Origin of the sequence: Variovorax sp. PBL-E5 (genome assembly GCF_901827185.1) — a bacterium.
Lineage (GTDB): Bacteria > Pseudomonadota > Gammaproteobacteria > Burkholderiales > Burkholderiaceae_C > Variovorax.
The window spans coordinates 56,352-110,443 of sequence record NZ_LR594671.1 but is presented as its reverse complement, the minus strand read 5'-3'; the positions used below and the strand labels follow the sequence as shown (position 1 = coordinate 110,443).

The window sequence follows — 54,092 nt, the reverse complement described above, 5'->3', positions numbered from 1 at the left end:
CGACGTAGCTGCGCACGGGTTTCCCGTCGACGCCCAGGCGCGTGCGCATCGCGGGGTCGAGCGACGCGAGGTTGTAGCTGCCCGGCATGCCGAGGCCGCCGTCCTGGTCGATCGCCGCCATGTCCTTCAGGCACATCTTGTTGCTCTCGACGCAGCGGTTGAGGATGGCGTCGTACAGGCCGGGCGCGACGCTGGCGTAGCGGCGCACCGGATCGCGCTCGCTCGGGCGCTCGAGCTGCAGGTAGCCGTTGCGGTTGAGCGTGCCGCCGCCGGCCTTGGCCGACTGCACCCAGCGGTCGAAATCGCCCGCGCTCATGCCGTGGAACTTGAAGTGCATGCCGGAGAAACCCGCGCCGCTGTAGTTGGCCGAGAAGCCCTCGAACTCGCCCGGCTTGTTGATGACCGCGTGCAGCTTGGTTTCCATGCCCGGCATGGCGTAGATCTGGCCGGCGAGCGCCGGGATGAAGAAAGAGTTCATCACCGACGAGGCCGTGATCTTGAACGTGATCGGCCGGTCCACCGGCGCCGCCAGCTCGTTCACCACGGCGATGCCCTGCTCGGGATAGAGGAAGAGCCACTTCCAGTCGAGCGCCACCACCTCGACCACCAGCGGCTTGCTGTCGGCCGGTATCTCGCGCCCGTTGTCCAGCCGCTGCAGCGGACGGTAGGGATCGAGCGTGTGCGTGCTGATCCAGGTCAGCGCGCCGAGCGCGATGATGATCAGCAGCGGTGCGGCCCAGATGACGAGTTCGAGCTGCGTCGAGTGGTCCCAATCGGGCGTGTAGGTGGCTTCGCGGTTGGATTGCCGGTAGCGCCAGGCGAACAGCAGGATCAGCACGATCACCGGCACCACGATCAGCAGCATCAGTCCGGTCGAGATGTAGATCAGGTCGCGCTGCCGGACCGCCATGTCGCCCGACGGATTCAGCAACACCGCGTTACACCCGGCCAGCAGGGCGACGGCCGGGAGCAGGAGCAGTCCGCGAAGGTTCTTGAGCGAAGGCATTGCCGGAAGAAAGAAGAGGTGGGCGTGATCTGGAACATGCAGAATCTACGACCAATGGCACGCAGAAGCTATTGGACGTTTTGTCCTATGGCTAAATTTCGCCAGCGGTGAGAACCTCGGGTGTTCGCATGACACACCACCGGAACCACGAGCACGCATGATGTCCAGCATCAGTCCGCATCCCGCCGAGCCTTCGACGCGTTCGATGGAATCCAACGCGCGGCTCACGACCCCCGACCATTCCGGCGTCGCGCCGGGCGAGATCGCCATCGGCGTGATCATCGGCCGCGCCTCCGAATACTTCGACTACTTCGTCTACGGCATCGCGTCGGTGCTGGTGTTCCCGTCCGTGTTCTTTCCGTTCGAGGAACGGCTCGAAGGCACGCTCTACGCCTTCGTGATCTTCTCCTTCGCCTTCATCGCGCGGCCGCTCGGCTCGGTCGCGTTCATGGCGATCCAGAGCCGCTGGGGGCGCGGCGCCAAACTCACGGTCGCGCTCTTCCTGCTCGGCATCTCGACGGCCGGCATGGCCTTCCTGCCGGGCTATGCCAGCATCGGCTTCGCATCGATCGTGCTGCTGTCGATCCTGCGCTTCTGCCAGGGCATCGCGCTCGGCGGCTCGTGGGACGGCCTGCCCTCGCTGCTGGCGCTCAACGCCCCGGCCAAGCAGCGCGGCTGGTACGCGATGATTCCGCAGCTCGGCGCGCCGATCGGCTTCATCATCGCCAGCGCGCTGTTCCTGTTCCTGCACGCGAACCTGTCGTCGGACGATTTCCTCGACTGGGGCTGGCGTTATCCCTTCTACGTCGCCTTCGCGATCAACGTGGTGGCCCTGTTCGCGCGCCTGCGGCTGGTGGCGACGGACGAATATTCGGAGCTGCTGCGCGAGCGCGGACTCGAACCCTGCGACGTGCGCGAGCTCTTGCGCGCACAGGGCTCGAACCTGTTCATCGGTGCCTTCGCGGCCTTGGCGAGCTATGCGCTGTTTCATCTGGTCACCGTGTTCCCGCTGTCGTGGATCACGCTGTATTCGACGCAGCCGGTCAACGAGGTGCTGGTGGTCCAGATCATCGGCGCAGCGATCGCGATCCCGGCCGTCATCGCGTCCGGCGTGATCGCCGACCGCATCGGGCGGCGCAGCACGCTCGGCATCCTGGCCACGCTGATCGGCGTGTTCAGCGGCTTCGCGCCCTTGCTGATGGATGGCGGCAGAGTGGGACAGGACGCGTTCATCCTGCTGGGTTTCGTGCTGCTGGGGCTTTCCTACGGTCAGGCCGCCGGCGCCGTGACCTCCAACTTCAGCGCCCGCTACCGCTACACCGGCGCGGCGCTCACCTCCGACCTGGCCTGGCTCATCGGCGCGGCCTTCGCGCCGCTGGTGGCGCTCGGGCTCTCGGCGCACTTCGGGCTCGCCTATGTCAGCGTGTACCTGCTGTCGGGTGCGGCCTGCACGCTGGCGGCGCTGCGCCTCAATCGCGCGATGGAAGTGCGCGACTGAGTTCCCCGCGCGGCGCGGCGCCAACGCGCCAGCCCCCCATTTCGCCGACGGCCACCTCCCACAGCCACGCGCGACTGTCGCGCACAAGGCGCACTGCGTCCCGTCCCCTACGGTTCACCGGGAACTGGCCGAAAGCCGGTTCTTCCATCAGTGACCATTCAATGAAAGGGACCGTCACCCATGAAGATGCAGCAACACAAACCCCTCGTTCTCGGCGCCTTGCTCGCAGGCCTGCTCGCCGCAGGCGGGATCGCGAATGCGCAGAACCTCGGCGTGGGCGTGGGCGTGAACGCCGACGTCAATGCCTCGGGCAAGACCAGCGCGGCACCGCAGCAGGGCACCGCAGGCGCCGGCGCACAGACCCACACCGGCGCCAGCGCGGGAACGAGCGGCACGGGCAATGCGGCAGGCGGGCTGGGCAACACGCTCGGCGGCGTGGTCGGCGGTGCCACCGGTGCGGTCGGCGGTGCCACCGGTGCGGTCGGCGGTGCCACCGGTGCGGTCGGCGGTGCGACGAGTGCAGTGGGCGGTGTGACCCACACCGTCGGCGGCACGCTGAACGGCGTGACCGGCGCCGCGGGCTCGCTCGGCGGCGCGGGCGTGAATGGCCAGGCCCAGGGGTCGGGCTCGGTCGGCGTCAAGAAGTAGTCGAGGTCGGCCTCGGCAAGCCCGCAGCGCTCGCGCGTTGCGGGCTTTTTCACGCGCTCACGCCACCGCCCTGGAGCGCGCGAGGCGCTGGTGCTCATAACCCAGCGTGCGCGACAGTCCTTGCGCGGCGCTCTGCAACGCGGCGGCCACGGGCCCGCTCCACCGATGATCGAAGCCGGCCTTGTAGCCCAGCACCGTCATCGTCAGCACCAGGCGCCCGCGGTCGTCGAGCACCGGCGCGGCAAAGGCGCTCATGCCTTCCATGAAGTCGCCGACCGCGCGCGCCATGCCGCGCTCGCGCACCTGCTCGATGCTTTCGGGCGTGTCGGCCGACGGCTCGCGATTCACGGGTGATGCGAGGTAGGCCTTCATCTGCTCGCGCGCCATGAAGGCCGCGAACACGCGCCCCGTGGCCGAGCGGTAGAGCGGAAACACCGAACCCAGCCCGACGTTCACCATCACCGGCCGCGCCGGCTGCTCCCAGCGCACCACCGTCGGCCCGAAGCTGCCCCACACCGACACCGCCACCGTGTGGCCAAGCGCGGCGCACAGGCGCTCGGCCTCGCGCGTGGCGAGCGAGATCGGCTCGATGGTGGCCAGGCACGAGAGGCTGAACTCCAGCGCCACCGAGCCCATGCCGTAGAGCCCCGTCTCCGGGTCCTGCGTGATGAAGCCCGTGCGCAGGAAGCTCACCAGGTAGCGGTGTGCCTTGCTCGGCGAGATGCCGGCCTGCTCGGCGATGTCGGTGATCTTCATCGGGCGGCGGTTGTGGGCCACGATCAGCATCAGATCGAGGCCGTTCTCCACCGATTGCACACCGGCCTGCGCGCGCTTGTCCATGTTCGGGTTCCGGGTTGATTGCTTGCTTCGACCGCGGGATTGTCCGCGGATTGACACGTGCCCGGTACAGCATTTACGCTAAACGAAAACATTTTCCGCATTTCGTAAAGGCACCCGGATGCTGACAGGAGACATGCTGCGCCGCTCGGCGCGCCGATTCCCGGACAAGGCGGCCATCGTCTTTCGCGGCGCGCAGCACACCGAGCGCGTGCCGTACCGCGAGCTCGATGCAGCGGCCGACCGCATCGCGCACGCGCTGCTCGGACTCGGCCTGCCCAAGGGCGCGATCGTGTCGATGCTGTGCCGCAACCTCGCGGCCTACGGCGCCGTGTTCTTCGGCGTCGCGCGCACGGGGCTGGTGCTCAACAACGTCTCGATCCTCTACGCGCCCGACGAGCTGAGCTATGTGCTGAACAAGTCCGAGACGCAGGTGCTGCTGTACGACGTGCAGTTCGCCGACAAGGTAGCGGCGGTGCGCGCGGCCTGCCCCGGCATCCGGCATGTCATCGCGATCGGCGGTGAGCCCGACAGCGGCGCGCTGCCCGGCGCCCTCGCCTTCGACCGCTTCATCGCCGACCAGCCCGCGACGCCGCCCGAGGTGCCGATCGACGAACGCGATGCCTTCTGCATGACCTACACCGGCGGCACCACCGGCCATCCGAAGGGCGTGCTGATGAACCACCGCGCGCGCGCCATCACCGCGCACACCGTGGTGGTCGAAGAGCATCTGGAAGCCGCCGACGTGGTGGCCATCGTGACGCCGCTGTTCCACGTGGCCGCGCTCAACATCATGTTCCAGCCGGCCATGCTGGTCGGTGCCACCACCGTGTTCGTCACGCCCTGGTCGCCCGCGGCCTTCGTCGACGCGGTCGAGGCCGAGCGCATCACCGCCACCTTCATGGTGCCGACGCAGGCCAATGCGCTGGCGATGCTGCCCGGGCTCGAAGCGCGCGATCTGCAGAGCTGGACCAAGCTCTCCTTCGCCGGCGCGCCGATGCCCGACTGGGTGCAGGTCGAGCTGATGCGCCGTCTGCCGCAACTGCGCCTGACGCAGATCTACGGCCAGTCCGAGATGGGCGTGATCGCGGCGCTGCCGTGGCAGCGCGTGCAGGACAAGCTCGGCAGCGTCGGCTGCCAGCCCTACAACGTCGACGTCGCCGTGCTGCGCGCCGACGGCAGCCCGGCCGCGGCCGGCGAGATGGGCGAGGTCGCCTCGCGCGGCGACAACCTGATGATCGGCTACTACGGCGAGCCGGTGCAGACGGCCGAGTTCTTCCGCCTCGGCCACGGCTGGGGGCTGTCGGGCGACATCGGCGTGGTCGATGCCGACGGCTTCATCACGCTGATCGACCGCGCCAAGGACATGCTGATCTCGGGCGGCGAGAACGTCTACCCGAAAGAGATCGAGCAGGTGCTCTACGAACTGCCCGAAGTCGCCGAATGCGCAGTGTTCGGCATCCCCGACGACAAGTGGGGCGAGGTGCCGGCCGCCTACCTGCTGCTCAAGCCCGGCTGCACGCTGAGCGAGGCGCGCGTGGTCGCGCAATGCGAACAGAAGCTGGCGCGGCTCAAGCGGCCGCGGCTGGTGCGCTTCGTCGACGGCTTTCCGAAGACGCCCATCGGCAAGATCCAGAAGAACCTGCTCAAGGAACCGTATTGGCAGGACCGCAAGAAAATCTGAGATTCACGAACCATCCAAGGACCGACACATGGCCAACGAAGCCCCCTACGCGCACTACCACGCGCTGACCCTGAAGCGCCACCCCGGCGGCATCCTCGAGATCGTCATGGGCGCCTCGCAGAGCGCCAACAAGAAGCTCTCGACGGCCGACCACACCCTGCACCGCGAGCTGGCCGGCATCTGGAGCGACATCGACAAGGATCCCGAGACGCGCGTCGCCATCATCCGCGGCGAGGGCAAGGGCTTCTCGGCCGGCGGCGACCTCGGCCTGGTCGAGGACATGGCGAACGACTTCAACGTGCGCGCGCGCGTCTGGCGCGAGGCGCGCGACCTGGTCTACAACGTCATCAACTGCAGCAAGCCCATCGTCTCGGCGATGCACGGACCGGCCGTCGGCGCGGGCCTGGTCGCGGGACTTTTGGCCGACATCTCGATCGCCAGCACCACCGCGCGCATCATCGACGGCCACACGCGCCTGGGCGTCGCGGCCGGCGACCATGCGGCAATCGTCTGGCCGCTGCTGTGCGGCATGGCCAAGGCCAAGTACTACCTGATGCTGTGCGAAGCCGTCTCGGGCGAAGAGGCCGAGCGCATCGGCCTGGTGTCGCTCGCCGTGCCCGAAGACCAGCTCGTGGCCAAGGCCTTCGAAGTGGCGGAGAAACTCGCGCAGGGTTCGCAGACCGCGATCCGCTGGACCAAGTACGCGCTCAACAACTGGCTGCGCCTCGCGGGCCCGACCTTCGACAGCTCGCTCGCGCTCGAGTTCATGGGCTTCTCGGGGCCGGACGTGAAGGAAGGCATCGCCTCGCTGCGCGAGCGGCGCGCGCCGTCCTTCGAGCCCTCCTGCCCGTTCTAGCCAGGGCGCACGCATGGACCTCGGCATCGCAGGACGAACGGCACTGGTGCTCGGCGGCACGCGCGGGCTCGGCTTTGCCTGTGCGCGCGCGCTCGCCGAGGCGGGCGTGCGCGTGATCCTCAACGGCCGCGATGCGCAGCAGGGCGAGACGGCCGCGCATTCGCTGCCCGATGCATGCTTCATCGCCGGCGACATCGGCGACGAGGCGCAGCGCGCCGCATTGATCGACGCGGTGTCGCGCATCGGCGAGCCGTCCATCCTCGTCACCAACGCCGGCGGGCCGCCGGCCGCGCCCTTCGAGGAAACCGCGCTGGCCGCCTGGCGCAGCAGCCACGAGACCAACGTGCTCGGCCCGCTCGAAGTGGTGCGCGCCTTCCTGCCCGCGATGCGCGCGCAGCGCTTCGGCCGCATCCTCAACATCACCTCCTTCGTGGTGAAGGAGCTCTATCCGAACATGGCGCTGTCCAACAGCCTGCGCGTCGGGCTCACCGGTGCGATGGGCTCGCTCGCGCGCGAGGTCGCGCCGCACGGCATCACGGTCAACGGCCTGCTGCCGGGCCTGATGGACACCGGCGCCTTGCAGCGCGTGATCGCCGACCGCATGCGGCGGCTCGCGCTCGACGAAGAGGCGGTGCGCGAAGAGATGGCCAGGAGCATTCCGATGCAGCGCCTCGGCACGGCCGAGGACTTCGGTGCGCTGTGCGCCTTTCTCGCCTCGGTGCATGCGAGCTACATCACGGGCCAGAACATCTGCGTCGACGGCGGGCTGACCCGCAACGTGATCTGACACCACCCGAAGAAGGAGACATCATGCAAAGACTTCCATGGCGCACGGGCGCGATCGGCCTCGCAGTGCTCGCGCTCGCCGCGGCCGCGCAGGCGCAGGGCGACGCGATTTCCGATGGCGTGGTCCGCATCGGCGTCAGCACCGACATGAGCGGCGTGCTGTCGGAGCTCTCGGGCCGCGGCTCGGTGATGGCGGTGAAGATGGCCGTCGAGGACTTCGGCGGCCAGGTGCTCGGCCGGCCGATCGAGGTGCTCGAACTCGACCACCAGAACAAGGCCGACATCGCGGCCAACAAGGCGCGCGAATGGTTCGACGTGCAGAAGGTCGACATGATCACCGACCTCACCAACTCGGCGGTCGCGCTCGCCGTGTCGGACATGGCGAAGCAGAAGAACCGCATCGCGATCATCAACGGCGCGGGTTCGACGCGCCTGACCAACGACAGCTGCAGCCCCAACAGCGTCCACTACGCGTGGGACACCTACGCGATGGCCAACGGCACGGCCAAGGCGATCGTCAAGAACGGCGGCAACACCTGGTATTTCCTCACCGCCGACTATGCCTTCGGCCAGCAGATCGAGCGCGACGTGACCGAGGTCGTGGTGGCGTCGGGCGGCAAGGTCGTCGGCACCTCGCGCCATCCGTTCAACGCGAGCGATTTCTCGTCCTTCATGCTGGCGGCCAAGTCCTCGGGCGCAAAGATCATCGGGCTGGCCAATGGCGGCAGCGACACCATCAATGCGATCAAGTCGGCGCAGGAATTCGGCATCGATCCGGCCAAGCAGAACCTCGCCGGGCTCGCGGTGTTCATCACCGACATCCACGGCGTCGGCCTCAAGGCCGCCCAGGGCGTGATGCTGACCGAGGCCTTCTACTGGGACAGCAACGACGAGACGCGCAAATGGTCGCGCCGCTACTTCGACCGCATGAAGAAGATGCCGACCGCGATCCAGGCCGCCAACTACTCGTCGACGATGCACTACCTGCGCGCCATCAAGGACGCCGGCACCGATGCGCCGCAGGCCGTGATGGCGAAGATGAAGGCCACGCCGATCAACGACTTCTTCGCCAAGAACGGCCGCATCCGCGAGGACGGCCGCATGGTGCACGACATGTACCTGGAGCAGGTGAAGACGCCCGCCGAATCGAAGTACCCGTGGGACTACTACAAGCGGCTCGCGACCATTCCCGCGAACGAGGCCTTCCAGCCGCTGGAGAAGTCGGGGTGCTCGCTGGTGAAGAAAAGCTGACGAGGCGCAACCGGTTCATCATGGCAACTTCATCACAAGGACCGTCCCCATGGAAACCCCAGACCCCACCCCCGCAAGCACCGCCGAGCCGCGCAACTCCTACCTCGAAGAGAAAGCCTTCAAGTCACGCACCCTGCTGATCTTCGGCGCCATCACCGACGTGTCGGCCGCCGACGTGACGCGACGGCTCATCGCGCTCGATGCCGACAGCAGCGCGCCGATCGACATCCTGGTGAGCTCGCCCGGCGGCCATCTCGAATCGGGCGATGCGATCCACGACATCGTGCGCTTCATCGCTGCGCCGGTGAACATGATCGGCACCGGCTGGGTCGGCAGCGCCGCCACGCACCTCTACCTCGCCGCGCCGCGCGAGCGCCGCTTCTGCCTGCCCAACACGCGCTTCCTGATCCACCAGCCCAGCGGCGGCGCAGGCGGCCAGGCCACCGACATCGCGATCCATGCGCGCGAGATCATCAAGGCGCGCGAACGCATCGCGCAGACGATCGCGCGCGAGACCGGCAAGTCCATGGATGTCGTGCTCGCCGACATCGAGCGCGACCGCTGGATGTCGGCCGAGGAAGCGATCGAGTACGGGCTGGTGTCGCGCATCATCCAAAGAAAGAGCGAGCTGCACGGCTAGCTAGAACCCGATCATCTCGCCCCAGCTTTCGAACGGATCGCGTCGCGCGCGCAGCCGGTTGATCGGCGCGGTTTCGTCGCGCCAGCCGAGCGCGATGCCGGCGAAGAGCATGAGCTCGGGCGGCAGCTTCAGAAACGCCGAGACGGGCTTCGACCGGTTGGCCCAGTATTCCTGCGGACAGGTGTCGAGCCCGCGCTCGACGGCCAGCAGCATCACCGTCTGCATGTAGATGCCGAGGTCGGCCCATTGCGGCGGCCCGAGCCCGCGGTCGATGCACACGAAGATGCCGACCGGCGCGCCGAAGAACTCGGCGTTGCGGCCCATCTGCTGAAGGCGCTCGGCCTTGTGCTCGCGCGCGATGCCGATGGTCGCGTAGAGGTCCTCGGCATTCTGGAAGCGGCGCGTGCGGAAAGGCTCCCACAGGTTCGGCGGATAGATCGCGTACTCGGGCTCCGCCTGCGGCGGCTCGGCGGCGATCAGCGCCTTGAGCTGGGCCAGCGGCTCGCCGGTCAGCGCGAACACGCGCCACGGCTGCAGGTTGCCGCCCGACGGCGCGCGCGATGCGCGCTCCAGGATGTCGCGCACGAGATCGGCCGACGGCGCCTCGGGCTTGAAACGGCGGATGGAGACGCGCTGCTCGACCGCATGGGACACATTCATCTTTTCGATTCCTTGACGCTGCGTCATCCGTGCGCGCAGCGCGACGATGGTAGCCCGACCGCATCCTTTTGGCCGCGCCGAACGTCCTCGGAGTAACGTTGCGCGTCCCCACCCACCTGGAGAAGACACCATGAAGACCGAACTGTTCTACCTGCTGCTGAGCGCCATCCTGACCGGCGCGCTCTGGATCCCCGTCGTGATCGGCTACGTGACCTCGCGCGGACCCTTGACGCCCGAGACCTACAAGGTCGCGCCGACCGTGCCGCTGCCGGCCTGGGTCAACCGCGCCAACCGCGCGCACCAGAACGCGCTCGAGAACCTCGCGCCCTTCGCGGCAGTGGTGCTGGTCGCGCAGGCGGCGGGCATTTCGACCCCCGCGACCGCGACCTGCGCCATCGTCTACTTCTATGCGCGCCTCGCGCATGCGGTGGTGCACATCAGCGGCTTCGGGCTCTTCATGGCGCGGACGATGCTGTTCACCATCGGCTGGGTCGCGTTCATCGTCTTCGCGGTGACGGTGCTGCGGCGCGCCTTCTGAGGCTCATCAGGCCGCGCGCGGCAGCGTCATCGTGAAGCGCGTGGCGCCTTCGGTCGACACCGCGTGCACTTCGCCGCCGTGGGCGCGCGCGATCTCGCGCACGATGAAGAGGCCGAGCCCGAGGTTGGCGCGGTTCGCGAAGTTCTCCGCCGGCTCCTCGTTGCCGCGGCGCAGCGGCTCGAAGAGATCGTTCAAGGTCTCGCCCGGAATCGGCGAGCCGCTGTTCTCGACCGACAGGCTCACCTTGTCGCCGGCCCCCGCGAGCTGGACGCGCACCACGGTGCCGGGCGTGCAATAGCGCGCTGCATTGGTCACCAGATTGCCGAGCACTTCGCGCACGCGCGAGGCGTCGAAGCTGCCCCTGGTATCGCCTTCGACCTCGAACGCGATCGGGCAGTCCGGCAACGCCGCGCGAAGCACGTCGAGCTCGTCGGCGCACGCGGCTTCGAGGTCCACCGGCGCGCGGCGGATCGCCATGCCCAGGCCGAGCGATGCGCGGCTGAAATCGAGCAGGTCGTCCAGCAAGCCCTTCATGCGCCTGCCGCTCTGGATCAGGCGCAGCGTGTGCGTGCTGAGCGGCGCCGCGGTCGTCATCCGCGAGAGCAATTCGGAGGTCAGCAGGATCGCATTGAGCGGGCCACGCAGATCGTGGCCCAGCACGCCCAGGAACACATGGCGCCAGCGGTCGACCTCCGCTGTGTAGAAGGTCACCGACTCGGCCACTGCCTGGTCGATGGCCTCGTTGAAGCGCACGATGTCGTCGTGCGCCGCATCGCCCAGCGGCTCGCTCGCATTCATCCACAGGCGCAGCACGGTGGCGCGCAGCACCCGGTATTCGCCCACCATCTGCTGGATGTCGAAGCCGCTCTTGGCGCGCAGCAGCGCATGCGTCTGCGCCGCCGTCTCGGGCGCGCCGTGCAGCGCGGACTTCCTGCCCAGCGACTTCAGCATCTGCTCCTCGGCCGTCTGCGGAAGCCGCAGGTCCGCCGCGACCGCATGCAGGATCATCGGAATGTGATCGCGCAGGCCTTCGGGATCGAGATGCGCCGCCGCCGGCAGCAGGGTCTGCGCGAAGTCTTCCGACGCCGCGACGATCGCGTCGACGTTGTGGTCAATGAAATCTGCGAGCCGCATGAAATCCAATCTCCTGGTTTGAAGGCCATGGTAGCCCTGCCGCACGCCAGGCGGGTGCATGAAAAGACCTACAAGCGACAGGGCGCGACACTGACCCGGATCGACGAGCGCCCGATCTAGCTTGCAGCTTCGGGCGTCGTGCTTGCGCTCATCCCACTTCACAACCCGCGATTCGAAACAAGGAATCCACCATGGCAGCCAACGCACAAGTGACGGGCAAGGTCGAATACCGCGCGGGCGACGGGCCGATGCTGCGCATTCCCGAAGGACCGATCGAAGTCGAGATGGCCGCCGACAGCGCGGTGCTCAGCTGGGGCGACGAGGGGCGCATCCAATCGACAGCCATTCCGCTGCTGGAGTACCGGCGCTTCGTGGACGAGGGGATGATCATCGAGACGCGCGGCTGAGAAAGCTGCGCCGGACGGCTGCGACGTCCTGGTAACGTTGCGCCCCTCCCCCATCCCGTGACAAGCGCATGCGCCCGACCCAGAAACAACTGTTGAAGATCCTTTGCCTCGTGTGCGTGGCGCCGACGATGATGAGCCATGCGTTGGCGAAGGACACGACTCCCGATCCCGCTGCTGCAAACGTCCGGGAGGCGGTCGCACAAGTCATGCACGCGTACAACGTGCCCGGCATGGCCATCGCAGTGACACGCCATGGCCGGCAGACCTTCTACAACTTCGGCGTCGCCTCCAAGGCGACGCGCGATGCGGTCACCCCCGACACGATCTTCGAGATCGGCTCGATCAGCAAGACCTTCACCGCAACGCTGGCGACCTATGCCCAAGCCCTCGGACGGCTGTCGTTGAACGACAGCCCGGCCCGCTACATCCCCGAACTGCGTCACACCAACCTGGACAAGGTGACCCTGATCCATCTCGGCACGCACACCGCCGGGGGCTTCCCGCTGCAGGTGCCCGACGAGATCAGCAGCCAGGAACAGCTGATGAGCTACTTCGAAGCATGGCAGCCGAAGTACGCCGCGGGATCGGCCCGCACTTACGCGAACCCCAGCATCGGGCTGTTGGGCATGGTCGCGGCCAAGGCCATGGACTTGCCCTTCAAGACGGCCATGGAAGCCCGGCTCTTTCCTCGGCTCGGATTGCATGACAGCTACATCGACGTCCCGGCCACCAGGATGGCCAGCTATGCACAGGGTTACGACAAGGCCGACGTCCCGGTTCGCGTGAACCCGGGACCCCTCGCGGCCGAGGCCTATGGCGTGAAGACGACGGCCAGGGATCTCATCCACTTCATCGAGATCAACATCGATCCGTCCCACGTCGACGACGACATGCGGCGTGCCGTGCGAGCCACGCGCATCGGCTATTTCAAGTTGAACGCGATGACCCAGGACCTCATCTGGGAGCAATACGACGAACCCGCCCGGCTGCCCGATCTGCTCGATGGCAACTCGAACGAGGTCGCGTTGCAGACCCATCCCGTGGCGACCCTCGCCCCACCCCGCCCCGCCGCACAGGCGGTCTGGGTGAACAAGACCGGGTCGACCAATGGATTCGGCGCTTACCTCGCTTTCCGGCCGGCGCAGCAAACAGGCATCGTCATCCTTGCCAACAAGAACTTTCCTAACGAGGCGCGGGTGCGCCTGGCTTATCGGATCCTGGGGCGCTGAATGATCGGCGAAACAAAGGCAGACGCCTTGTAGTCGTCGATCGCGGATCTTCGCGCCCGGTGCCAGGCGCTCGCCCTTCGCGCGGTGGCGGCGCAGCGTCTGGGGATTCGCGTCGCCCGATGCTTCGACAAGACGCCGAGTGCTGAGCTGCCCGTGCTTGCGTACGGACGCGAGGTTCTCGGCATCGAGAAGATGGTAGACGACGACGAGGGGACGTCGCTTCGAGTTCATCGCGCCGGCACCGGCGCCAGCAGGTTCGCGTCGCGCGCGAGCAGCCATTGGCCTTGCTGCTTGCGCAGGATCGTCAGCGTGTGCCCGGCACGCGTCGCGGCGGGCGAGCCATCCTGCGGCGTGACGACGACCTTCAACCGAGTCCACATGAACGCCCAATCGCCCATCACCTGGATCTCCTGGATCTCGCTCGTGCCGTCGATGCGCGGCGCGCCCTGCGCCGACTGCGCCTTGGCGGCGGCTGCGAAGTCGGGCTTGCGCATCACGGGCTGGCCGGGGATCAGGAAGATGGCGTCGTCGGTCATGAGGGACAGGACCTTGGCGGTGTCGCCGGATTTTGTGGCGGAGAGCCAGGTGGAGACCAAGTCGCGGATTTGGGATTCGTCGGGGTGCATGTTGGGCTTCACTTGGTTGATGGCGTGGCCGTGTGGATGGCGCGGCCCGCGTTGAACGCATGGGCTAAGTATTCGCCTTTCCAGGCGCAGCTTGTCAAGCGCGATCCGCGACTGCCTGTCGGCATTGCGCGGCGACCTTGTATGCCCGCCATTGCTTGCATTGCACCAGGTGCTTCTCGCCGCCCTTGCACAAGACGAGGTCGATCCCGCCGTCGGCACCGCCGCCGCCCGTCTCGACCACGCTGAAGCCCTTGAGCCTGAAGCCCTCGCCGACGAGCAGCTCGAATTCGCGCCAGCTCATGCCATCGAGCACATCCGCGGTCTTGCCCGCGTTCACGTTGTCCGCCAGCGCCTTGCGTTGATGGCGTCGCCATGCCGAAGCCGCCGCGCCCACGAGGCAGAAGAAGGGCAATGCAAACTGGCCTGCGTACACGAACATGTGCAGGAGGCCGGTGTTCATCGTGAGCTGGGCGGCGATGACCGCAGCCAGTCGCGCGTCCCACGCATGCAGCACCACGTAGCTGATGATCGCCAGCAACACGCCGGCCCACCACGGCAGCATCGAGATCAGTTCGATGAAGTCTTCGGCGGTGTTTGTTCTTTTTCGTCTTGCGATGGGCTGAGTCTCCTCGTCGGCGACTCTAGCCATGCACTTCTCTGCCGCAGTGGTTGACTCAAGGACTCAGCACGGGCATTCGTGATGTTTGGCACGGTCACGTCCCGCCATCAGGGTCCGCCGGGTCGCATCGACCAACGGTGCAACCGCCGAGGGAGGAAAGGGTGAAACGCTGCTGACGTTGACTTCGCAAAGCACGTAGGTTTCCGACTCGCCACCGCGTCGCTCGCCGAGCAGGAAGTCCGCATCCCAAAGCATCGGCAGCGCTTCATGCGGGAGGTCGAGGCGGTCGCACATCAGCCCCACCCATTCGTCCTCCAGGCGCCTGCGCAGCACCTGAAACCGTGGATCGTCCGCATCGCTGTAGCGCCGCGTCGTCGGTGAAGGCGCCTCGCCGGCGCCCGAGCCGGGGTGGAGTGCCACCACCGTCTGGTGGCCGAAGCCCGCGACCCGGCCTTGCACAAGGTAGGCGCGCGTCATGCCTTCGACCATGCGCGGCTGCCAGGCCTGGTCGATCATGTGACCGTCGTTGTCGAAGTACGGTGCGAGCCGCTGCACGACGTCGTTCATGTTCAACAGCGCCTCGATCGCGCCGCGCTGCGCATGCTGCAGCGCATAGAGGGCTTCTCCGCGCCGCTCGATGCGCCACACGCCGATCCCGCTGTGTCCGCGGCACTGTTTGAGCACGCGAGGGCCGAGCAGCAAGCGACCGGGCAGCTGGGTCGACAACTGAGCAAGGCTGTCGACACGATGCACGTCGCTGCCAAAAGGCAGATCGCGCACCGAGAACAGCACATCCTTGGTACCGAGCTTCAGGATCGTGTCCGGGTGGGTGCTGACGAAGACCCCTTGCGCAGCCACTTCGCGAAGCAACGCGTCCAGGCACCGGCGGTCACGGCCACCCTCGATCGGGTTGTGCCATACCAGGACGCCTTGCACGTGCATGAGCTGCCGCAGCACCTCGTCGCGGAAATCGTCGTGGTAGACGGCGGGTTCGACGGCGACGCCTGCGCTCTCGAACGCATTGAAGAGCGCAAGAAATCGACTGCTCGCCGGGTCGGCCCGATCGCGGGCCGCACGGTCTCCGGGATAGAGGATGGCCAGTCGCGGCCGGATGTCGTCGTGCATGCGCAGCCCCCATCTTGCTGTTGAGATCTCTACATGAATGTATGATACGCGACATGGCAACCTCGAATGCCTCATGGCTATTGCTCGTCGTCTCTCTCCCCACGTCGAGCGCCACCGGACGCATGCGGATCTGGCGCGCGCTGAAGGCGCTGGGCTGCATGGCGCTGCGCGACGGCGCGTACCTTTTGCCCGCCCAGGGCGAGCATGCAGCCAGGCTGAAGGAGCTCGCCGATGCGTGCGCCCGCGAGGGCGGCAGCGCCTGGCTGCTGAACGCATCGCCGCACTCGGCCGACGAGGCGGACGCCTACCGGCAGCTCTTCGACCGCAGCGCGGACTACGCCGAATTGCGCAAGTCCTGGAAAGAGGCCAACGCCGGGATCGCTTCCATGGCGATGCCCGAACTGGCCCGGCTCCAACGCAAGCTTCAGCGCGAGTTCGACGCGCTGCGCGCGATCGACTTCTTCCCCGGCGAAGCCAGGCTGGAAGCCGAGGCGGCCTGGACGGACTTCGACAAGTGCGTCGAAGCGGTACTGTCGCCCGATGAGCCGCACGAGACCGAGGGCCGCATTGCCCGGCTCGATCCGGCCCGGTACCAGGGGCGCCTTTGGGCCACGCGGCGCAAGCTGTGGGTAGACAGGGTGGCCAGCGCCTGGCTGATCCGGCGCTTCATCGACCACGACGCACGGTTCCGGTGGCTCGCGAAGCCGGCGGACTGCCCGAAGAGCGCACTGGGCTTCGACTTCGACGGGGCGACCTTCACGCACATCGGCGATCGAGTGACCTTCGAGAACCTGATGGCCAGCTTCGGCCTGGAGGACGATCCGGCGCTGGTCCGGTTGGGCGCGATGGTTCACTCGCTCGATGTGGGCGGCGAGCCGGTGGCCGAGGCGAGCGGCTTCGAAGCCATGCTCGCCGGCGCGCGCGAACGTCTGTCCGACGACGACGCGCTGTTGACCGAGATCAGCGGACTGCTGGACTCGCTCTATATGCACTTCATGCGCGGCAAACCTGCAGGCGACGTCCCATGACCGATGCGACGACCAACGTGGCGCCCACGAATTCTCCGGGCTATTCGCGGTGGCAACTGGTGCGCTACATGCTGGGTCTCGGTACATGGGGCTTCGGCGGACCGGTGGCGCTCGTGGGCAGCATGTACCGGGACCTGGTCGAGCGCCGGGGCTGGATCTCCGACTCCGACTACAAGGAAGGCATCACGCTCGCGCAGCTGATGCCGGGACCGCTCGCGGCCCAACTGGCGATCTACCTGGGCTATGTGCATTACCGGCTGGCGGGTGCCACGCTGGCAGGGATCGCCTTCGTCTTGCCCTCATTCCTGATGGTGGTCGCCATCGGCGCCGCCTATGTGGCCTACGGTGGCCTGCCCTGGATGCAGGCCGTCTTCTACGGCGTCGGTGCTTGCGTGATCGGCATCATCGCGATGAGCGCGTGGAAGTTGACGACCCGAAGCATCGGCCGCGACAAGCTGCTCTGGGCGATCTTCCTGCTCAGTGCCGTGCTCACGGTGCTGACCCAGTCCGAGAGTGTCTGGCTCTTCCTCGGCGCCGGCGTGCTGGTGTGGCTGGTGCGCGCGCCGCCGAAGCGCTGGTTCGGTGGGCATCTCGGCAGCATCGCAGCTGTAGCGCCGACGGCTGCGATGCTCGCCGCGGGGACCACGGACTGGCATCTGCTCGGGCAGATCGGCGCGTTCTTCGCGTACGCCGGCAGCTTCGTCTTCGGAAGCGGGCTTGCGATCGTCCCGTTCCTGTACGGCGGCGTCGTCACCGAACACCATTGGCTCAACGAGCGCCAGTTCGTCGATGCCGTGGCGGTCGCGATGATCACGCCGGGTCCGGTCGTCATCACAACAGGCTTCATCGGCTACCTGATTGCCGGGTTCTGGGGTGCGCTCGTCGCGGCGCTGGCCACCTTCGTGCCGTGCTATCTGCTGACCGTCGCGCCCGCGCCGTACTTCAAGAAGCATGGCAAGCACCCCGGCATCGTCGCGTTCGTCGATGGTGTCACGGCCGCGGCAATAGGTGCGCTGAGCGGCGCAGTGCTCGTCATCGCGCAGCGATCGATCATCGATCTGGCGACAGCCGCGCTGGCCATCGGCACCGCTGCGCTGCTGTGGCGCTTCAAGAAGATTCCCGAGCCGCTGGTCGTCGTCGCGGCGGCATTGCTCGGCTTGCTGCTGTATCCGCTGGCGAAGCATGCCTGACCCCGACGGCCGAGGGTCTCGATGAACTGCAACTCAGCTGTTGTTGCCCTTCAGTTCCCCGAAGGCCTCCATCGCGCGCAGCGAATACACATACGCAGCCCCCGCATTCAGCGCAATCGCCACGCCCAACGCATCACTCATCTCAGCCTCGGTCGCCCCGGCCTTCGCAGCCGCAGCCGCATGCGACGAGATGCACCCGTCGCAGCGCGTCGTCACGGCCACGGCCATGGCGATCAATTCGCGGGTCTTGGCGTCGAGCGCGCCGTTGGAGCCCTGGGCCGCGGCCACGGCGCGGTAGGCCTCCAGCATCTTCGGGTTGGTGTTGCCGAGGCGGGTGTAGGAACGCTTGAGGGTGCCCAGCAGGTCGGTCCAGTTCATGAACATGGTCTTGGTCTTTCTTTCGTCGGTCAGTGAGGTGAAGGAGATGAGAAGAAGCCGGCGCGCTCACGCGTCACGCACCGGACCGGGAGGGCTGCTGCGGCGCGCCGCGGCCACGCGCGCGACGTACGCGGCCACGCGCTCGCGCAGGCCCGGCCGCGCGGCGGAGCGCACGAGCAGGTCGAGGTCGCGCGCGGCGGCGTCGGCGCGGTGCGGGTCCACGGCCTGGCGCAGGCTGGCGCGCAGCTGCGCGTCCTCGCGCCAGCGCGCGAGAGAGTGCGCGTCGATGGCATGCGGGCCATCGACCAGCGAGGTGACGAGCCCTCGGCGGCAAGCCTCGTCGGCCGCAACGCTGCGGCCGCTCTCGACCCAGTCGAGCGCCGTCTCGGTGCCGACGCGCGCGGCAAGGCGCCGCGTGCCGAGCACGAGGCCGAAGCCGCGGGCACCCGGGAAGGCGAAGGCGGCATCGGCCTGCGCGAGCCGCAGCCCGCAGGCCGCGAAGAGGTCGGCGCCGGCACCCATGGTGCGGCCCTGCGCGAGCGCGATGGTGAGGAAGGGCGCGTGGGCGATGCGCTGCAGCAGCAGCTCGATGCGCACGAAGCGCGCGAGCAGCGTGTCGTCGGTCTCGTCGTCGAGCTTCGAAAGGTCGAAGCCGGTGCAGAAGTGACGGCCTTGTCCCTGCAGCACGAGGGCTTCGGCGCCCTCGGCCTCGGCGCGCGCCACCGCATCGTCGAGCGCGCGCACGAGTTCGGCCGAACAGGCATTGCCCTGCTGCGGGCGATGGAGCGTGACGCGCCAGACGGCCGCCGAGGCGTCGACGAGAACGGGCGCCTCGGTCATCACGCAACCTTCGTGCTTCGCACTGCGGTGCGAGCTTGCTTGGGGCGGCCCGGCGCGGCGCTCATGTCGCTGCCTTGCATGCGTTGGCGTAGCCGGACACGAAGTCCTTCACCGCGCCGGTCTGCGGATCGAAGACGTGCCGGGTCAGCCGGCCGATGTCGGTGCCGTAGACATGGATGCTGACGGACACGCGGTCGTCGAAGGCATTGCTCACGCGGTGGATGTCGCCGATGCGCGGCGACACGGCGGCGACGTCGCCGGGGTTCAGCCGCTCGGGCGTGCCTTCGGCCTGCATGCCCCGGGGCGTGCGGCGGTAGTGCTGCCCGATCTCGGCGCCGCGCAGCATGCCGATCACGCCCCACACGGTGTGGTCGTGGATCGGCGTCTGCTGGCCCGGGCCCCAGACGAAGCTCACGACCGAGAAGCGCTGCTGCGGGTCGCAGTGCAGCAGGTACTGCTGGTAGTGCTGCGGGTGCGGCTGGGCGCGTTCGGCGGGCAGCCAGTCGTCGGCCGCGACGAGTTGCCGCATCGCGTGTTCGAGTCGATCGAGCAGTTGCGCTTCGTCGGCGCAGCGCTCCACGGCGGCCGTCACGGCGGCCACGAAGGGGTCGAGGCGGTCAGACATGGCGGGCATGCGCCGGCGCCGTCACGCGGGCACGCGCTCGCCGTAGCGTGCGCGGATTTCTTCCGTGTGCTCGCCCAGCGCGGGCGGGCCCGAGCGGATGTCGGCCGCATGGCCGTCGAGGCGCAGCGGGAAGCCGAAGGTGCGCGTGGTCGCGCCGTTGGGCAGCGTGAGCGCGTGCACCCAGCCCATCGCGTCGACCTGGCCATCGGCGAGCGCGGACGCATAGTCGTTGATGGCCGAGTGCGGCACGCCTGCCTCGCGGAACACTTGCAGCCAGTGCGCGACGGGCGCGGTGCGGAACTTCTCTTCCAGCAGCACTTTCAGGTCGGCCTGGTGGGTCGCGCGGTCGAGCGTGCTCAGGAACCTCGGGTCGGCGGCCAGCTGCGGCATGTCGACCACGCCGAGCACCTTCAGCCAGAGCGGGTGGTTGCCGGCCGCGATCGCGAAGTAGCCGTCCGACGCCTCGAACGCGCGGTAGGGCGCGTTGCGCGGGTGCGCGGAGCCGAGGCGGCGCGGGCTGCGTCCGCTGCCGAAGTACTCGCTGGTCTGCAGTGCGGCGATGGCCAGCGTGCAGCCGAACATGGGCACGTCGATGTGAACGCCGCCGGCGCCGGCGCGCACCGCGCTCAGCGCCGCCGCCACGGCATAGGCGCCATAGAGCCCGGAAGCGAAGTCGGACACCGGCACGCCGCACTTCACCGGCACGCCGCCTTCTTCGCCGGTGACGCTCATCACGCCGGCTGCGGCCTGGATGGTGAGGTCGAAGCCGCCTTCGCTGGCGCGCGGGCCGCTCTGGCCGAAGGCCGAGATCGAGCAGTAGACGAGGTCGGGATGCTCGGCGCGCAGCTGCGCATAGCCGAGGCCCAGGCGGTCCATGACGCAGGGGCGGTTGTTCTCGACCACGACATCGCAGTCCAGGATCAGGCGGCGCGCGATCTCGGCTGAGGCCGGGTCCTTGAGGTTGAGCACGACGGATTTCTTGTTGCGGTTCACCGAGGCGAAGTTCTCGCTGTAGCCGTCGGTGATTGGCGGCCACTGGCGCAGGCCGTCGCCTTCGGGCGGCTCGATCTTGACGACCTCGGCGCCCATGTCGGACAGCAGCATCGCGCAGAAGGGACCGGCGGCCGTGGAGCAGAACTCCGCGACCCGGATGCCGGCCAGCGGCTGCCGGGCCGTGACGGCTTCGCCGCCGGCGGTCTTGCGTTGTTCTTGATTCATGGCGGCGACGATAGAGAGTTCCAAATGACACATCAAGAGTTCTAGAATACGGAACATGAACAACACCCTTCTCAAGGGGCTGGCGGTGCTCGAACTGCTGTCGCGCAGCGACCGCGCGCTCGGCCTCACGCAGATCGGCCGCGAGTTGAGCATGGGCAAGAGCAATGTCCATCGCCTCATGCAGGCGCTCGTCGAGACGCGCTTCGTGCTGCGCGACGAAGAGAGCGGCAGCTACGCGCCCTCCATCAAGCTGTGGGAGCTCGGCTCTGCCGTGCTGTCCAAGCTGGATTTGCGGCGCCACGCCGAGCGGCAGATGGAAGCGCTGATGGTGCTCACGGGCGAGAGCGTGCACCTGTCGGTGCTCGACGGCACGGAGGTGGTCTACGTGCACAAGGTCGACAGCCCCAACCCCGTGCGCGCCTATTCGCAGATCGGCGGCCGCGCGCCGGCCTACTGCGTGGCGACCGGCAAGGTGCAGCTGGCCTATGTCGCGCCCTCGATCCTGCAGGACGTGGCCAAGCGGCTCGAGCCGCACACGGAGCGCACCATCACCGACCCTGCCGCCTTCCTCAAGGAGATGCGCAAGGTGCGCGAGCAGGGCTTCGCCCTCAACCGCGCGGAATGGCGCAACGACGTCTGGGGCATCGCCTCGCCGGTGCGGGATACGCGGGGTTCGATGATCGCGGCGATCGGCATCTCGGGGCCCGCGGCGCGCTTTCGCAAGAGCGTGCTGGGCGAGTGGACGCAGGCGGTGATGGCGGCAGCCTCGGATGTCTCGAGCGCGCTGGCCGGCAACCAGCCCATGGCCGCGCTGTCGCAGATCCGCTTCGGTCCGCACTGAAGGTCGGCGGGCCTCTCCGTCGTCGTTCCAGAATGCAGAACTGTTGCACTGATTGATGGAACGCCTATCGTCCTCCCCGCATGAACACATCCGACCCGCCCATCCCCATCGCCGCGCTGCTGAGCCCGCGCTCCGTCGCCGTCATCGGCGCCTCGGAGGACCAGGGCAAATTCGGCGGCCGCGTGCTGCAGATGCTGCTGCGCCACCGTTATGCCGGCACCATCTATCCGATCAATCCGAACCGCAAGGAACTGCTCGGCCTGGAGGCCTATCCGTCCGTCGCCGTGACGCCGCAAGCGCCCGACATGGCGATCATGGCCGTGCCGCAGGCGCAGGTGAAGGCGCGCGTGCAGGAGTGCGCCGATCGCGGCGTGCGCTGCGCCATCATCATCACGGCGCGCTTCTCGGATGCGGGCCCCGAGGGCGCCGCGATCGAGGCCGAGCTGGTGGCGATCGCACGGGCCGCCGGCATGCGCCTGATCGGCCCCAACTGCCTCGGCGTGATCTCTCCGGCCAACCATCTGGTGCTGTGCTCGTCGCCCGCGCTCGATGTCGAGACGCTGCCGCGCAGCCCGATCGGCTTCATCACGCAAAGCGGCGCGCTGATGGGCACGCTGTTCGATCGCGCCACGGCCATGGGCATCGGCTTCAGCCACTGCGTGTCGGTGGGCAACCAGGCGGACCTGGCGCTGTGCGACTTCATCGAGTTCCTGATCGACGATCCGCACACGCGCGTCATCTGCTCGTACATCGAGGGCGTGAAATCGCCGGCGCGATTCGTGCAGCTGGCGCGCCGCGCGCGGGCGGCCGGCAAGCCATGGCTGGCGGTGAAGGCCGGGCGCACGGCCGCCGGCTCCAGCGCGGCCTTCTCGCACACTGCCAGCCTGGCCGGCGACTACGCGGTGCTCAAGGCCGTGTGCGAGCGCGAGAACATCGTGCTGCTGAACGACGTGTTCGCGATGCTGCTGCTGGCCGCGGCGATGGCGCAGCATCCGGCGCACCGCGTCGCGCAGGCCGTGCTCATCTCGACCTCCGGCGGCAGCGCGGCGCTGAGTGCCGATGCGCTGTCCGATGCCGGCATTCCGATGACCCGCTTCGGCGAGACGGCCCGTGAAGCGCTGGCGACGCTCTATGTGCCGGGGCAGGCCGACAACCCGGTGGACCTCTATGGCGCCAAGGTGAAGGAGGTGCCGGACTTCGGCTACCAGAGCGCGCTGTTCGCGATGCGCGACGCCGATGCCGACATCTGCCTCGCCGTCATCACCACCGCGCCGGGCCTCACGGCGCTGGCCGGCGAGCTGGCGCAAGGCTGCGCCGAAGCCGGCAAGCCGGTGCTGCAGGTGATGCAGCCAGGCGCGCTGGCCAACGGTCCGCGCGCGCTGCTGCGGCAATCGGGGCAGCCCTTCACCGACTCGCTGGCCGAGGCGGTGGAGGCGATCCGCGCGTGGCGCGCGTGGTCCGCGTGGCGCGAGCAAGAGGCACCCGAGCCGTTGCCCGCACTCGACTTCGCGCCGCCGGCCGAGAGCGCATCGCTCGGCGAAGAGGAAGCGAAGGCGCTGCTCCATGCCGCCGGCATTCCCGTCAACCGGGGCGTCGTCGTCGCCGACATCGAGGAAGCGCTGGTACGCGCCGACGAGATCGGCTACCCGCTGGTGGCGAAGATCGTCTCGCCGCAGATCGTCCACAAGACGGAAGTGGGCGGCGTCGCGCTCGACCTGCACGATGCGGCGGCGCTGCGCGCGGCGCTGACGGCGATGAAGCGGCGGGTGCAGCAAGCGATGCCCGAGGCGCGCATCGAGGGCTTCTTCCTGCAGGCGATGGCCACCGGCACGGTGGAGCTGCTCGTCGGTGCGCGCAACGATCCGCAGTTCGGGCCGGTGCTGATCGTCGGCAGCGGCGGCGTGTGGGTCGAGCTGATGAAGGACGTGGTGCTGCTGCCGCTGCCCGTGTCGGCGGCGGCGGTGCGCGAGGCGCTGCTGTCGCTGCGCATCGCGCCGCTGCTGCGCGGCTATCGCGGCGCCGAGCCGGTCGACCTGGACGCGGCGGTCGACGCCGTGCGCCGTCTTGCCGCCATCGCGGAGCGCCTGCGGGGCCGCGATTTCGAGTTCGAAGTGAATCCGCTCAAGCTGGGTCCCAAGGGCTGCATGGCCGTGGACGCGCGCGCGCGAATCGGGGAGTCTTTCCAATGAGTTGCCTTCGCATCGACCGCCGCGGCGCGGTCACCGTCTTCACCATCGACAACGCGGCCAAGCGCAACGCGCTCTCGCAGGCGACGGCGCTCGATCTGCAGCGCGGCTTCGCCGAGTTCGACGCCGACGCGTCGCAGCGCGTGGCCGTGATCACCGGCGCCGGCAACGAGGCCTTCACGGCCGGCGCCGACCTCAACGATATTCCGGAGTTCTGGCGCTGCACGCCCGGCGCCGGCATCGTGACCGACAAGCCCATCATCGCGGCCATCGCCGGCTGGTGCATCGGCGGCGGCATCACGCTCACCGCGACCTGCGACCTCGCCGTCGCGGCCGAGAACACGAAGTTCAGCTACCCGGAGGCGAAGATCGGCCTCACGCAGGGCTTCATCACCGCGCTGGCCGCGCGCATTCCGCAGAAGGTGGCGATGGAGGTGATGCTGCTGGGCCGGCAGATGGATGCACAGCGCGCTTATGAAGTGGGCCTGATCAACCAGGTGACACCCGTCGGCCGGCAGCTGGAGGTGGCCCTGGCCATGGCCGAGGAGATCGCCGGCATGGCGCCGCTGGTGATCCGCACCATCAAGCGCTTCGTCAGCCAGATCATTCCGCAGAGCCCGTCCGAGATCTATGCGCGCACGCTCCAGCAACTGGATGCGATCCGCCTGAGCGAGGACCTGGAAGAAGGCAAGCGCGCCTTCAAGGACAAACGCAAGCCTCGCTTCGAAGGCCGTTGAAGCAAAGAACCCTCGACATCCACGGAGACATCATCACCATGAAACGCAGGCCCGTCCTCGCCCTTGCCCTGGCCCTTGCCGCCGCCTTCGCCCTGCCTGCCGCCGCGCAGCAGGACAAGCCCATCCGCGTCATCGTGCCCTACCCGGCCGGCGGCAATGCGGACAACATCGCGCGGCTCTATGCCGAAGCGCTCGGCAAGAAGCTGGGACGCGCCGTCATCGTCGACAACAAGCCGGGCGCCGGCGGCGTGATCGGTGCGCAGGCGGCGATGCGCGGCGCCAACGACGGCAGCGTGCTGTTCGTCGCGCCGACGGGGGTTTTCGTCGTGACGCCGCATCTGCAGCAGCTCCCGTACGACCCGCTCACCGACTTCGTGCCCGTCGCGCGGCTCACCACCTGGATTCCGATGATGGTGGTGCGCAAGGACTTTCCGGGCAACAACTTCGCCGAGGTGGTCGCCGAGATGAAGAAGCATCCGGGCAAGTATTCCTTCGGCTCGGCCGGCCCGGCCACCATGACGCACCTGATGGGCGAACTGATCAACCTCAAGACGGGCGTGAACACGGTGCACGTGCCCTACAAGGGTTCGGCGGAATTCATTCCCGACCTGCTGAGCGGGCGCGTGGACGTCGTCTACGACAGCGTGGTCGTGCCGCAGGTGAAAGCCGGGCAGCTGAAGGCCATCGCGAGCATGGTGGGCACGCGCCACCCCGATCTGCCGAACGTGCCGACCTTGAAGGAGCTCGGCGTGGACCTCGACGTGCCGAACTGGTATGGCGTCTTCGCGCCCAAGGGCACGCCCGCGAACATCGTCGACCAGATCGGGGCCGCGTCGAAGGACGTGATGGAAGGCATCGACAAGAGCAAGCTGACTGCCATGAGCATGTCGGGCGCGTTCGAAGGGCCGGCCGACTTCAAGGCGCAGATCGCCAAGGATGACGCGCTGATGAAGGACGTGATCCAGAAGGCCAACATCCACATCAACTGATGGCGACCATGAACCCCAGCGTCGATCCGATCACGCAGGCGCGCATCCATCTCGCGGCGGCCTATCGCATGGCGGCGCTGCACGAACTCGACGAAGGCATCGACAACCACTTCACCATGGTGGTGCCGGGGCGCGAGGACCGATTCCTGATCATGCCTTTCGGCTGTCATTGGTCGGAGGCCCGTGCGAGCGAGTTGCTGGTCTTCGATGAGCAGGGTGTCACGCACGAAGGCGACGGCGTGGTGGAGATTTCCGCGCAGTGCATTCACGCGCCGATCCACCGCATCACCGGCGCGAAGGTGGTGCTGCACACCCACCAGACCTGGGCCACGGCGCTCAACATGCTGCAGGACAACCGGCTGCAGCCTGCGAGCCAGACGGCGGCGCTGGTGAGCACGCAGATCGCCTACGACGACGACTACACAGGCACCGCGAGCAGCCTGTCCGAAGGCGAGCGCCTGGCGGCCCTCGCGCGCGACAAGCCGATCGTCTTCATGAAGAACCACGGGGTGCTGGTGGTCGGCAACACCGTGGCCGAGGCCTACCGCCGCCTCTACCGCATCGAGCGGGTCTGCCGCATGCAGATGCTCGCGCTGGCCACCGGGCGCCCGCTGGCCGTGTTGAGCGACGAGATGGTCCGGCAGGTGCAGACCCCGGGGCAGGACGACCGCCACCCGCGCGCGGAGCGCGAGCGGCTGTTCTTCGAAGCCATGATGCGCGTGCTCGACCGCGAGTTGCCGGGCTATGCCGAATAGATCCCGGCCACCCGCTCCCTGATCATCCCCAGCTCCCGCTCCAGGCCCGCGATCACCACGTCCGCCACGGCCGGCAGGCTGTCGGAGTCCTTGGTGAACAGGCTGAGCTTGAGCAGGTCGCAGCCCGGATCCTCCAGCGGCCGAAGCACGATGGTGCCGGCCTCGATCTCGTCGATCACCGAGTTGGCGGTGATCAGCACGAGGTCGTTGCCGATGAGCGCGAGCTGCCTGAGCGCCGCGATCGAGTTGACTTCGACGGCCGGCGTCACCCGGCTCTCGATGCCGATGTTGATGCGGTCCAGCACCGTGCGGAACTCCATGCCGCGCGAGGGGAAGACGACCGCGTACTCCAGGCATTCGCGCAGCCGCACCTTCTTGCGCGCCGCCAGCGGATGGTCGGGCTGCATCGCAACGCCGATCGGGATGTCGGCCGAGGCCACGCGGCGCACGGGCGTGGAGCTCGGCGGGTCCCAGCACAGGCCGAGGTCGAGCCGGCCTTCAAGCACCTGCTGCACGATGTCGCGCGAGTTGCCGGCGTAGAAGTTGAAAGTGACCTCGGGGTGCGATACGCGCCAGGCCGCCAGCAGTTCGGGCACGGCCTTCTCCGCGAAGCCGGTGAGCGTGCCGAAGTTGACGTGGCCGCGCTTGAGGCCGCGCAGCGCCTCGACCTGCGAGATGGCGGTGGCGAGGTTGCGTTCGGTCTGGCGGGCGGCGGCAAGCATGATCTCGCCCGCGCCGGTGAGGGTGACGCCGCGGGCCGCGCGCTTGAAGATGGCGGCGCCCAATTGCTCTTCGAGCAGCAGGATCTTGCGGTTGAGCGCCGAGGGCGAGATGAAGAGGCGCTCGGCGGCCAGGCGGATGGAACCCGCATCGGCCACCTCGGCCAGGTACAGCATCGAGAGCGAGCTAATGCGTCCCTTCATCGTCGTGTGCGGGGTCTATGCGCTGCGCGGCATCGAGAAGGATTCGTCGGCGGCCTGTCTGCTGCTTTCAGGCCAGAGCTTCATCGCCGCGAGAAACACCGCGAGGTTGAGCAGCAATGCCAGGAGTCCGAGGTTGCATGACTGGATGAAGTCCGGCGCAAAGGGCAAGGCCCGGGCCACGCTGCCATCGTACCCCAGCATCACGTAGGCGATGAGCATCATGCCGGCGGCGATGCCCGCGATCGGCGCCCGGCCGTTGATGGCGTCGCGGCGGAACAGGCCGATGATGAAGGACGGGAAGAGCTGGTTCAGCAGGTTGGACGCGAGCAGCGCGAGCGGCACCATCTCGATGCCGGACTTGAACAGCGCGATGACCGCGACCAGCGCATAGAGCGGCACGGTGATCTTGGCGACGCGCTCGACGCGCGTGTCGGGCGCCGAGGGGTTGAAGTATTCCTTGTAGATGTTCTTGCCGACCATGGTCGATGCGTTGAGCAGGATCATCGCGCCGGGCACCACCGCGGTCAGCAGCCCGACGCCGCCGATCACGCCGACGAACCACGGATCGAAGGACAGCTTGCTGATGCGAAAGAGCGCGAGGTCCACCGACGCACCCTCGAGCCCCGGCACGACGAGGATCGCCGCGAAGCCGACCATGTACATGCAGGTGATCAGCGTCTGGTAGAGCGGCAGGATCACCGCGTTCTTGCGCACGGCATTGAGGCTGCGCGCGGCGTAGATGCTGGTGAACTGGTAGGGGTAGAGGTAGAAGCCGAGCGAGATCAGGATGACGGTGGAGTTGTACCAGCTGAGGTTGAGTCCCTTGTCCGGCAACTGGAAGTGATGGGGCTTGGCCGTCGAGATCGCGCTGAACATGTGCGCGTAGCTGCCGAAGTAATGCAGCGGCAGGTAGATGCCGAGAAAGAGCGCGAGCGCGAAGATCGAGATGTCCTTGATCACCGCCACGGTCGCCGCGCCGCGGATGCCCGAGACGACGATGTAGACGACCATGATCGACAGCCCGATCCAGATCGCCGCGTTCTCGCTGATCGCGCCATACGAGGTCTCGGCGACGATGATGCCGAGTCCGCGCAGCTGGATGACCAGCAGCGGAATCATCGCCAGCAGCGCGATGACGCACACGATCACGCCGAGCGGCTTGCTGCGGTACTTGGATTCGAAGTAGTCGGAGAAGGAAATGAGCCCGCGCTCCTGCGCATAGGCCCACAGCCGCGGCAGGCTCCAGTAGCCGATGACGAAGGCCAGCGACGCGCAGGCCAGGTAGTAGAAGGTGGGCGCGCCGCGTCCGTAGGCCCAGCCGGTTGCGCCGAGGAAGGAGTAGGTCGAGAACACTTCGCCGGCGATCAGCACGAAGGTGATGACGGTGCCGAAGCCGCGGCCGGCCACGGCCCATTCCTTGAGGTTCATCGTGATGCCGCGCCGCGCGACGAGGCCGGCGGCGAGCGCGCAGGCGAAGAAGATGGCGATGACGATCAATGCGGCGTTCATGGTTGAGCGTCCTCTGCGTGCGAGTCGAACCAGTAGATCACGGCCAGGATGCCGGACGAGATGAACATCCAGGCGATGTTCCACACCATCAAAAAGGGAAGCCCGAGAAACAGCGGGTCGACCTTCGACAGGATCGCGCCGCCGGACAGGAACCCGATGAAGGGAATCACTGCCAGCCCGTAGATTGCTTTCATGGATGTCTCCTTGATTCGAATGGGTTCTTCAGCCGTGCGCCGCAATGGATTCGTAGCGGCCGTCGAGATAGAGCAGCGGATTGATCGCATCGCCCAGGCGCGCCGCCAGCACGTTGCCGACGAAGATCGAATGGCTGCCATGGTCGATGCTGTCCGACAGCTCGCATTCGAGCGTGGCCTGCGACGAGGCGAGATAGGGCAGGCCGCGCTCGGTGGCCTTCCATTCGGTGGCCGCGAAGCGCTCCTCCTGCGTGAACTTGCCGCCGAAGAAGTGGCAGACCGGCTCGTTGGAACGGTGCAGGATGTTCACGCAGAAGCTTCGCGTCTTCACGATCGCGGCATGGATCGATGCGTCGGTGTTGACGCAGACCAGCAGCGAGGGCGGGTCCATCGACACGGCGCTGAAGGCCGTCGCCGCCATGCCGACGAAGCGTTCGCCCTGCGTCGCGGTGACGATGGTCACCGTGCCGGCCACGCCGCGCATCGCGGCCTTGAAGCGGGCCGGCAATTCGGCGGTCGGCGCAGAGGGCGCCTTGCGTTCGAGCATGGATGAGGTCATGACCGTTCTCCTGTGGCCGAGCCCGCATGGCGATTGTCCGGCCGGGCCAGCCGGAGGTTGGCTCTGAGCGTGCCGCCTTCGTAGAAAGTGCGCAGCAGATCGCGCCGCTGCAGTTCGGGCACGACGAGATCGACGAAATCGACCAGGTCGGCGGGCGCGACCGAAGGCTGGATCAGGAAGCCGTCGACGCCCTTCGAATGGAACCATTCCTCCATGTCGTCGACGATGCTCTGCGGCGTGCCGAGCAGGGTTCGCTGGCCGCGCGCGCCCGCGTACTCGAGATAGAGCTGGCGCACCGTCGTGCCTTCCTTCTGCGACATCTCGATCGTGTGCGCGAGCGTTCCCTTGCTGGTGTTGGTGTCCTCGGGGATCAGCGACAGGGGCAGCGGCCGGTCGAGATCGCAGCCGGACAGGTCGATGCCGCCGAGCGCATTGGACAGCAGTTCCAGCCCGACGGCCGGATGCACCAGCGATTCGAGATGCTTCTGCTTGCGCACCGCTTCGCCGCGGGTCGCGCCGACGATCACGTTGAGGCCGGGGGTGATCTTCATCTGGTCTTCGGCACGCCGGTATTTGTCCATGCGGCGCTTCACGTCCTGGTAGAAGGCCTTGGCCTTGTCGAGCGAATGCAGGGGCGTGAAGACGATCTCGGCGCTGTGCGCCGCGAGCTCGCGGCCGTCCTCGGAGGCGCCGGCCTGCGCGATCACCGGATAGCCCTGCGGCGCGCGCGAGATGTTGAGCGGGCCGCGGACGTTGAAGTGCTCCTGCGCATGGTGGGCGACGTGGAGCTTCGACGGCTCGAAGTAGCGGCCCGATGCGCGGTCGCGGATGAAGGCATCGTCCTCCCAGGAATCCCAGAGCTTCTTGACGACCTCGACGAATTCGCGTGCACGCGCATAGCGGTCGCCATGCTTGAAATGTTCGGGCCGGCCGAAGTTGAGCGCCTCGTCCGGGTTGGACGAGGTGACGACGTTCCAGCCCGCGCGGCCGTGGCTGATGTGGTCGAGCGAGGCGAAGCGGCGCGCGATGTTGAAGGGCTCGTTGTAGCTGGTGGTCGCGGTCGCGACCAGCCCGAGGTTGCGCGTGAGCGCGGCCAGCGCCGACAGCAGCGTGGTCGGCTCGAAGTAGGCCATGTACTGCGGCCAGCGCGAGAGCGCTTCCATGTGGCCGCCGCGCACCGCGAGCGCGTCGGCCAGGAACATGAAGTCGAAGCAGCCGGCCTCGGCGGTCTTCGCGAGTTGCGCGTAGTGCGCGAAGTTGGAGCCCGCGTCGACCTGCGCGGAAGGATGGAGCCAGGAGGCGACATGGTTGCCGGTCGGGTGGATCAGCAGGCCGAGCGCGAGGCGAGGTTTCGAAGAAGAGGCTTTCATGGCGGCGAGGTGCGTGGGCGGAATGCGTGAACGAGGACGCGATATTCCGCGCGGGCCGGGCCGCGGACAAGCATTGGTTTTCGTACGCTGCGATGCAGAAATCGCAACGCTCGCGCAGCGCACCCATTGCGGGCACGCAGGGGCTCTGGCTAGGCGGTGGCCGCGCCGGGTTCGATGGGACCGAGCCGGAACAGGCTGGTCGCTTCGAGGTCCAGCACCATCGACTTGCGCTGGTTGAACAGGCGCCATTGCCAGCGCAGGATGCCGAGGGTCGGGCGCTTCTCCGACCTTCGGACTTCGACCACTTCGGCTGCGAGCCGCAGCGCATCGCCGGGCCGCACGGGGTTCGGCCACTTGAGGTACGCGAGCCCCGGCGAAGCGAAGGACTCGGAGCCGACCAATGCCGCATCGGTCAGGAGCCGCATCGCGATCGATGCCGTATGCCATCCGCTCGCGATCAATCCGCCGAAGGGACTGCCGGACGCCGCATCGGGATCGGTATGGAACCACTGCGGGTCATAGGCCTTCGCGAACTGCAGCACCTCCGCCTCGGTCACGAGATAGGGCCCGGCCTCGATGACCTGGCCCACGTGGAACTCGGCGAACTTCACGGACTGCGGCTCAATAGGTTTCGAGGTGCATGCGGCCTTCGCGCTTCAGCGCTTCGCCGACCGTGTCCCAGTCGAGACCCGCTTCGACGGCCACATCGCGCAGCGCGAGCACCACGCCTTCTTCCATGCTCTTCAGGCCGCACACGTAGAAGTGGCTCTGGCCGTCCTTCAGCAGCGCGGCGAGGTCGGCAGCGCGTTCGCGCATCACGTCCTGCACGTAGCGCTTGGGCTGGCCGGGCGTGCGTGAGAAGGCGAAGTTGATGTCGATGAAATCCTTGGGCAGCGTCTGCAGCGGACCGAAGTACGGCAGCTCCTGCTGCGTGCGTGCGCCGAAGAAGAGCAGCAGCTTGCCGCTTTCGAACTTGCCGCTCTTGCGCAGGCGCCGGCGCCATTCGGTCATCGCGCGCATGGGCGCGCTGCCGGTGCCGGTGCAGATCATCACGATGTGCGACTTGGGATGATTGGGCATCAGGAAGGACGCGCCGAAGGGCCCGACCACCTGCACCTTGTCGCCGACCTTGAGGTCGCACACGTAGTTGCTCGCAACGCCGCGCACGGGCTTGCCCTGGTGGTCTTCAGTGACGCGCTTCACCGTGAGCGAGATGTTGTTGTAGCCCGGCCGCTCGCCGTTGCGCGGGCTGGCGATGGAGTACTGGCGCGCGAAGTGCGCCTTGCCGTTGGCATCGGTGCCGGGCGGGATGATGCCGATCGACTGGCCTTCGAGCACGGGGAAGGGCATGCTGCCGAAGTCGAGCACGATGTGGTGCGTCTGGTTCTCGAAGCCGGCCTCGGTGCAGTTGAAGTTGCCGACCACGGTGGCGGTGGTGGGCTTCTTCGGCGGATGCAGGTTGGTGTACGCATGCGCGGCCGACCACGGCGGCGTGGTGGCGCCGTACTGTGCGGAGTTGAAGACGACCTGGCCCGGCTCCGCGGCCGGCTGCGGCGGCGCGGCAGGCGCCGGGTTCACGGCATCACCGGGCGCGGCAACGCCTTCGGCTTCGAGTTGCTCGGGCGTGAGTTCGGCGGGCAGTTCGTCCCAGCTGAGCTGCTCTTCGATCGAGTAGGCGCGCACCACGGGCATGGTGCGCCAGTTGTCGATCGAGCCCGTCGGGCACGGCGAGATGCAGGCCATGCAGCCGTTGCACACATCGGCGCGCACGACATAGTTGCGGTCGTCGTGCGTGATCGCGTTGACGGGGCAGGTGGCCTCGCAGGTGTTGCAGCGGATGCAGATCTCGGGGTCGATCAGGTGCTGCTTGATGACGCTGACTTGTACCGCCATGTCCATATCGTTCTCCTAAAGCCCTCCCCCTCTGGGGGAGGGTTGGGTGGGGGCATGCAGCGTGTCTCGTGGGTACCGCCGCTGCCCCCATCCCTGCCTTCCCCCAGAGGGGGAAGGAGCCAATACCGCTCAGCCGAAGCGGACGTATTCGAAATCGACAGGCTGGCGATTGATGCCCATCACCGGCGGCGCGATCCAGCCCGCGAACTTGCCCGGATCGACCACGCGGCCCATCAACGATGCCACGAAAGCGAAGTCTTCGGGCGTCGGCAGCCACTCGTCCTTCTTGGCGGCCCATTCGGCCTCGTTCACCACGCGGCCTTCGGGCGACATCCTGATGCCGGCCAGCGCGCCGATCTGGCGATTGAACGCCTTGTGCGGCACGACCAGGCGCGTCGGGATGCCGGCTTTCTCGAGCACCTTGTTCCAGCGGCCGATGCCGGCCACCGAGTCCTTGATGAAGTCGTCGCGCAGCACTTCGTTGAGCGCATTGAGCATCGGCACGTCCTTCTCGGCGAGCTGGCCGTTGACGACTTCGAGCACCTTGTAGGTCTGGCCCTTGAGCACATGGTCGTCGGTGCGCTTGCCTTCTTCGTAGCGGCCCTTGAGGCCCGAGCTGTAGAAGGTGGCGGCATTGCTCGACTGGTCGGCGCCGAAGAGGTCGATGGTGACGCTGTAGTGGAAGTTCAGGTAGCGCTGGATGGTGCCGAGGTCGATGGCGCCGGCAGCGCGCACCTTCTGCGGGTCGTCGGTCTTCAGCTCGTTCATCACGGCCGCCGTGCGCGCGAGCACGCGCGACACGCCGCTCTCGCCGACGAACATGTGGTGCGCCTCTTCGGTCAGCATGAACTTGGTGGTGCGCGCGAGCGGATCGAAGGCGCTTTCGGCCAGCGCCGACAGCTGGAACTTGCCGTCGCGGTCGGTGAAGTAGGTGAACATGAAGAAGGCCAGCCAGTCGGGCGTCTTCTCGTTGAAGGCGCCGAGGATGCGCGGGTTGTTCTGGTCGCCCGAAGTGCGCTGCAGCAGCGCCTCGGCTTCCTCGCGGCCGTCGCGGCCGAAGTGCTTGTGCAGCAGGTAGACCATGGCCCAGAGATGGCGGCCTTCCTCGACGTTGATCTGGAACAGGTTGCGCAGGTCGTACATGCTGGGCGCGGTGAGGCCCAGGTGGCGCTGCTGCTCGACCGAGGCCGGCTCGGTGTCGCCCTGCGTGACGATGATGCGGCGCAGGTTGGCGCGGTGTTCGCCGGGGATGTCCTGCCAGGCCTTCTCGCCCTTGTGGTCGCCGAAGTGGATCTCGCGGTTGGCATCGCCCGGGTTCAGGAAGATGCCCCAGCGGTAGTCGCGCATCTTCACGTGGCCGAACTGGGCCCAGCCCTGCGGATCGACGCTGACGGCGGTGCGCAGGTAGACCTCGTAGTGGGTCGAGCCGTCGGGACCGACGTCGTCCCACCAGTTGATGAAGTTGGGCTGCCAGCCTTCGAGCGCACGCTGCAGCGTGCGGTCTTCTCCGAGGTTGACGTTGTTGGGGATCTTCTCGCTGTAGTTGATCGTGCTCATCGTTGTTCCTTGGGTGGTTCGGGCGGGGTTGTTCAGACGCGGTTCAAATCGAAGCCGGCTTTTTCGCCGGTGCCATAGACCTTCAATGCGCCCTTTTCGCCGACGGCGTTGGGGCGGTTGAAGATCCAGTTCTGCCATGCGGTGAGGCGGCCGAAGATGCGCGTCGCCATGTTCTCCTGGCTCGCGAAGCGCAGGTTGGCTTCGAGGCCGGTGAGCGCATCGGGCGACATGGCGGCGCGCTCTTCGATCGCGATGCGAATCTCGTCGTCCCAGTCGATGTCGTCGGGCGACATGGTGACGAGGCCGAGCTGGAGCGCCTCGTCGGCATCGAGTGCGCGGCCGGCCGCGGCGCGCGCGGCTTCCATCGGCGCGCTCTCTTCGTAGAAGCGGCGCTGCAGGCGGCTCTGGTCGTTGACCATCGGGAAGAAGCCGAAGTTGAATTCGTCGAGCGTGATCTTCGGTGCGCGCGCCGCATCGTCGGGCAGCGCGAGCATGTAGGCGCGGTCGGCGGCGAAGGCAATCTCGGCCAGCGTGCCGGCGAAGCACGAGCCCGAATCGATCAGCGCGAACAGGCTGCGCGAGGAGACGTCCAGGCGCGCGAGCGTGCGGCGCAGCGCGCCGATGGTTTCGCGCACCAGCCAGTGGTCCTTGTGGGCGAGCAGGGTCTTGTCGCTGTCGAGCACGGCTTGCGCATCGCCTTCGGTCTTGAGCAGCCAGGTGCCGATGTCGAGTTCGTTGGTGCGCATGTTGAGGATGGCGTCGTCGAGCTGGCGCACCATGGCGAGCGGCCACCAGGCGGCGCCCGCGGCTTCGATGGCGGCGATGTCGGCGGGCTGCGCGCCCTTCGGTGCCTTGACGGTGAAGGTGGCGGTGCGGCGGGCGCGGTCGATCTCGACCGTGACGTGTTCGTAGCGCAGGCTGTCGGGGCCGTCCTCGCGTTCGAGGCGCGTGAGGCTCACGCCCTTGCCGTCGACCGGCCGATGGCTGCTTTCGCCGAGCTTGGCGGCGCGCTCCTGCACGGCGGCGCCGAACTGCGCGGGCTTGGCGATCGCATCGACCAGACGCCATTCGACTGCGCGCTGGCCGCGCACGCCTTCGACGCTGGTGCAGAAGATGTCGGCGAGGTCGTGGCGCACATGGCGCTTGTCGGTGACTCGGGTGAGGCCGCCGGTGCCGGGCAGCACGCCGAGCAGCGGCACTTCGGGCAGCGAGACGGAGGACGAGCGGTCGTCGACCAGCACGATCTCGTCGCAGGCCAGCGCGAGCTCGTAGCCGCCGCCGGCGCAGGCGCCGTTGACCGCGGCGATGAACTTGAGGCCCGAGTGCTTCGACGAATCCTCGATGCCGTTGCGGGTCTCGTTGGTGAACTTGCAGAAGTTCACCTTCCAGGCGTGGCTGGAGACACCGAGCATGAAGATGTTGGCGCCCGAGCAGAAGATGCGGTCCTTGGCGCTGGTGACGATGACCGAGCGCACTTCGGGGTGTTCGAAGCGCACGCGGTTGAGCGCGTCGCAGAGCTCGATGTCCACGCCGAGGTCGTAGCTGTTGAGCTTGAGCTTGTAGCCGGGACGGATGCCGCCGTCCTCGGCGATGTCGAGCGAGAGGCGGGCGACCGCGCCCTCGACGCTGAGCTTCCAGTGGCGGTACTGGGTCGGGTCGGTGCGGTAGTCGACGCGAAGGGCGGGGGTGGCGGCGGTGGTTTCGGTCATGGGGCGGTCTCCTGGGCTGCGGGCATTACGAACAATAGTGCATTCGGCGTGAACCAGAACATGCATCATGCTGCATGTTCTGGCGCGCGTCAACCCGCTCGCGACTTTTTTTACATGTCGAGGGCCGGCCCGGGTTCAGCCGCCTCGGCGCATGGCTTCTCGCACGGTGTCGCGCAGGACCTGGAAGCTCTGCGCGAGGTCGCGGCCGCTGGTGTCGACGCTGAGGTCGGCCTTGGAATAGAAGGCGGCGCGGCCGCTCAGGATGCGGCGCAGGTCGTCCATCGCTTCCTTGCTGGCGGCCATCGGTCGGGTGTCGCCCTGCGCGGCGACGCGGCCCATGTGTTCCTCGGGCGCGGCCTGCAGCCAGACAGTGGTGCAGTGCGCGAGCAGCTGGTTGAAGGTGGCCGGGTCGGACACGATGCCGCCGGGCGTGGCGATCACCACCTCGGCGTAGATCTGCACCGCTTCCTCGAGGGCGCGGCGTTCGTAGCGGCGGTAGGCGTTGGTGCCGTAGAGGTCGTGGATCTCGCGCACGCTGCAGCCGGCCAGCTTCTCGATCTCGCGGCTGAGTTCGACGAAGGGCACTTCGAGATCGTCCGCCAGCATCTGGCCGAGCGTGGACTTGCCGGCGCCGCGCAGGCCGACGAGCGCGATGCGGCGGCTGCGCGCCGGGTCGGCACCGGCGGTGCCGAGCAGCTCGCCGAGCGCCAGGCGGGCGCGGCGCAGATCGGCTTCGTCGCGGTTCTCGAGCAGCTCGCGGATCAGCAGCCATTCGGGCGAGATCGTGGTCACGTCGCCGACCAGCTCGGCCAGCGAGCACTGCAGCGCGCCGGCCACCTGCTGCAGCACCAGGATCGATGCGTTGCCGATGCCGTACTCGAGGTTGGCGAGATGGCGCTCCGACACATTGGCCGCCTGCGCGACGGCCTTGCGCGTGAGCCCGCGCCGCGCGCGCAGGTTGCGCACGCGCTCGCCCAGCGCCACCAGCAGCGGGTTCTTGTTGGCTTCCTCGGTCGCCGGGACCGCCTCGGCGGGCGCGGTCAACACCGCGTCGTCGGCTCTCTGATTCATGACACTGGCTCGCTCTCCATCGGTTCGTCATGCAGGGTAAACCCCAAACATGCACTATATTGCTTGACACCTTTTGTGTCGATGCTTATTGTTCGGGCACAGGCAAGATACTGCACGAAGTCGATTGCCGCAAGTTCAACCGTCCCTCCCACGAAGAAAAGCCCATGTCCAAGCAAGCCTTCCATCAGCGCCTCTCCGACCTGACGGCACAGATCGCCGGCCAGCCGCTCGACGACGCGCTCGACCGCTGGCTCAACAGCACCCATGGCGCCGGCAGCGCCACCTTCGACAGCCTGAAGCAGGCCTGCATCGAGGGCGTGGCCGAAGGCTGGCTCTGCGATCGCGAAGGCGGCGGCATCCGCTATGGCCGCGTGTTCAAGGCCGAGGATGCGTTGCACCGCTTCTCGGTCGACGTGGTCGACATGCAGGACATCGCGGGGCCGCACCACACGCATCCGAATGGCGAGATCGACCTGATCATGCCGCTCGAAGGCGATGCGACTTTCGACGGCCGGCCCGCGGGCTGGTGCGTGTACGCGGCCGGCACCTCTCATCGCCCCACCGTCGCGCAAGGGCGCGCGCTGGTTCTCTATCTGCTGCCCGAAGGCCAGATCCAATTCACGAAGACGCCATGACCGAACTCCTTTCCAATCACGTCGCCGGCCGCTGGCAGGCCGGCAGCGGCGCGGGCACCGCGCTCTTCGATCCGGTGCTGGGCACCGAACTGGCACGCGTCGATGCGACCGGGCTCGATCTGCCCGAAGCCTTCCGCTTCGCGCGCGAGACCGGCGGCGGCGCATTGCGCGCGATGACGTACAAGCAGCGCGCCGGCCTGCTCGCCGGCATCGTCAAGGTGCTGCAAACCAATCGCGACGCCTATTACGAGATCGCCACGGCCAACTCGGGCACGGTGAAGAACGATTCGGCGGTCGACATCGACGGCGCGATCTTCACGCTCGGCCAGTACGCGAAATGGGGCGACGCGCTCGGCGACATGCGCGTGCTGCGCGACGGCGATGCGGTCAAGCTCGGCAAGGAGCCGGTGTTCATGTCGCAGCACGTGCAGGTGCCGACGCGCGGCGTGGCGCTGTTCATCAATGCCTTCAACTTTCCGTCGTGGGGACTTTGGGAAAAGGCGGCGCCTGCGCTGCTGTCGGGCGTGCCGGTGATCGTCAAGCCCGCGACATCCACCGCGTGGCTCACGCAGCGCATGGTGCGCGACGTGGTCGAGGCCGGCGTGCTGCCGGCCGGCGCGCTGTCGGTGATCTGCGGCAGCTCGAACGGGCTGATGGACCAGCTCCAAAGCTTCGACGTGGTCTCGTTCACCGGCTCGGCCGAGACGGGTGCGGTGATCCGCTCGCATCCCGCGGTGGCGGCGCGCTCGGTGCGCGTCAACATCGAGGCCGACAGCCTCAACTCTGCGCTGCTGCTGCCTGACGCGGCGGTGGGTTCCGAGGCCTTCAACCTGCTGGTGCGCGAAGTGGTGCGCGAGATGACCGTCAAGGCGGGCCAGAAGTGCACCGCGATCCGGCGCATCCTGGTACCGGCCGCGGTCTACGACGCGGCAGCCGAAGCGATCGGCGCCAAGCTCGCCGGCATCACGGTCGGCAATCCGCGCAACGAAGGCGTGCGCATGGGGTCGCTGGTGAGCCGCGCGCAGCTGAATGCGGTGCGCGAGGGACTCGACGTGTTGAAGGCGCAGGCCGAGCTGCTGCACGACGGCAGCGGCAAGGCGCTGGTCGATGCCGACCCGGCCATCGCCGCCTGCATCGGGCCGGTGCTGCTCGGTGCGCGCGATGCGGATGCGGCAGGACACGTGCATGACATCGAGGTGTTCGGCCCGGTCGCGACGCTGCTGGCCTATCGCGATATCGACCATGCGATCGCGATCGCGCACCGCGGGCAGGGTTCGCTCGTGACTTCACTTTATGGCGCGGACGATGCCGCGCTCGGCCAGGCGGCGGTGCAGCTCGCGGCCAGCCATGGCCGCGTGCACGTGATCACGCCCGAGGTCGCGCAGGCGCAGACGGGCCACGGCAACGTGATGCCAATGTCCAACCACGGCGGCCCGGGCCGCGCGGGCGGCGGCGCCGAACTGGGCGGCTTGCGGGCATTGGATTTCTATCACCGGCGCAGCGCCGTCCAGGCCAGCCCCGGCGTGCTCGCCGAACTGAAATGACCCCCAGGCTTCGCGCACTTCGTGTCGCTACGCCAACCCCCTTGCAGGGGGCAACACCTGCGGCCCGGCGAAGCCGGTTCCGCGGTGTTCCTGAAACTACGGAGCTAGATCCATGAGCCTGCCTGCCTCCTTCAACTTCGCCGAGCATCTGTTCGCTCTCAACCGCGGCCGCGCGCAGAAGATCGCCTACGTCGACGACCGCGGCACCCTGCCCTACGGCCAGCTCGAGGACCGCGCGCGCCGGCTCGCCGCGGCGCTGCTCGCCGCGGGCGTGCAACGCGAGGACCGCGTGCTGCTGCTGATGCTCGACAACGCCGACTGGCCCGTGAGCTTCCTCGGTTGCCTGTATGCGGGCGTGGTGCCGGTCGCGGTCAACACGCTGCTCACGGCGGATGACTACGCCTACATGCTCGACCACAGCGGCGCGAAGGCCGCGCTGGTGTCGGGCGCCTTGCTGCCGGTGCTGCAGGACGCGATGGGCAAGGCGCCGAACGCCGTGCGCGCCCTCTTCGTCTCGCAGCCCGCGGGCGCACTGCCCGAGGGCGCGCAGGGCATCGACGCCGCGATCGCCGCGCACGCGCCGCTGCCCGCGCCCGCGGCCACGACGCCGCAGGACCATGCGTTCTGGCTCTATTCGTCGGGCTCGACCGGCAAGCCCAAGGGCACGGTGCACACGCATGCCAACCCATGGTGGACGGCCGAGCTCTACGGCAAACCCGTGCTCGCGCTGACCGAGGACGATGTCTGTTTCTCCGCGGCCAAGATGTATTTCGCGTACGGTCTGGGCAATGCGCTGACCTTTCCGCTCTCGGTCGGCGCGACCGTGTTGCTGATGGCCGAACGCCCCACGCCCGATGCGACCTTCAAGCGCTGGACCGGCACGCACAAGCCGACGGTTTTCTTCGGCGCACCGACCGGCTTCGCGGGCATGCTCGCCTCGCCCGCGCTGCCGGCGCGCGAGGCGGTGTCGCTGCGCATGTGCTCCTCGGCCGGCGAGGCGCTGCCGGGCGAGATCGCGCAGCGATTCAAGCAGCACTTCGGCTGCGAGATCGTTGACGGCATCGGCTCCACCGAGATGCTGCACATCTTCATCTCGAACCGGCCGGGCGACATCCGCTACGGCACCACGGGCAAGCCGGTCGACGGCTACGAGATCGAGCTGCGCGGCGAGGACGGCAAGCCGGTCGCGGTCGGCGAGGTCGGCGATCTCTACATCAAGGGACCGAGCACCGCGCTGATGTACTGGGCCAATCCCGAGAAGAGCCGCGAGACCTTCCGCGACGGCTGGACCAAGAGCGGCGACAAGTACTCGCGCGATGCCGACGGCTACTACACCTATGCGGGCCGCAGCGACGACATGCTGAAGGTCAGCGGCATCTACGTCTCGCCCTTCGAGGTCGAGGCCACGCTGATGCAGCATCCGGCCGTGCTCGAGGCCGCGGTGATCGGCAAGGAAGACGCGGACGGCCTGACCAAGACCAAGGCCTATGTGGTGCTGAAGTCCGGCCAGACCGTGAGCGACGACGAACTGAAGGCCTTCGTCAAGGAGCGCCTCGCGCCCTACAAGTACCCGCGCTTCATCGAGTTCGTCGACGAGCTGCCGAAGACGGCGACGGGCAAGATCCAGCGCTTCCGCCTGCGCGAGCAGGAGCAGAAGGCGTGAAGCTGTCTGTCTTCCTCCCCTTCTGGGGGAGGGCTGGGGTGGGGGCATGCGGCGCCACCATCGGACGCTGCGACCCCCATCCCGACCTTCCCCCAGAGGGGGAAGGGGCAAGACCATGACGGCCTTCGCCAGCATCTTGTGGCGCGGGCGTGATGTGCGCATCGAGTACCAATGGATCGCCCCCGAGCGCACCGACGCCCCGCTGGTCGTCTTCCTGCACGAAGGCCTCGGCTCGGTCGCGATGTGGAAGGACTTCCCCGAGCGCCTGTGCGAAGCCGGCGGCCTGCGCGGGCTGGTGTTCTCGCGCCCGGGCTATGGCCGCTCGACGCCGCGCGCGGCCGACGAAGTGTGGGACGTCGACTTCATGCACCGCCAGGCGCACGAGGTGCTGCCGGCCTTCTTCGGCGCCATCGGCCTGGCCGAGAAGCCCTGGCTCTTCGGCCACAGCGACGGCGCCTCGATCGCTCTGCTGTATGCGGCGCGCTTCCCCGAGCGCGTAGCAGGCCTGGTGGTGCTCGCGCCGCACATCTTCGTGGAAGACGTGACGGTCGCGAACATCGAAGAGGCGCGCAAGGCCTACCTGGACAGCGACCTGCCGCAGAAGCTCGGCCGTTACCACGACGACGTGGACTCGGCCTTCTGGGGCTGGAACCGCATCTGGCTGCACCCGCCCTTCCGGCAATGGAACATCGAGGCCGAGCTCGGCACGATCCGCTGCCCGGTGCTCGCGATGCAGGGCGTGGACGACGAGTACGGCACGCTCGCGCAGATCCGCGGCATCGCCGCGCGCGTGCCGCAGACAGCGCTCCTGGAAATCCCCAACTGCGGGCATTCCCCGCATCGCGACCAGCCGGAACAGGCGATAGTTGCGGCCATTTCATTCATCAACACGAGGAGACATCCATGACCACCCGCATCGCACGCACCGCGCTGACCGCGCTCGCGCTGGCCTGCATCGCCACGCTCGGCCATGCCCAGCAGGCCAAGCTCAAGGTCGGCTTCATGCTGCCGTACAGCGGCACCTACGCCGCGCTCGGCGTGGCGATCGAGAACGGCTTCAAGCTGCGCGTCGACGAACAGGGCGGCAAGCTCGGCGGCCGCGAGATCGAGTACATCAAGGTCGACGACGAATCGGATCCGGCCAAGGCGACCGACAACGTCAACAAGCTGATCAAGCGCGACAACGTCGACGTGATCATCGGCACCGTGCACTCCGGCGTCGCGATGGCGATGGCCAAGGCGGCCAAGGAAAGCGGCACCGTGCTGATCGTGCCGAATGCCGGCGCCGATGCGGTCACCGGCCCGATGTGCGCGCCGAACATCTTCCGCAGCTCGTTCTCGAACTGGCAGCCGGCCTATGCGATGGGCGAGGTCGCGGCCAAGCAGGGCAAGAAGACCGCGATGACCATCACCTGGAAGTACGCGGCCGGCGACGAGTCGGTGGCCGGCTTCAAGGAAGGCTTCGAGAAAGGCGGCGGCAAGGTGGTCAAGAATCTCACCGTGCCCTTCCCCAACGTCGAGTTCCAGGCGCTGCTGACCGAGATCGCGGCGGCCAAGCCCGATGCGGTGTATTCCTTCTTCGCCGGCGGCGGCGCGGTCAAGTTCGTCAAGGACTATGCGGCGGCCGGGCTCAACAAGACCATTCCGCTCTACGGCCCCGGCTTCCTCACCGACGGCACGCTGGATGCGCAGGGCGATTCGGCGCAAGGCATGCTGACCACGCTGCACTATGCGGACGGCCTCAACACGCCGCGCGACAACGCTTTCCGCACCGCCTATGCCAAGGCCTTCAGGCTGCAGCCCGACGTGTATGCGGTGCAGGGCTACGACGCGGCGCAGATGCTCGGCATCGGCCTCAACGCGGTCAAGGGCGACATCACGAAGAAGGCCGAGTTCGCGAGCGCGATCGAGAAGGCGAAGATCGACAGCCCGCGCGGCGCGTTCTCGATCAGCAAGTCGCACAACCCGGTGCAGGACATCTATCTGCGCAAGGTCGAGGGCAAGGAGAACAAGCTGGTCAACATCGCCGTCAAAGGCCTTGCCGACCCGGCCCGCGGCTGCAAGATGTAGCTCGCCCCCAGGCTGCGCGCACTTCGTGTCGCTGCGCCTTCCCCCTGCCGGGGGCAACGCCAGCGGACCGGCAAAGCCGGTTCCGCGGCATTCCCCGACGGGGACCCGGCACCCTTCAACGACCTCACCAAGAACTTGCTCGTGGACTTCGGTACCTTTCTCGTTCAATGCCTGAACTCCGTGCAGTACGGCCTGCTGCTGTTCCTGGTGGCGTCGGGGCTGACGCTGATCTTCGGCATCATGGGTGTGATCAATCTCGCCCATGGCAGCTTCTACATGCTGGGCGCCTACATGGCGTTCGCGCTGTCGCCGCTGTTCGGCAACAACTTCATCCTGATGCTCGCGGCGGGCGTGGTGCTCGCCGCGGTGTTCGGCTATCTGCTGGAGTGGGCCTTCTTCAGCTACCTCTACCAGCGTGACCACCTGCAGCAGGTGCTGATGACCTACGGCCTGATCCTGGTGTTCGAGGAGCTGCGCTCGCTGCTGGTGGGCAACGACGTGCACGGCGTGCGGGCGCCGCCCTGGCTCTCGGGCAGCTTCGCGCTCGGCGAGCTGATGAGCTACCCGTGGTACCGGCTCTTCGCCTCGGCCGCCTGCATCGTGCTGGCGATCGGGCTCTACCTCGTGGTCAACCGCACGCGGCTGGGCATGATGATCCGCGCCGGCGCCAGCAACCGCGACATGGTGCGCGGCCTGGGCATCGACATCCGCCGGCTCTACCGCATCGTGTTCGCGGCCGGCGTGGCGCTGGCCGCGCTGGCCGGCATGATCGCGGCGCCGATGTCCTCGGTGTATCCGGGCATGGGCTCGAGCGTGCTGATCATCTGCTTCGTGGTGGTGGTGATCGGCGGCATCGGCTCGATCACCGGCGCGCTGGTGGCCTCGCTGCTGGTCGGCTTCGTCGATACCTTCGGCAAGGTGTTCTTCGCCGAGCTGAGCGGGATCGGCGTCTATGTATTGATGGCGATCGTGCTGGTCTGGCGGCCGGAGGGACTCATGGGGCGCAAGACGTGATGCACCGCCTGAATCATTGGCTGCCGCTCGTGTGCGCGATCGTGCTCGCCCTCTTCGGCCCGCTGCTGAGCCCCTACATCTCGGACCTCGTGGTCAAGGTGATGATCCTCGCGATCTTCGCGCTGAGCCTCGAACTGCTGGTCGGCATGACCGGCCTCGTGAGCCTCGGCCATGCGGCCTTCTACGGCATCGGCGCCTATGCGACCGTGCTCGGCTCGGGCAAGGACGGCGGTTCGATCGCGTGGCTGCTGCCGCTCGCGATGGGCTCGGCCGCGGCCTATGCGCTGGTGGTCGGCGCCTTGAGCCTGCGCACGCGCGGCGTGTACTTCATCATGGTCACGCTGGCCTTCGCGCAGATGGCCTTCTTCGTGTTCCACGACACCGCGCTCGGCGGCGGCAGCGACGGCATCTACATGTACGTGCGCCCTGCCCTCGGCGCCCTCGACATGGAAAGCAGCCGCGTGCAGTTCTACGTCGTGCTGGCCGCGCTCGCCGGCACCTACGGTTTTCTCGCGCTGGTCCGGCGCTCGCGCTTCGGCGCCGCACTGGCCGGCATCCGCGTCAACGAACAGCGCATGCGCGCGGCGGGCTTCGCGGTCTATGGCTACAAGCTCGCGGCCTTCGTGATCGGGGGCGCGCTGGCCGGGCTCGCGGGCTTCCTGGTGGCCTCGCGCGACGGCGTGGTCAATCCCGAGCTGCTGGCCTGGCACAACTCGGGCGAGGTGCTGCTGATGATCATCCTCGGCGGCCTCGGCCACCTGCGCGGCGCGGTGATCGGCGCGGTGGCGTTCACGCTGCTGAAGGAGCTGCTGTCGACGGCCGCGCTGGTCGGGCCGCTCGCGGACCACTGGCAACTGACGCTGGGCCTTGCCATCATCGCCTTCGTCGCGCTGCTGCCCAAGGGCATCATCGGCATCGCGGCGCGCGTGTCTTCTTCTTCCAAGGCTGCGGTATGACTTCGCTTCTGGCGGTCGACACGCTCACGCGCCGCTTCGGCGGACTGGTCGCCGTCAATGCGGTGACCCTGGACCTGCATCGCGGCGAAGTGCATGCGATGATCGGCACCAACGGCGCCGGCAAGTCGACCTTGATCAACATGCTGTCGGGCGAGATCGGCGCCTCGGGCGGACGCATCACGCTCGATGGCCAGGACATCACGCGGCGCTCGCAGGCGCGCCGCGCGCGCGGCGGCGTCGGGCGCAGTTACCAGCGCACGACGATCTTTCCCGAGTTCAGCGTGCACGAGAACTGCCGCCTCGCGGCACAGGCAGCGACGCCGCGGCCGTGGGCGATCTGGCAATCGTCGAAGCACTGCGACGCGAGCAATGCGACGGCGCGCGAGGCGCTCGAATCCGCGGGCCTTGCCGCGGTCGCCGAGCGCATCGCCGGCACGCTGAGCCACGGCGCCAAGCGCCAGCTCGAAGTCGCGATGTGCCTGGCCACGCGGCCGCGCGTGCTGCTGCTCGACGAGCCGCTGGCCGGCATGGGCGCCGAGGAGACCGAGCGCATGCTGACGCTGCTCGCGAACCTCAAGGCTGCGCATGCGATCCTGCTGGTGGAGCACGACATGGACGCCGTGTTCCGCATCGCCGACCGCATCACGGTGATGGTGAACGGCACGGTGATCGCGACGGGCGATCCCGCGTCGATCCGCAGCAATCCTGAAGTGCGTACCGCCTACCTCGGCGAGGACCATTGAGATGCTGAACATCGAAGGCCTCAACACCTACTACGGCGACAGCCACATCCTGCGCGGCGTCGACGTCGCGATGCCGGCCGCCACCTCGGTCGGCCTGCTCGGGCGCAACGGCATGGGCAAGACCACGCTGATCCGCTCGCTGATGGGCTATGTGCGGCCGGCCTCGGGCCGGGTGCGGCTCGACGGCCAGGACGTGACCGGCTGGGCGCCCGAGAAGATGGCGCGCCGCGGCATCGGCTATGTGCCCGAGGGCCGCGGGATCTTCCCGAATCTCAGCGTGCGCGAGAACCTGCTGATGAGCGCGCGCGCCGGCATCGACGGCCAGCGCGCCTGGACCTTCGACCGTGTGATGGCGACCTTTCCGCGCCTGACGGAACGGCTCTCGCACGGCGGCCAGCAACTGTCGGGCGGCGAGCAGCAGATGCTGTCGATCGGCCGCGCGCTGATGACCAACCCGCGCCTCCTGATCCTCGACGAGGCGACCGAAGGCCTCGCGCCGCTGATCGTGATGGAGATCTGGCGCGTGATCGCCGACATCCGCACCACCGGCATCGCGACCCTGATCGTGGACCGCGACTGGCGCAAGGTGCTGGGGCACACCGACCAGGCCGTCGTCATGGAGAAGGGGCGTATCGTGCGGCGCGGCTCTTCGGCCGAACTGCTGGCAGCGCCCGATGCCCTGGCGCAGTTGCTGGGCGTGTGACGATGCCGGCACGATGGATTTTCTCCAGAGCCTGAAGGCGCTGTGGTCCGCGCTGCTGGCGCTGGCGCACCTCGTGGCCAGCCTGCTGAACCTGTTGCCCTGAGGACCGCGGCTCAGCGCGGTTTGGCCGAGGATGCCGGACGGCCTGGCTTCTTCGCATCGCCGCCGCCGAACATCTTCTCCATCTGCTGCCCGATGCGCGCGCCGATCGCGGTACCGACGCCCGGCAGCACGGCCGAGCCCACGGCCGCGCCGGTGAGCGCGCCGCTGGTGAGCGAGAGCTGCGGCGCATCGAGCGTGCCGCCGAGCTTGAGCGGCACGCCGACCACGCCGTCGACGATGTCGATCGCCGCTTCGCCGTCGAGCCGCCGGTTGACCACGGTGGCGCTGCCGCTCGCGGTGAGCACGCCGGAGCGCGCCCTCAGGCCGGTGTAGCGCAACACCACGCCGTCGTCGCTGGCCTGGGTGTCGAGCGTGCCGCTCAGCTGTTCGAGCGGCGTGCGGCCGCCGCGGCTGAAGCCCGCGGTGCTGATCGCCTTCGACAGATCGAAGCCGTCGAGCGTCGCGGGCGCGACGGTGAAGCGGGTGCGCGTGTGCAGCTTGCCGATCAGCGCGGAGAGGTTCTCGCCTTCGGTGTCGACCGATGTCTGGCCGGAGAGCTTGCCCTCGACCGCGCTGTGGCGGCCGAAGCTGCGCACCAGCGCATCGATGTCGACGTTCTTCGGCTCGAGCCGGGCTGTGAAACGCAATGGGCCGCCGTCGGGAGCCTGCAATTCGGACTCGCCGTTCCAGGTGCCGCCGCCGACGTCGATCAGCGTGCGCCAGCGGTCCTCGCCGCCTTCGCGTTCGAGCCGCAGCCGGGCGGGCGGCGCGACGCCGGGCCGCGAAACCTCGGCCTCGCGCGGGCGCCAGTGCGCGTCGAAGGCGATGTCGGCATCGTAGGCGAGCGCGATGCCGCGCCGATCGATCCACGTGATGTCGCGCAGACGAAGGCGCGCCACGGGCACGTCGGCGAGGCTCCAGGCGCCTGCCAGCACGCTCGCGGCCGGGTCGTCGCCTTGCCAGCGACCGCGGAAGGCACGCACCGAGGTGCGCGGCAGCACCGCGCCGTCGATCTCGACGACATCGACCGCGACCCGGCGACGCAGCAGGCCGGCCAGCTGCGGCCGCGCGACGATGCGGCGCACGGTGATCGGCGGCTCCTGCGCCGTGGCAACGTCGTCGAGCAGCACCACCGGCGTGGGCCGCAAGGCCCAATGCGCCGCGCCGACCCGAAGACCGATGCCGGAGGCCTTCTCGAAGCGGGTGGCGATCTCGGTCGCGAACGCCTGGTCGTTCGGCAGCAGCAGGTGCGCGAGCAGCGCGAGGCCGGCCAGCAGCACCACGACGGCCGCGGCCGCGCCGGTGATCCATCGTCGGGTGCGCGTCATGTCCAAAGCTTATCCCCGCCCGCGGCCGGCCGCCGTGTCGGCCGGAGGCCCGTCGTGCGGGCGCCGATCGCTATAGTTTTGGGCATTCACCTGGAGATTCCCCATGCGCATCTGGCACAAAGAGATATCGATCGAACAGCTCACCCGCAGCCACGTGGACACCGCCGTGGCCACGCTCGGCATCGAATTCCTCGAGGTCGGCGACGATTTCATCCGCGCCCGCGTGCCGGTGAACGGGCGTACGCGGCAGCCCTACGGCATCCTGCACGGCGGCGTGTCGGTGGTGCTGGCCGAGACGCTGGGCTCGTGCGGCGCGTACTATTCGGCGCCGGAGGGGCAGCGCGCGGTCGGGCTGGACATCAATGCCAACCACATCCGCGCGACCAGCGAGGGCTGGGTCACCGGCATCGCGCGGCCGGTGCACCGCGGACGCACGACGCAGGTGTGGCAGATCGACATGACGAATGACGAGGGCGCGCTGACCTGTGTCTCGCGCATCACGATGATGATTCTTGGCTAACCCCCAGGCTTGCCCACTTCGCGTGGCTTGTTCATGAATGACAACAACCGAGGAAAAAGAAACATGAGCGATTCCTACCTTCCCCGCTGGCGCGAAGTCGCCGCCACCCAGGGCACCGTCGTCGCACCCGACGAACGATTGGCCTGGCCGCAGACGACCGCGATGGGCGTGCAACACGTGATCGCGATGTTCGGCTCCACGGTGCTGGCGCCGATCCTGATGGGCTTCAGCCCCAACATCGCGGTCCTGATGAGCGGCGTGGGCACGCTGATCTTCTTTCTCATCACCGGCGGCCGGGTGCCGAGTTACCTGGGCTCGAGCTTCGCCTTCATCGGCGTGGTGATCGCGGCCACCGGCTACGCGGGCAAGGGGCCGAACGGGAACATCGCGGTGGCGCTGGGCGGCATCGTGGCCTGCGGGGCGATCTATGTCGTGATCGGCGCGATCGTGCAGGCGATCGGCACCGGCTGGATCGAGCGCTTCATGCCGCCGGTGGTGACGGGCGCGGTGGTCGCGGTGATCGGGCTGAACCTGGCGAGCGTGCCGATCAAGAACATGGCGGCGAACAACTTCGATGCGTGGATGCAGGCCGTCACCTTCCTGTGCGTGGGGCTGGTCGCGGTGTTCACGCGCGGCATGGTGCAGCGGCTCCTGATCCTGGTCGGGCTGATTCTCGCGAGCATCGTCTACGCGGTCTTCACCAACGGCCTCGGCATGGGCAAGCCGCTGGACCTGTCGGGCATCGCCAGCGCGGCGTGGTTCGGCGTGCCGGGCTTCACGACGCCGGTGTTCGACGGCAACGCGATCGTGCTGATCGCGCCGGTGGTGATCATCCTGGTGGCCGAGAACCTGGGCCACCTGAAGGCGGTGACCGCGATGACGGGCCGCAACCTCGACCCGCTGATCGGCCGCGCCTTCATCGGCGACGGCGTGGCGACGATGGTGAGCGGCGCGCTGGGCGGCACCGGCGTGACGACCTATGCCGAGAACATCGGCGTGATGGCGGCCACGCGCATCTACTCGACGGCGGTGTTCGTGGTGGCAGCGCTGATCGCGCTGCTGCTGGGCTTCTCGCCCAAGTTCGGCGCGCTGATCCAGGCGATTCCGCTGCCGGTGATGGGCGGGGTGAGCATCGTGGTGTTCGGGCTGATCGCGGTGGCGGGTGCGCGGATCTGGGTCGACAACAAGGTCGACTTCTCGCAGAACAGGAACCTGATCGTGGCCGCGATCACGCTGGTCATCGGCACCGGCGACTTCACGCTGAAGTTCGGCCAGTTCGCGCTCGGCGGCATCGGCACCGCGACCTTCGGCGCGATCCTGCTCTATGCGCTGCTGGGCCGCTCGCGCAATTGAGGCGCCGCGCGCCGCGCGCCGTGTCGCGGCGCGGCGCGCTGGCGGTAGATCGCCAGCAGGTCGGCCATCAGTTCGGCGAACAGGCCGGGCGGGTCGTTCATCATGCGTGCCACCGGATAGCTGCCGAGCGTGAAGCCGGCGAAGCGGATCTGCACGCTGTCGAAGTACATGTGGAGCGCATCGCCCGCATCGCGAAGGCAGCACTCGGCCGATGCGAAGAAGTCGCCGCAGTGGCGGCCGGGCGGCTTGGCGGCGCCGAGGCTGTAGGTGAACAGGTCCGGCTGGACGGTCTGGATATCGAGAATGGGCTGCATCGCAAGCGGGCTCCTGCTTTTCGGGAAGCGGCCGAGTGTGCAGAAGGATCTCGGGCCTCGATGTAGGAATCGGCTGCGTTGCCGAGTCCCCGTGCATGGAGCCTGCGCGATGGGCCGAAGTTGCAACGTCGTGAAAGAAATGTTGTGTCGCCGACGCATTCGCGACTCCTTTTGCGGCACGCACGCCCATGCCCGTTAGACTTCAACGCTTTTCGAACCACGTTTTCCATGGCCGATGCATCCGCCGCGCGCACCAAAGCGGTTTTCGAATTCAAGAGCGCGACGCTGCCGCTGATCGCGGTGATCCTCAAGACGGCGGACCTCGATGTCCTGGCCGACGCGCTCGAGGTCCAGCTCGCCGATTCGCCCGACTTCTTCGAGCAGGAGCCGGTGGTCATCGACCTGTCGCAGCTGCAGGACGAAGCGCAGGCGACGGAGATCGACTTCCCCGCGCTGCGCAGCCTGCTGGCGCGCCACCAGACGCAGCCGATCGCGGTGCGCGGCGGCAACGAGGCGCAGAACGCCGCGGCGCGCGCCGCCGGCCTGTCGCTCGCGGCCATGCCCGTGGCGCCGAGCCCGCGCCCTGCCGCACCCCCCGCCGAGCCGCGCAGCGAAGCGCCGCAGATCGTGCGCGAGGTGCCGGTGCCGGCCGGCGGCACGCTGGTGATCGACAAGCCGCTGCGCTCCGGACAGCAGGTGTATGCGCGCGGCGGCGACGTGATCGTGACGGCGGTGGTGAGCTTCGGCGCCGAGGTGATCGCGGACGGCAACGTCCACGTCTACGCGCCGCTGCGCGGCAAGGCGATCGCCGGTGCGCGCGGCGATACCGAGGCGCGCATCTTCACGACCTGCATGGAGGCGCAGCTGGTGGCAATCGCGGGCATCTACCGCACCTCGGAAGTCGCGCTGCCAGCCGAGCTCGCGAGCAGGCCGGTGCAGATCGTGCTGGACGGCAAGAAACTGGTGATGAACGCGATCCTTTGACGAGGCGGGTTCGACACGACAACAACCTGACAACTGAAACGAAGAAGGATTGGGAATGGCCAAGATTGTGGTGGTGACCTCGGGCAAGGGCGGTGTCGGCAAGACGACCACGAGCGCGAGCTTTGCATCGGGGCTCGCCCTCGCGGGCAAGAAGACGGCCGTGATCGATTTCGACGTCGGCCTGCGCAACCTCGACCTGATCATGGGCTGCGAACGGCGCGTGGTGTACGACCTCATCAACGTGATCCAGGGCGAGGCCAACCTGAGCCAGGCGCTGATCAAGGACAAGCAGTGCGACAACCTGTTCGTGCTGGCCGCCTCGCAGACGCGCGACAAGGATGCGCTGACGCAGGAAGGCGTCGAGAAGATCCTCAAGGAACTCGCTGACCAGGGCTTCGACTACATCGTGTGCGATTCGCCGGCGGGCATCGAGACCGGCGCGCTGATGGCGATGCATTTCGCCGACGAGGCGCTGATCGTGACCAACCCCGAGGTCTCGTCGGTGCGCGACTCGGACCGCATCCTCGGCATGCTGGGCTCCAAGACCAAGCGGGCCAAGGAAGGCGGCGACCCGATCAAGGAGCACCTGCTGATCACGCGCTACAACCCGAATCGCGTGGCCGGCGGGCAGATGCTCTCGCTGGAGGATATCAAGGACATCCTGCGCATCAAGCTGATCGGCGTGATTCCCGAATCGGAGAGCGTGCTGCAGGCCTCCAACCAGGGCGTGCCCGCGATCCACGACACCGAAACCGACGTGGCCCAGGCTTACAGCGACGTGGTGGCGCGCTTCCTCGGCGAGGACAAGCCGATGCGCTTCGTCGATGCCGAGAAGCCGGGCTTCTTCAAGCGCATCTTCGGGAGGTAGGCATGTCATTGTTTTCGTTTCTGCTGGGGGAGAAGAAGAAGACGGCGAGCGTTGCCAAGGAGCGGCTGCAGATCATCCTCGCGCACGAGCGCAGCAGCCTCGGCGGCAAGAGGCCCGACTACCTGCCGGAGCTGCAGCGCGAGCTGATCGCGGTGATTTCCAAGTACGTTTCGATCAAGGCCGAGGACATCAAGGTACACCTCGAGAAACACGACGACCTCGAGGTGCTGCAGGTCAAGATCGAACTGCCCGACGCGGCGCTCGCGGCGCGCTGAGCGCACGCGGCCTCTGGTGCGGGGCTTCCATCCGACCTCGGTGTGGGCGTATCGTCACGGCTCCAACAACCACACGGAGACATCGCACCATGGCCACCAGCAAGTCGAGCACCGCCAGCCGCACCGCCACCGCCGCGAAGAAGGCGCGCCCCACGGCCGCCAAGGCCGCGGCCGATGTCCAGGATGCCTTCGTGAAGCCGCTCAAGGGCATGGCGGAACGCTTGCAGAACCTGCCGCTGGCCGGTGCAGCGGGTGCCATCGTCGAGAGCGGGCGCAAGGATCTGCAGGCGCTGGTGCAGGCCAACGAGAAGTCCTACCAGGGGCTGCAGGCCGTGGTGCAGCGCCAGACCGAGATGCTCAAGGCATCGATCGGCGAGTGGCAGGGCGCCGTCAAGGGCATGTCGGCCGGCGACCCGCGCGAGAACCTCGCCAAGCTCGATACCATGGGCAAGGCCGCCTTCAAGCGAGCGCTGGATGACATCCGCGAGCTGGCCGAGCTGGCTGCCAAGTCGCAGGCCGACGCCTTCGACGTGGTGCGCCAGCGCATCCGCGACAACGTGGACGAGGTCAGCAAGCTGCTGCAGCAGCGCAAGTGATCCGCGGCGAGCGGGGCGCGCGACCGTCGCGGCCCGGCTTCGATTCGAGAAAAAGGTCCGTGACCTCGCCGGCAGGAAGCGTACATTGGGACGACTTCATTCTTCAGCGAACGGACCGGATCACCATGGCCTCGACTCCCCAGTTGCGCACAACCCCCCATGAGGCCGCCGACGCGGCAGTTCGGGAGCGCTTGCGGCAGGGCTTGCCCGCCACGGTCGATCGCCTGCACCACCGCCAGGCCGATCAGATCGACGACGACGACATCGAGGCCTACGTCAAGCTCAACTGGCTCGAATGGCACGGCGGCGGGCTGCGCCTGACCATCACCGGGCGCAACGTGTGCGCCCAGGTGACGCCCAGCGCCGCCTGAGCCCCCGCTTCGCCCTACTGGCTGGCGATGATCTGCGCGATCACGCCGGTGGCGATCGCCGCCAGCACGTAGTCTCCGCCCACACCGACCCACTGGTAGCCGCGCGGGGGCGCCTGCAAGCGGTGGCTGCGCCAGTCGTTGACGACGTAGTTGCGGCCCCGGTACTCGGTGGGCACGCGGTCGCCGCGGTGCCATTCGGCATGCGGCTGCGGGTAGCCGTGGCGGTCGGCCTGGCGGCCCGGGCGGAAGTCCTCGTGGCCCCGCTGATCGTGGCGTTGCGAAAACCGGTCATTGCCCTCGGGCGAACGGTCGAAGCCGCGGTCCTGTGCGAAGGCGCTGCCGGCCATGCACATCGCGAGCACCGCTGCGGCCACCGTCATGCTTTTGGACTTGATCATCTTGGAACTCCTTTGGCGTTGATGAGGAGTCCAGTGTGGGCGGCCCATGTGTCGGCCGCGTCCCTCGCTTGTCGATTCAGCGTGAAGTCAGGTAAAGCTGCGGTTTCAGGGCAGATTGCCCTGCGGCCCCACGGGCGGCGGGCCCGACGGGCCGCGCGCGCCCAGCTTGCGGCCGAAGGCCTCGCCGACGCGGCGCAACGGCCTGCTCGCGCGCTCGGCTGTGTTGTCGACACCGCGCCGTGTGGCATCGCCGGCGCGATCGATGCCGCGGCCGGCCGCGTCGGTGCCGTGTTCGATGCCGCCCAGCACCTTGCCGTGGCGCGGCGGCGCCTTCAGCGTGTGCGCGCGCTGCGCCTTGGGCGGGTTGTCGGCGCTTTGCGCGGCGGCCAGTATGGGCAGCATCAGCGCGGCGCCGAGCGAGATGCAGACGGCCGCGCGCGAACGCACGCGGGCGGAAAGGGTTCGAGGCAATGACATCGGCGAGGGCTCCTTCATTTCAGGGTTGGGTTGGCGGCGATGGCAGGTCCGCATGCGACGCG

The 54,092-nt window shown here is 67.8% G+C and carries 59 protein-coding genes (2 of these 59 cut by a window edge); 33 read left to right on the top strand and 26 right to left on the bottom strand.

Going from position 1 to position 54,092, the window contains the following annotated elements; translation table 11 throughout:
- On the bottom strand, positions 1-1,006 hold the 5' portion of the coding sequence (gene cyoA, locus WDLP6_RS00550; RefSeq protein WP_162565247.1) for a ubiquinol oxidase subunit II. 65 nt of this gene lie to the left of the window's left edge; 1,006 of the gene's 1,071 nt are visible here — the first part of the coding sequence; the start codon lies at positions 1,004-1,006; its stop codon lies off the left edge, out of view.
- 160 nt (positions 1,007-1,166) lie between these two features.
- On the opposite strand from cyoA, the gene WDLP6_RS00545 reads away from it, so the two are divergent.
- Both WDLP6_RS00545 and WDLP6_RS00540 read left to right on the top strand, forming a co-directional pair.
- Positions 1,167-2,504, top strand: coding sequence for an MFS transporter (locus WDLP6_RS00545; protein ID WP_162565246.1), 1,338 nt, complete (start codon positions 1,167-1,169; stop codon positions 2,502-2,504).
- Between the two features lie 180 nt (positions 2,505-2,684).
- The gene (locus WDLP6_RS00540; RefSeq protein ID WP_162590781.1) at positions 2,685-3,152 is read left to right on the top strand and encodes an adhesin; all 468 of its coding nucleotides are present in this window, start codon (positions 2,685-2,687) and stop codon (positions 3,150-3,152) included.
- 57 nt (positions 3,153-3,209) lie between these two features.
- Here the strand turns inward: WDLP6_RS00540 and WDLP6_RS00535 are convergent, their stop codons facing one another.
- Positions 3,210-3,992 carry an IclR family transcriptional regulator gene (locus WDLP6_RS00535; protein ID WP_162590780.1) on the bottom strand — a complete coding sequence of 261 codons (783 nt, stop codon included), beginning with the start codon at positions 3,990-3,992 and terminating at the stop codon, positions 3,210-3,212.
- 118 nt (positions 3,993-4,110) lie between these two features.
- Here WDLP6_RS00535 and WDLP6_RS00530 point away from each other — a divergent pair, with 118 nt between their 5' ends.
- From WDLP6_RS00530 to WDLP6_RS00510, 5 genes are read left to right on the top strand one after another with little or no spacing between them, the layout of a single operon-like run.
- Positions 4,111-5,673 (top strand): AMP-binding protein, encoded by a 1,563-nt coding sequence (locus WDLP6_RS00530; RefSeq protein WP_162590779.1) that lies wholly within the window; start codon positions 4,111-4,113, stop codon positions 5,671-5,673.
- A gap of 28 nt (positions 5,674-5,701) precedes the next feature.
- Positions 5,702-6,529: an enoyl-CoA hydratase/isomerase family protein gene (locus WDLP6_RS00525; protein WP_162565242.1), complete on the top strand. Its 828-nt coding sequence runs from the start codon at positions 5,702-5,704 to the stop codon at positions 6,527-6,529.
- A 13-nt stretch (positions 6,530-6,542) separates the two neighbouring features.
- Complete coding sequence (locus WDLP6_RS00520; RefSeq protein WP_162590778.1) at positions 6,543-7,316, top strand: SDR family oxidoreductase; 774 nt, start codon at positions 6,543-6,545, stop codon at positions 7,314-7,316.
- 23 nt (positions 7,317-7,339) lie between these two features.
- Positions 7,340-8,566: an ABC transporter substrate-binding protein gene (locus tag WDLP6_RS00515; RefSeq protein WP_162590777.1), complete on the top strand. Its 1,227-nt coding sequence runs from the start codon at positions 7,340-7,342 to the stop codon at positions 8,564-8,566.
- A 49-nt stretch (positions 8,567-8,615) separates the two neighbouring features.
- A complete protein-coding gene (locus WDLP6_RS00510) occupies positions 8,616-9,206 on the top strand; it encodes an ATP-dependent Clp protease proteolytic subunit (RefSeq protein WP_162565239.1) in 591 nt (196 codons plus the stop codon).
- Here the strand turns inward: WDLP6_RS00510 and WDLP6_RS00505 are convergent, their stop codons facing one another.
- Positions 9,207-9,866, bottom strand: coding sequence for a nitroreductase (locus WDLP6_RS00505; RefSeq protein WP_162590776.1), 660 nt, complete (start codon positions 9,864-9,866; stop codon positions 9,207-9,209).
- Positions 9,867-9,996: 130 nt separating this feature from the next.
- On the opposite strand from WDLP6_RS00505, the gene WDLP6_RS00500 reads away from it, so the two are divergent.
- A complete protein-coding gene (locus WDLP6_RS00500; protein WP_162590775.1) occupies positions 9,997-10,404 on the top strand; it encodes an MAPEG family protein in 408 nt (135 codons plus the stop codon).
- Between the two features lie 6 nt (positions 10,405-10,410).
- Here WDLP6_RS00500 and WDLP6_RS00495 read toward each other — a convergent pair whose 3' ends face one another.
- A complete protein-coding gene (locus tag WDLP6_RS00495; RefSeq protein WP_162590774.1) occupies positions 10,411-11,538 on the bottom strand; it encodes a sensor histidine kinase in 1,128 nt (375 codons plus the stop codon).
- A gap of 191 nt (positions 11,539-11,729) precedes the next feature.
- Between WDLP6_RS00495 and WDLP6_RS00490 the strand changes: the two genes are divergently transcribed.
- Both WDLP6_RS00490 and ampC read left to right on the top strand, forming a co-directional pair.
- The gene (locus WDLP6_RS00490) at positions 11,730-11,945 is read left to right on the top strand and encodes a hypothetical protein (protein ID WP_162590773.1); all 216 of its coding nucleotides are present in this window, start codon (positions 11,730-11,732) and stop codon (positions 11,943-11,945) included.
- A gap of 128 nt (positions 11,946-12,073) precedes the next feature.
- Complete coding sequence (ampC, locus tag WDLP6_RS00485) at positions 12,074-13,174, top strand: class C beta-lactamase (RefSeq protein WP_443083439.1); 1,101 nt, start codon at positions 12,074-12,076, stop codon at positions 13,172-13,174.
- Positions 13,175-13,401: 227 nt separating this feature from the next.
- On the opposite strand, the gene WDLP6_RS00480 is transcribed toward ampC, so the two are convergent.
- The 3 genes from WDLP6_RS00480 to WDLP6_RS00470 all read right to left on the bottom strand — a co-directional run bounded on the left by WDLP6_RS00480 (position 13,402) and on the right by WDLP6_RS00470 (position 15,619).
- Positions 13,402-13,800, bottom strand: a complete 399-nt coding sequence (locus tag WDLP6_RS00480) for a YybH family protein (RefSeq protein WP_162590771.1) — start codon at positions 13,798-13,800, stop codon at positions 13,402-13,404.
- A gap of 94 nt (positions 13,801-13,894) precedes the next feature.
- The gene (locus WDLP6_RS00475) at positions 13,895-14,449 is read right to left on the bottom strand and encodes a restriction endonuclease (protein ID WP_232076918.1); all 555 of its coding nucleotides are present in this window, start codon (positions 14,447-14,449) and stop codon (positions 13,895-13,897) included.
- 33 nt (positions 14,450-14,482) lie between these two features.
- A complete protein-coding gene (locus tag WDLP6_RS00470; protein ID WP_232076917.1) occupies positions 14,483-15,619 on the bottom strand; it encodes a Cj0069 family protein in 1,137 nt (378 codons plus the stop codon).
- Here WDLP6_RS00470 and WDLP6_RS00465 point away from each other — a divergent pair.
- Entirely contained in the window at positions 15,598-16,572 is a 975-nt protein-coding gene (locus tag WDLP6_RS00465; RefSeq protein ID WP_162590770.1) for a chromate resistance protein ChrB domain-containing protein, read from the top strand. The genes WDLP6_RS00470 and WDLP6_RS00465 overlap by 22 nt on opposite strands.
- Complete coding sequence (locus WDLP6_RS00460) at positions 16,569-17,762, top strand: chromate transporter (RefSeq protein WP_162590769.1); 1,194 nt, start codon at positions 16,569-16,571, stop codon at positions 17,760-17,762. The genes WDLP6_RS00465 and WDLP6_RS00460 overlap by 4 nt, the downstream gene beginning before the upstream one ends.
- A 33-nt stretch (positions 17,763-17,795) precedes the next feature.
- Here WDLP6_RS00460 and WDLP6_RS00455 read toward each other — a convergent pair whose 3' ends face one another.
- From WDLP6_RS00455 to WDLP6_RS00440, 4 genes are all read right to left on the bottom strand, one after another.
- Positions 17,796-18,146, bottom strand: a complete 351-nt coding sequence (locus tag WDLP6_RS00455; RefSeq protein ID WP_162565221.1) for a carboxymuconolactone decarboxylase family protein — start codon at positions 18,144-18,146, stop codon at positions 17,796-17,798.
- Between the two features lie 60 nt (positions 18,147-18,206).
- Positions 18,207-18,980 (bottom strand): enoyl-CoA hydratase/isomerase family protein, encoded by a 774-nt coding sequence (locus tag WDLP6_RS00450; RefSeq protein WP_162590768.1) that lies wholly within the window; start codon positions 18,978-18,980, stop codon positions 18,207-18,209.
- Between the two features lie 61 nt (positions 18,981-19,041).
- Complete coding sequence (locus tag WDLP6_RS00445) at positions 19,042-19,605, bottom strand: cysteine dioxygenase (protein WP_162594915.1); 564 nt, start codon at positions 19,603-19,605, stop codon at positions 19,042-19,044.
- Between the two features lie 21 nt (positions 19,606-19,626).
- The gene (locus WDLP6_RS00440; protein WP_162590767.1) at positions 19,627-20,823 is read right to left on the bottom strand and encodes a CaiB/BaiF CoA transferase family protein; all 1,197 of its coding nucleotides are present in this window, start codon (positions 20,821-20,823) and stop codon (positions 19,627-19,629) included.
- Between the two features lie 55 nt (positions 20,824-20,878).
- On the opposite strand from WDLP6_RS00440, the gene WDLP6_RS00435 reads away from it, so the two are divergent.
- The 5 genes from WDLP6_RS00435 to WDLP6_RS00415 all read left to right on the top strand — a co-directional run bounded on the left by WDLP6_RS00435 (position 20,879) and on the right by WDLP6_RS00415 (position 26,331).
- Entirely contained in the window at positions 20,879-21,664 is a 786-nt protein-coding gene (locus tag WDLP6_RS00435) for an IclR family transcriptional regulator (RefSeq protein ID WP_162565217.1), read from the top strand.
- Between the two features lie 80 nt (positions 21,665-21,744).
- Positions 21,745-23,853, top strand: coding sequence for an acetate--CoA ligase family protein (locus WDLP6_RS00430; RefSeq protein ID WP_162590766.1), 2,109 nt, complete (start codon positions 21,745-21,747; stop codon positions 23,851-23,853).
- Positions 23,850-24,587, top strand: coding sequence for an enoyl-CoA hydratase/isomerase family protein (locus WDLP6_RS00425; protein WP_162590765.1), 738 nt, complete (start codon positions 23,850-23,852; stop codon positions 24,585-24,587). Before WDLP6_RS00430 ends, WDLP6_RS00425 begins: the two co-directional genes overlap by 4 nt.
- 38 nt (positions 24,588-24,625) lie before the next feature.
- A complete protein-coding gene (locus WDLP6_RS00420; protein WP_162590764.1) occupies positions 24,626-25,576 on the top strand; it encodes a Bug family tripartite tricarboxylate transporter substrate binding protein in 951 nt (316 codons plus the stop codon).
- 8 nt (positions 25,577-25,584) lie between these two features.
- Positions 25,585-26,331: a class II aldolase/adducin family protein gene (locus WDLP6_RS00415; protein WP_162590763.1), complete on the top strand. Its 747-nt coding sequence runs from the start codon at positions 25,585-25,587 to the stop codon at positions 26,329-26,331.
- Here the strand turns inward: WDLP6_RS00415 and WDLP6_RS00410 are convergent.
- The 10 genes from WDLP6_RS00410 to WDLP6_RS00365 form a co-directional block, all read right to left on the bottom strand.
- Entirely contained in the window at positions 26,319-27,254 is a 936-nt protein-coding gene (locus WDLP6_RS00410) for a LysR family transcriptional regulator (protein WP_162590762.1), read from the bottom strand. The two genes, WDLP6_RS00415 and WDLP6_RS00410, sit on opposite strands and share 13 nt — an antisense overlap.
- A gap of 15 nt (positions 27,255-27,269) precedes the next feature.
- A complete protein-coding gene (locus tag WDLP6_RS00405) occupies positions 27,270-28,763 on the bottom strand; it encodes a sodium:solute symporter family protein (RefSeq protein ID WP_162590761.1) in 1,494 nt (497 codons plus the stop codon).
- Positions 28,760-28,957 (bottom strand): DUF3311 domain-containing protein, encoded by a 198-nt coding sequence (locus WDLP6_RS00400; protein WP_162590760.1) that lies wholly within the window; start codon positions 28,955-28,957, stop codon positions 28,760-28,762. Before WDLP6_RS00400 ends, WDLP6_RS00405 begins: the two co-directional genes overlap by 4 nt.
- Before the next feature lie 28 nt (positions 28,958-28,985).
- Positions 28,986-29,516: a flavin reductase family protein gene (locus tag WDLP6_RS00395; RefSeq protein WP_162590759.1), complete on the bottom strand. Its 531-nt coding sequence runs from the start codon at positions 29,514-29,516 to the stop codon at positions 28,986-28,988.
- Positions 29,513-30,886, bottom strand: a complete 1,374-nt coding sequence (locus WDLP6_RS00390) for an LLM class flavin-dependent oxidoreductase (RefSeq protein ID WP_162590758.1) — start codon at positions 30,884-30,886, stop codon at positions 29,513-29,515. Before WDLP6_RS00390 ends, WDLP6_RS00395 begins: the two co-directional genes overlap by 4 nt.
- 149 nt (positions 30,887-31,035) lie before the next feature.
- Complete coding sequence (locus WDLP6_RS00385) at positions 31,036-31,497, bottom strand: MaoC family dehydratase (RefSeq protein WP_162590757.1); 462 nt, start codon at positions 31,495-31,497, stop codon at positions 31,036-31,038.
- A gap of 10 nt (positions 31,498-31,507) precedes the next feature.
- The gene (gene boxA, locus WDLP6_RS00380) at positions 31,508-32,785 is read right to left on the bottom strand and encodes a benzoyl-CoA 2,3-epoxidase subunit BoxA (RefSeq protein WP_162590756.1); all 1,278 of its coding nucleotides are present in this window, start codon (positions 32,783-32,785) and stop codon (positions 31,508-31,510) included.
- A gap of 123 nt (positions 32,786-32,908) precedes the next feature.
- On the bottom strand, positions 32,909-34,336 hold the full coding sequence (gene boxB / locus WDLP6_RS00375) for a benzoyl-CoA 2,3-epoxidase subunit BoxB (RefSeq protein ID WP_162590755.1): 1,428 nt from the start codon (positions 34,334-34,336) through the stop codon (positions 32,909-32,911).
- 32 nt (positions 34,337-34,368) lie between these two features.
- On the bottom strand, positions 34,369-36,045 hold the full coding sequence (boxC, locus tag WDLP6_RS00370) for a 2,3-epoxybenzoyl-CoA dihydrolase (RefSeq protein ID WP_162590754.1): 1,677 nt from the start codon (positions 36,043-36,045) through the stop codon (positions 34,369-34,371).
- A 135-nt stretch (positions 36,046-36,180) separates the two neighbouring features.
- Entirely contained in the window at positions 36,181-37,116 is a 936-nt protein-coding gene (locus tag WDLP6_RS00365) for a helix-turn-helix transcriptional regulator (RefSeq protein WP_162590753.1), read from the bottom strand.
- Positions 37,117-37,280: 164 nt separating this feature from the next.
- On the opposite strand from WDLP6_RS00365, the gene WDLP6_RS00360 reads away from it, so the two are divergent.
- From WDLP6_RS00360 to WDLP6_RS00320, 9 genes are all read left to right on the top strand, one after another.
- The gene (locus tag WDLP6_RS00360) at positions 37,281-37,751 is read left to right on the top strand and encodes a DUF4863 family protein (protein WP_162590752.1); all 471 of its coding nucleotides are present in this window, start codon (positions 37,281-37,283) and stop codon (positions 37,749-37,751) included.
- Positions 37,748-39,295, top strand: a complete 1,548-nt coding sequence (locus WDLP6_RS00355) for a 3,4-dehydroadipyl-CoA semialdehyde dehydrogenase (protein ID WP_162590751.1) — start codon at positions 37,748-37,750, stop codon at positions 39,293-39,295. The genes WDLP6_RS00360 and WDLP6_RS00355 overlap by 4 nt, the downstream gene beginning before the upstream one ends.
- Before the next feature lie 112 nt (positions 39,296-39,407).
- On the top strand, positions 39,408-40,958 hold the full coding sequence (locus WDLP6_RS00350) for a benzoate-CoA ligase family protein (RefSeq protein ID WP_162590750.1): 1,551 nt from the start codon (positions 39,408-39,410) through the stop codon (positions 40,956-40,958).
- Positions 40,959-41,073: 115 nt separating this feature from the next.
- Positions 41,074-41,865, top strand: coding sequence for an alpha/beta fold hydrolase (locus WDLP6_RS00345; protein WP_162590749.1), 792 nt, complete (start codon positions 41,074-41,076; stop codon positions 41,863-41,865).
- Complete coding sequence (locus tag WDLP6_RS00340) at positions 41,862-43,028, top strand: ABC transporter substrate-binding protein (protein ID WP_162590748.1); 1,167 nt, start codon at positions 41,862-41,864, stop codon at positions 43,026-43,028. Before WDLP6_RS00345 ends, WDLP6_RS00340 begins: the two co-directional genes overlap by 4 nt.
- A gap of 141 nt (positions 43,029-43,169) precedes the next feature.
- Positions 43,170-44,042 carry a branched-chain amino acid ABC transporter permease gene (locus WDLP6_RS00335; RefSeq protein ID WP_162590747.1) on the top strand — a complete coding sequence of 291 codons (873 nt, stop codon included), beginning with the start codon at positions 43,170-43,172 and terminating at the stop codon, positions 44,040-44,042.
- On the top strand, positions 44,042-44,998 hold the full coding sequence (locus WDLP6_RS00330; protein ID WP_162590746.1) for a branched-chain amino acid ABC transporter permease: 957 nt from the start codon (positions 44,042-44,044) through the stop codon (positions 44,996-44,998). Before WDLP6_RS00335 ends, WDLP6_RS00330 begins: the two co-directional genes overlap by 1 nt.
- Entirely contained in the window at positions 44,995-45,741 is a 747-nt protein-coding gene (locus tag WDLP6_RS00325) for an ABC transporter ATP-binding protein (protein WP_162590745.1), read from the top strand. Before WDLP6_RS00330 ends, WDLP6_RS00325 begins: the two co-directional genes overlap by 4 nt.
- A 1-nt stretch (position 45,742) precedes the next feature.
- Positions 45,743-46,444 carry an ABC transporter ATP-binding protein gene (locus WDLP6_RS00320; protein WP_162590744.1) on the top strand — a complete coding sequence of 234 codons (702 nt, stop codon included), beginning with the start codon at positions 45,743-45,745 and terminating at the stop codon, positions 46,442-46,444.
- Between the two features lie 113 nt (positions 46,445-46,557).
- Here the strand turns inward: WDLP6_RS00320 and WDLP6_RS00315 are convergent, their stop codons facing one another.
- On the bottom strand, positions 46,558-47,874 hold the full coding sequence (locus tag WDLP6_RS00315) for an AsmA-like C-terminal region-containing protein (RefSeq protein WP_162590743.1): 1,317 nt from the start codon (positions 47,872-47,874) through the stop codon (positions 46,558-46,560).
- Between the two features lie 103 nt (positions 47,875-47,977).
- Here WDLP6_RS00315 and WDLP6_RS00310 point away from each other — a divergent pair, with 103 nt between their 5' ends.
- Complete coding sequence (locus tag WDLP6_RS00310; protein WP_162565185.1) at positions 47,978-48,394, top strand: hotdog fold thioesterase; 417 nt, start codon at positions 47,978-47,980, stop codon at positions 48,392-48,394.
- A 63-nt stretch (positions 48,395-48,457) separates the two neighbouring features.
- Positions 48,458-49,747 (top strand): solute carrier family 23 protein, encoded by a 1,290-nt coding sequence (locus tag WDLP6_RS00305; protein WP_162590742.1) that lies wholly within the window; start codon positions 48,458-48,460, stop codon positions 49,745-49,747.
- Here the strand turns inward: WDLP6_RS00305 and WDLP6_RS00300 are convergent.
- Positions 49,717-50,061: a hypothetical protein gene (locus WDLP6_RS00300; protein ID WP_162590741.1), complete on the bottom strand. Its 345-nt coding sequence runs from the start codon at positions 50,059-50,061 to the stop codon at positions 49,717-49,719. The two genes, WDLP6_RS00305 and WDLP6_RS00300, sit on opposite strands and share 31 nt — an antisense overlap.
- Positions 50,062-50,289: 228 nt before the next feature.
- Between WDLP6_RS00300 and minC the strand changes: the two genes are divergently transcribed.
- The 5 genes from minC to WDLP6_RS00275 all read left to right on the top strand — a co-directional run bounded on the left by minC (position 50,290) and on the right by WDLP6_RS00275 (position 53,155).
- On the top strand, positions 50,290-51,045 hold the full coding sequence (gene minC / locus WDLP6_RS00295; protein WP_162590740.1) for a septum site-determining protein MinC: 756 nt from the start codon (positions 50,290-50,292) through the stop codon (positions 51,043-51,045).
- Between the two features lie 55 nt (positions 51,046-51,100).
- On the top strand, positions 51,101-51,913 hold the full coding sequence (gene minD / locus WDLP6_RS00290) for a septum site-determining protein MinD (protein WP_162565181.1): 813 nt from the start codon (positions 51,101-51,103) through the stop codon (positions 51,911-51,913).
- Between the two features lie 2 nt (positions 51,914-51,915).
- The gene (gene minE / locus WDLP6_RS00285) at positions 51,916-52,188 is read left to right on the top strand and encodes a cell division topological specificity factor MinE (protein ID WP_162565180.1); all 273 of its coding nucleotides are present in this window, start codon (positions 51,916-51,918) and stop codon (positions 52,186-52,188) included.
- 89 nt (positions 52,189-52,277) lie between these two features.
- Positions 52,278-52,784 carry a TIGR01841 family phasin gene (gene phaP / locus WDLP6_RS00280; RefSeq protein ID WP_162590739.1) on the top strand — a complete coding sequence of 169 codons (507 nt, stop codon included), beginning with the start codon at positions 52,278-52,280 and terminating at the stop codon, positions 52,782-52,784.
- A 125-nt stretch (positions 52,785-52,909) separates the two neighbouring features.
- Positions 52,910-53,155: a hypothetical protein gene (locus tag WDLP6_RS00275; protein WP_162565178.1), complete on the top strand. Its 246-nt coding sequence runs from the start codon at positions 52,910-52,912 to the stop codon at positions 53,153-53,155.
- Between the two features lie 14 nt (positions 53,156-53,169).
- On the opposite strand, the gene WDLP6_RS00270 is transcribed toward WDLP6_RS00275, so the two are convergent.
- The 3 genes from WDLP6_RS00270 to WDLP6_RS00260 form a co-directional block, all read right to left on the bottom strand.
- Positions 53,170-53,553, bottom strand: a complete 384-nt coding sequence (locus WDLP6_RS00270) for an RcnB family protein (RefSeq protein ID WP_162590738.1) — start codon at positions 53,551-53,553, stop codon at positions 53,170-53,172.
- A 105-nt stretch (positions 53,554-53,658) separates the two neighbouring features.
- Positions 53,659-54,030 (bottom strand): hypothetical protein, encoded by a 372-nt coding sequence (locus WDLP6_RS00265; protein WP_232076916.1) that lies wholly within the window; start codon positions 54,028-54,030, stop codon positions 53,659-53,661.
- Positions 54,031-54,049: 19 nt separating this feature from the next.
- Positions 54,050-54,092, bottom strand: partial view of a cob(I)yrinic acid a,c-diamide adenosyltransferase gene (locus tag WDLP6_RS00260; protein WP_162590737.1) — the end only. The gene runs 563 nt beyond the window's last position; only the last 43 of its 606 coding nucleotides appear in the window; its start codon lies off the right edge, out of view; the stop codon is at positions 54,050-54,052.

Coding starts and splice junctions, on each gene's coding strand:
- WDLP6_RS00545 (WP_162565246.1), top strand. CDS start 1,167: ATGTCCAGCATCAGTCCGCATCCCGCCGAGCCTTCGACGCGTTCGATG.
- WDLP6_RS00540 (WP_162590781.1), top strand. CDS start 2,685: ATGAAGATGCAGCAACACAAACCCCTCGTTCTCGGCGCCTTGCTCGCA.
- WDLP6_RS00535 (WP_162590780.1), bottom strand. CDS start 3,992: ATGGACAAGCGCGCGCAGGCCGGTGTGCAATCGGTGGAGAACGGCCTC.
- WDLP6_RS00530 (WP_162590779.1), top strand. CDS start 4,111: ATGCTGACAGGAGACATGCTGCGCCGCTCGGCGCGCCGATTCCCGGAC.
- WDLP6_RS00525 (WP_162565242.1), top strand. CDS start 5,702: ATGGCCAACGAAGCCCCCTACGCGCACTACCACGCGCTGACCCTGAAG.
- WDLP6_RS00520 (WP_162590778.1), top strand. CDS start 6,543: ATGGACCTCGGCATCGCAGGACGAACGGCACTGGTGCTCGGCGGCACG.
- WDLP6_RS00515 (WP_162590777.1), top strand. CDS start 7,340: ATGCAAAGACTTCCATGGCGCACGGGCGCGATCGGCCTCGCAGTGCTC.
- WDLP6_RS00510 (WP_162565239.1), top strand. CDS start 8,616: ATGGAAACCCCAGACCCCACCCCCGCAAGCACCGCCGAGCCGCGCAAC.
- WDLP6_RS00505 (WP_162590776.1), bottom strand. CDS start 9,866: ATGAATGTGTCCCATGCGGTCGAGCAGCGCGTCTCCATCCGCCGTTTC.
- WDLP6_RS00500 (WP_162590775.1), top strand. CDS start 9,997: ATGAAGACCGAACTGTTCTACCTGCTGCTGAGCGCCATCCTGACCGGC.
- WDLP6_RS00495 (WP_162590774.1), bottom strand. CDS start 11,538: ATGCGGCTCGCAGATTTCATTGACCACAACGTCGACGCGATCGTCGCG.
- WDLP6_RS00490 (WP_162590773.1), top strand. CDS start 11,730: ATGGCAGCCAACGCACAAGTGACGGGCAAGGTCGAATACCGCGCGGGC.
- ampC (WP_443083439.1), top strand. CDS start 12,074: ATGATGAGCCATGCGTTGGCGAAGGACACGACTCCCGATCCCGCTGCT.
- WDLP6_RS00480 (WP_162590771.1), bottom strand. CDS start 13,800: ATGCACCCCGACGAATCCCAAATCCGCGACTTGGTCTCCACCTGGCTC.
- WDLP6_RS00475 (WP_232076918.1), bottom strand. CDS start 14,449: ATGGCTAGAGTCGCCGACGAGGAGACTCAGCCCATCGCAAGACGAAAA.
- WDLP6_RS00465 (WP_162590770.1), top strand. CDS start 15,598: ATGGCAACCTCGAATGCCTCATGGCTATTGCTCGTCGTCTCTCTCCCC.
- WDLP6_RS00470 (WP_232076917.1), bottom strand. CDS start 15,619: ATGAGGCATTCGAGGTTGCCATGTCGCGTATCATACATTCATGTAGAG.
- WDLP6_RS00460 (WP_162590769.1), top strand. CDS start 16,569: ATGACCGATGCGACGACCAACGTGGCGCCCACGAATTCTCCGGGCTAT.
- WDLP6_RS00455 (WP_162565221.1), bottom strand. CDS start 18,146: ATGTTCATGAACTGGACCGACCTGCTGGGCACCCTCAAGCGTTCCTAC.
- WDLP6_RS00450 (WP_162590768.1), bottom strand. CDS start 18,980: ATGACCGAGGCGCCCGTTCTCGTCGACGCCTCGGCGGCCGTCTGGCGC.
- WDLP6_RS00445 (WP_162594915.1), bottom strand. CDS start 19,605: ATGTCTGACCGCCTCGACCCCTTCGTGGCCGCCGTGACGGCCGCCGTG.
- WDLP6_RS00440 (WP_162590767.1), bottom strand. CDS start 20,823: ATGAATCAAGAACAACGCAAGACCGCCGGCGGCGAAGCCGTCACGGCC.
- WDLP6_RS00435 (WP_162565217.1), top strand. CDS start 20,879: ATGAACAACACCCTTCTCAAGGGGCTGGCGGTGCTCGAACTGCTGTCG.
- WDLP6_RS00430 (WP_162590766.1), top strand. CDS start 21,745: ATGAACACATCCGACCCGCCCATCCCCATCGCCGCGCTGCTGAGCCCG.
- WDLP6_RS00425 (WP_162590765.1), top strand. CDS start 23,850: ATGAGTTGCCTTCGCATCGACCGCCGCGGCGCGGTCACCGTCTTCACC.
- WDLP6_RS00420 (WP_162590764.1), top strand. CDS start 24,626: ATGAAACGCAGGCCCGTCCTCGCCCTTGCCCTGGCCCTTGCCGCCGCC.
- WDLP6_RS00415 (WP_162590763.1), top strand. CDS start 25,585: ATGAACCCCAGCGTCGATCCGATCACGCAGGCGCGCATCCATCTCGCG.
- WDLP6_RS00410 (WP_162590762.1), bottom strand. CDS start 27,254: ATGAAGGGACGCATTAGCTCGCTCTCGATGCTGTACCTGGCCGAGGTG.
- WDLP6_RS00405 (WP_162590761.1), bottom strand. CDS start 28,763: ATGAACGCCGCATTGATCGTCATCGCCATCTTCTTCGCCTGCGCGCTC.
- WDLP6_RS00400 (WP_162590760.1), bottom strand. CDS start 28,957: ATGAAAGCAATCTACGGGCTGGCAGTGATTCCCTTCATCGGGTTCCTG.
- WDLP6_RS00395 (WP_162590759.1), bottom strand. CDS start 29,516: ATGACCTCATCCATGCTCGAACGCAAGGCGCCCTCTGCGCCGACCGCC.
- WDLP6_RS00390 (WP_162590758.1), bottom strand. CDS start 30,886: ATGAAAGCCTCTTCTTCGAAACCTCGCCTCGCGCTCGGCCTGCTGATC.
- boxA (WP_162590756.1), bottom strand. CDS start 32,785: ATGGACATGGCGGTACAAGTCAGCGTCATCAAGCAGCACCTGATCGAC.
- boxB (WP_162590755.1), bottom strand. CDS start 34,336: ATGAGCACGATCAACTACAGCGAGAAGATCCCCAACAACGTCAACCTC.
- boxC (WP_162590754.1), bottom strand. CDS start 36,045: ATGACCGAAACCACCGCCGCCACCCCCGCCCTTCGCGTCGACTACCGC.
- WDLP6_RS00365 (WP_162590753.1), bottom strand. CDS start 37,116: ATGAATCAGAGAGCCGACGACGCGGTGTTGACCGCGCCCGCCGAGGCG.
- WDLP6_RS00360 (WP_162590752.1), top strand. CDS start 37,281: ATGTCCAAGCAAGCCTTCCATCAGCGCCTCTCCGACCTGACGGCACAG.
- WDLP6_RS00355 (WP_162590751.1), top strand. CDS start 37,748: ATGACCGAACTCCTTTCCAATCACGTCGCCGGCCGCTGGCAGGCCGGC.
- WDLP6_RS00350 (WP_162590750.1), top strand. CDS start 39,408: ATGAGCCTGCCTGCCTCCTTCAACTTCGCCGAGCATCTGTTCGCTCTC.
- WDLP6_RS00345 (WP_162590749.1), top strand. CDS start 41,074: ATGACGGCCTTCGCCAGCATCTTGTGGCGCGGGCGTGATGTGCGCATC.
- WDLP6_RS00340 (WP_162590748.1), top strand. CDS start 41,862: ATGACCACCCGCATCGCACGCACCGCGCTGACCGCGCTCGCGCTGGCC.
- WDLP6_RS00330 (WP_162590746.1), top strand. CDS start 44,042: ATGCACCGCCTGAATCATTGGCTGCCGCTCGTGTGCGCGATCGTGCTC.
- WDLP6_RS00325 (WP_162590745.1), top strand. CDS start 44,995: ATGACTTCGCTTCTGGCGGTCGACACGCTCACGCGCCGCTTCGGCGGA.
- WDLP6_RS00320 (WP_162590744.1), top strand. CDS start 45,743: ATGCTGAACATCGAAGGCCTCAACACCTACTACGGCGACAGCCACATC.
- WDLP6_RS00315 (WP_162590743.1), bottom strand. CDS start 47,874: ATGACGCGCACCCGACGATGGATCACCGGCGCGGCCGCGGCCGTCGTG.
- WDLP6_RS00310 (WP_162565185.1), top strand. CDS start 47,978: ATGCGCATCTGGCACAAAGAGATATCGATCGAACAGCTCACCCGCAGC.
- WDLP6_RS00305 (WP_162590742.1), top strand. CDS start 48,458: ATGAGCGATTCCTACCTTCCCCGCTGGCGCGAAGTCGCCGCCACCCAG.
- WDLP6_RS00300 (WP_162590741.1), bottom strand. CDS start 50,061: ATGCAGCCCATTCTCGATATCCAGACCGTCCAGCCGGACCTGTTCACC.
- minC (WP_162590740.1), top strand. CDS start 50,290: ATGGCCGATGCATCCGCCGCGCGCACCAAAGCGGTTTTCGAATTCAAG.
- minD (WP_162565181.1), top strand. CDS start 51,101: ATGGCCAAGATTGTGGTGGTGACCTCGGGCAAGGGCGGTGTCGGCAAG.
- minE (WP_162565180.1), top strand. CDS start 51,916: ATGTCATTGTTTTCGTTTCTGCTGGGGGAGAAGAAGAAGACGGCGAGC.
- phaP (WP_162590739.1), top strand. CDS start 52,278: ATGGCCACCAGCAAGTCGAGCACCGCCAGCCGCACCGCCACCGCCGCG.
- WDLP6_RS00275 (WP_162565178.1), top strand. CDS start 52,910: ATGGCCTCGACTCCCCAGTTGCGCACAACCCCCCATGAGGCCGCCGAC.
- WDLP6_RS00270 (WP_162590738.1), bottom strand. CDS start 53,553: ATGATCAAGTCCAAAAGCATGACGGTGGCCGCAGCGGTGCTCGCGATG.
- WDLP6_RS00265 (WP_232076916.1), bottom strand. CDS start 54,030: ATGTCATTGCCTCGAACCCTTTCCGCCCGCGTGCGTTCGCGCGCGGCC.